General features: G+C 70.1%; 50 protein-coding genes and 1 pseudogene (2 of these 51 cut by a window edge). 22 read left to right on the forward strand and 29 right to left on the reverse strand.

The features are described from left to right. From ACTWNK_RS26035 to ACTWNK_RS26045, 3 genes are all read right to left on the reverse strand, one after another. A protein-coding gene (locus ACTWNK_RS26035; RefSeq protein ID WP_474307158.1) for a carboxymuconolactone decarboxylase family protein crosses the window boundary here: on the reverse strand, window positions 1-323 show its 5' portion. 151 nt of this gene lie to the left of the window's left edge; the window shows 323 of its 474 coding nt (coding positions 1-323); it begins with the start codon at window positions 321-323; its stop codon lies off the left edge, out of view. Between the two features lie 124 nt (window positions 324-447). Further along, on the reverse strand, window positions 448-1788 hold the full coding sequence (locus tag ACTWNK_RS26040; RefSeq protein ID WP_474307159.1) for a cytochrome P450: 1341 nt from the start codon (window positions 1786-1788) through the stop codon (window positions 448-450). 12 nt (window positions 1789-1800) lie between these two features. Continuing rightward, on the reverse strand, window positions 1801-2859 hold the full coding sequence (locus tag ACTWNK_RS26045) for a terpene synthase family protein (protein ID WP_474307160.1): 1059 nt from the start codon (window positions 2857-2859) through the stop codon (window positions 1801-1803). A 206-nt stretch (window positions 2860-3065) separates the two neighbouring features. Between ACTWNK_RS26045 and ACTWNK_RS26050 the strand changes: the two genes are divergently transcribed. Both ACTWNK_RS26050 and ACTWNK_RS26055 read left to right on the forward strand, forming a co-directional pair. Then, entirely contained in the window at window positions 3066-3956 is an 891-nt protein-coding gene (locus tag ACTWNK_RS26050) for an SAM-dependent methyltransferase (protein ID WP_474307161.1), read from the forward strand. A gap of 54 nt (window positions 3957-4010) precedes the next feature. Then, complete coding sequence (locus ACTWNK_RS26055; RefSeq protein ID WP_474307162.1) at window positions 4011-4610, forward strand: class I SAM-dependent methyltransferase; 600 nt, start codon at window positions 4011-4013, stop codon at window positions 4608-4610. A gap of 14 nt (window positions 4611-4624) precedes the next feature. On the opposite strand, the gene ACTWNK_RS26060 is transcribed toward ACTWNK_RS26055, so the two are convergent. The 9 genes from ACTWNK_RS26060 to ACTWNK_RS26100 all read right to left on the reverse strand — a co-directional run bounded on the left by ACTWNK_RS26060 (window position 4625) and on the right by ACTWNK_RS26100 (window position 11966). After that, window positions 4625-6208 (reverse strand): penicillin-binding transpeptidase domain-containing protein, encoded by a 1584-nt coding sequence (locus ACTWNK_RS26060; RefSeq protein ID WP_474307163.1) that lies wholly within the window; start codon window positions 6206-6208, stop codon window positions 4625-4627. A gap of 237 nt (window positions 6209-6445) precedes the next feature. Next, on the reverse strand, window positions 6446-7102 hold the full coding sequence (locus ACTWNK_RS26065; protein ID WP_474307164.1) for a lysophospholipid acyltransferase family protein: 657 nt from the start codon (window positions 7100-7102) through the stop codon (window positions 6446-6448). A gap of 220 nt (window positions 7103-7322) precedes the next feature. Continuing rightward, entirely contained in the window at window positions 7323-8573 is a 1251-nt protein-coding gene (locus ACTWNK_RS26070; RefSeq protein ID WP_474307165.1) for an RNA polymerase sigma factor, read from the reverse strand. Continuing rightward, window positions 8570-8866, reverse strand: a complete 297-nt coding sequence (locus tag ACTWNK_RS26075) for a YciI family protein (RefSeq protein ID WP_474307166.1) — start codon at window positions 8864-8866, stop codon at window positions 8570-8572. Before ACTWNK_RS26075 ends, ACTWNK_RS26070 begins: the two co-directional genes overlap by 4 nt. Then, window positions 8863-9201, reverse strand: coding sequence for a YciI family protein (locus tag ACTWNK_RS26080; RefSeq protein ID WP_474307167.1), 339 nt, complete (start codon window positions 9199-9201; stop codon window positions 8863-8865). The genes ACTWNK_RS26075 and ACTWNK_RS26080 overlap by 4 nt, the downstream gene beginning before the upstream one ends. Then, window positions 9198-10061 (reverse strand): hypothetical protein, encoded by an 864-nt coding sequence (locus ACTWNK_RS26085; RefSeq protein WP_474307168.1) that lies wholly within the window; start codon window positions 10059-10061, stop codon window positions 9198-9200. The genes ACTWNK_RS26080 and ACTWNK_RS26085 overlap by 4 nt, the downstream gene beginning before the upstream one ends. A 73-nt stretch (window positions 10062-10134) precedes the next feature. Further along, window positions 10135-10908, reverse strand: a complete 774-nt coding sequence (locus ACTWNK_RS26090; RefSeq protein ID WP_474307169.1) for a MerR family transcriptional regulator — start codon at window positions 10906-10908, stop codon at window positions 10135-10137. A 52-nt stretch (window positions 10909-10960) separates the two neighbouring features. Then, entirely contained in the window at window positions 10961-11182 is a 222-nt protein-coding gene (locus ACTWNK_RS26095) for a helix-hairpin-helix domain-containing protein (protein WP_474307170.1), read from the reverse strand. A 130-nt stretch (window positions 11183-11312) separates the two neighbouring features. Then, window positions 11313-11966, reverse strand: coding sequence for a dihydrofolate reductase family protein (locus ACTWNK_RS26100; RefSeq protein WP_474307171.1), 654 nt, complete (start codon window positions 11964-11966; stop codon window positions 11313-11315). Between the two features lie 336 nt (window positions 11967-12302). Between ACTWNK_RS26100 and ACTWNK_RS26105 the strand changes: the two genes are divergently transcribed. Continuing rightward, on the forward strand, window positions 12303-14588 hold the full coding sequence (locus ACTWNK_RS26105; RefSeq protein WP_474307172.1) for a M4 family metallopeptidase: 2286 nt from the start codon (window positions 12303-12305) through the stop codon (window positions 14586-14588). 122 nt (window positions 14589-14710) lie between these two features. Beyond that, entirely contained in the window at window positions 14711-15226 is a 516-nt protein-coding gene (locus tag ACTWNK_RS26110; protein ID WP_474307173.1) for a hypothetical protein, read from the forward strand. 560 nt (window positions 15227-15786) lie between these two features. Here ACTWNK_RS26110 and ACTWNK_RS26115 read toward each other — a convergent pair. Beyond that, window positions 15787-16377, reverse strand: coding sequence for a TetR/AcrR family transcriptional regulator (locus ACTWNK_RS26115; protein WP_474307174.1), 591 nt, complete (start codon window positions 16375-16377; stop codon window positions 15787-15789). A 912-nt stretch (window positions 16378-17289) separates the two neighbouring features. Further along, a complete protein-coding gene (locus tag ACTWNK_RS26120) occupies window positions 17290-17934 on the reverse strand; it encodes a TetR/AcrR family transcriptional regulator (RefSeq protein ID WP_474307175.1) in 645 nt (214 codons plus the stop codon). Window positions 17935-18526: 592 nt separating this feature from the next. On the opposite strand from ACTWNK_RS26120, the gene ACTWNK_RS26125 reads away from it, so the two are divergent. Continuing rightward, complete coding sequence (locus ACTWNK_RS26125; RefSeq protein WP_474307176.1) at window positions 18527-19963, forward strand: carboxylesterase/lipase family protein; 1437 nt, start codon at window positions 18527-18529, stop codon at window positions 19961-19963. Window positions 19964-19993: 30 nt separating this feature from the next. Here the strand turns inward: ACTWNK_RS26125 and ACTWNK_RS26130 are convergent, their stop codons facing one another. Further along, window positions 19994-20635 carry a TetR family transcriptional regulator gene (locus ACTWNK_RS26130; protein WP_474307177.1) on the reverse strand — a complete coding sequence of 214 codons (642 nt, stop codon included), beginning with the start codon at window positions 20633-20635 and terminating at the stop codon, window positions 19994-19996. Window positions 20636-20718: 83 nt separating this feature from the next. Between ACTWNK_RS26130 and ACTWNK_RS26135 the strand changes: the two genes are divergently transcribed. Next, window positions 20719-22848 carry a HelD family protein gene (locus ACTWNK_RS26135; RefSeq protein WP_474307178.1) on the forward strand — a complete coding sequence of 710 codons (2130 nt, stop codon included), beginning with the start codon at window positions 20719-20721 and terminating at the stop codon, window positions 22846-22848. Between the two features lie 229 nt (window positions 22849-23077). Here the strand turns inward: ACTWNK_RS26135 and ACTWNK_RS26140 are convergent, their stop codons facing one another. Continuing rightward, window positions 23078-24028, reverse strand: a complete 951-nt coding sequence (locus ACTWNK_RS26140; RefSeq protein ID WP_474307179.1) for an alpha/beta hydrolase family protein — start codon at window positions 24026-24028, stop codon at window positions 23078-23080. A 794-nt stretch (window positions 24029-24822) separates the two neighbouring features. Between ACTWNK_RS26140 and ACTWNK_RS26145 the strand changes: the two genes are divergently transcribed. After that, complete coding sequence (locus ACTWNK_RS26145) at window positions 24823-26196, forward strand: sensor histidine kinase (protein ID WP_474307180.1); 1374 nt, start codon at window positions 24823-24825, stop codon at window positions 26194-26196. Beyond that, a complete protein-coding gene (locus tag ACTWNK_RS26150; protein ID WP_474307181.1) occupies window positions 26193-26870 on the forward strand; it encodes a response regulator transcription factor in 678 nt (225 codons plus the stop codon). The genes ACTWNK_RS26145 and ACTWNK_RS26150 overlap by 4 nt, the downstream gene beginning before the upstream one ends. Window positions 26871-27480: 610 nt before the next feature. On the opposite strand, the gene ACTWNK_RS26155 is transcribed toward ACTWNK_RS26150, so the two are convergent. After that, window positions 27481-27774 carry a DUF3040 domain-containing protein gene (locus ACTWNK_RS26155; protein WP_474307182.1) on the reverse strand — a complete coding sequence of 98 codons (294 nt, stop codon included), beginning with the start codon at window positions 27772-27774 and terminating at the stop codon, window positions 27481-27483. A 121-nt stretch (window positions 27775-27895) separates the two neighbouring features. Here ACTWNK_RS26155 and ACTWNK_RS26160 point away from each other — a divergent pair. From ACTWNK_RS26160 to ACTWNK_RS26185, 6 genes and pseudogenes are all read left to right on the forward strand, one after another. Continuing rightward, window positions 27896-29545, forward strand: a pseudogene (locus ACTWNK_RS26160) (Rv2578c family radical SAM protein); the annotation flags it as partial. 1102 nt (window positions 29546-30647) lie between these two features. Beyond that, complete coding sequence (locus ACTWNK_RS26165; protein ID WP_474307183.1) at window positions 30648-30770, forward strand: hypothetical protein; 123 nt, start codon at window positions 30648-30650, stop codon at window positions 30768-30770. Between the two features lie 508 nt (window positions 30771-31278). Next, window positions 31279-34389 (forward strand): S41 family peptidase, encoded by a 3111-nt coding sequence (locus tag ACTWNK_RS26170; RefSeq protein ID WP_474307184.1) that lies wholly within the window; start codon window positions 31279-31281, stop codon window positions 34387-34389. Window positions 34390-34551: 162 nt separating this feature from the next. Further along, a complete protein-coding gene (locus tag ACTWNK_RS26175; RefSeq protein WP_474307185.1) occupies window positions 34552-35823 on the forward strand; it encodes a glycosyltransferase family 4 protein in 1272 nt (423 codons plus the stop codon). Window positions 35824-35892: 69 nt separating this feature from the next. Beyond that, a complete protein-coding gene (locus tag ACTWNK_RS26180; protein WP_474307186.1) occupies window positions 35893-36303 on the forward strand; it encodes a fluoride efflux transporter FluC in 411 nt (136 codons plus the stop codon). Then, the gene (locus ACTWNK_RS26185; protein WP_474307187.1) at window positions 36300-36668 is read left to right on the forward strand and encodes a fluoride efflux transporter FluC; all 369 of its coding nucleotides are present in this window, start codon (window positions 36300-36302) and stop codon (window positions 36666-36668) included. Before ACTWNK_RS26180 ends, ACTWNK_RS26185 begins: the two co-directional genes overlap by 4 nt. A gap of 47 nt (window positions 36669-36715) precedes the next feature. Here ACTWNK_RS26185 and ACTWNK_RS26190 read toward each other — a convergent pair whose 3' ends face one another. Then, window positions 36716-37564 carry an SGNH/GDSL hydrolase family protein gene (locus tag ACTWNK_RS26190; protein ID WP_474307188.1) on the reverse strand — a complete coding sequence of 283 codons (849 nt, stop codon included), beginning with the start codon at window positions 37562-37564 and terminating at the stop codon, window positions 36716-36718. 233 nt (window positions 37565-37797) lie between these two features. On the opposite strand from ACTWNK_RS26190, the gene ACTWNK_RS26195 reads away from it, so the two are divergent. Further along, the gene (locus ACTWNK_RS26195) at window positions 37798-39027 is read left to right on the forward strand and encodes an isochorismate synthase (RefSeq protein ID WP_474307189.1); all 1230 of its coding nucleotides are present in this window, start codon (window positions 37798-37800) and stop codon (window positions 39025-39027) included. Here the strand turns inward: ACTWNK_RS26195 and ACTWNK_RS26200 are convergent. Both ACTWNK_RS26200 and ACTWNK_RS26205 read right to left on the reverse strand, forming a co-directional pair. Further along, complete coding sequence (locus tag ACTWNK_RS26200) at window positions 39024-39668, reverse strand: DedA family protein (protein ID WP_474307190.1); 645 nt, start codon at window positions 39666-39668, stop codon at window positions 39024-39026. The genes ACTWNK_RS26195 and ACTWNK_RS26200 overlap by 4 nt on opposite strands. Before the next feature lie 60 nt (window positions 39669-39728). Next, window positions 39729-40358, reverse strand: coding sequence for an IMPACT family protein (locus tag ACTWNK_RS26205; protein WP_474307191.1), 630 nt, complete (start codon window positions 40356-40358; stop codon window positions 39729-39731). 99 nt (window positions 40359-40457) lie between these two features. Here ACTWNK_RS26205 and ACTWNK_RS26210 point away from each other — a divergent pair, with 99 nt between their 5' ends. The 5 genes from ACTWNK_RS26210 (at window position 40458) to ACTWNK_RS26230 (ending at window position 47805) form a co-directional block, all read left to right on the forward strand. Next, window positions 40458-40817, forward strand: a complete 360-nt coding sequence (locus ACTWNK_RS26210) for a hypothetical protein (RefSeq protein ID WP_474307192.1) — start codon at window positions 40458-40460, stop codon at window positions 40815-40817. Between the two features lie 34 nt (window positions 40818-40851). Beyond that, on the forward strand, window positions 40852-42852 hold the full coding sequence (locus tag ACTWNK_RS26215; RefSeq protein ID WP_474307193.1) for a tetratricopeptide repeat protein: 2001 nt from the start codon (window positions 40852-40854) through the stop codon (window positions 42850-42852). A gap of 86 nt (window positions 42853-42938) precedes the next feature. Continuing rightward, window positions 42939-44048: an epoxide hydrolase family protein gene (locus tag ACTWNK_RS26220; RefSeq protein WP_474307194.1), complete on the forward strand. Its 1110-nt coding sequence runs from the start codon at window positions 42939-42941 to the stop codon at window positions 44046-44048. Window positions 44049-44149: 101 nt separating this feature from the next. Beyond that, window positions 44150-46180, forward strand: coding sequence for a hydantoinase/oxoprolinase family protein (locus ACTWNK_RS26225; protein ID WP_474307195.1), 2031 nt, complete (start codon window positions 44150-44152; stop codon window positions 46178-46180). Further along, window positions 46177-47805: a hydantoinase B/oxoprolinase family protein gene (locus ACTWNK_RS26230; RefSeq protein ID WP_474307196.1), complete on the forward strand. Its 1629-nt coding sequence runs from the start codon at window positions 46177-46179 to the stop codon at window positions 47803-47805. Before ACTWNK_RS26225 ends, ACTWNK_RS26230 begins: the two co-directional genes overlap by 4 nt. 24 nt (window positions 47806-47829) lie before the next feature. On the opposite strand, the gene ACTWNK_RS26235 is transcribed toward ACTWNK_RS26230, so the two are convergent. The 5 genes from ACTWNK_RS26235 to ACTWNK_RS26255 all read right to left on the reverse strand — a co-directional run bounded on the left by ACTWNK_RS26235 (window position 47830) and on the right by ACTWNK_RS26255 (window position 53045). Next, complete coding sequence (locus ACTWNK_RS26235; protein ID WP_474307197.1) at window positions 47830-49275, reverse strand: PucR family transcriptional regulator; 1446 nt, start codon at window positions 49273-49275, stop codon at window positions 47830-47832. Further along, window positions 49272-50306 carry a DUF917 domain-containing protein gene (locus ACTWNK_RS26240; RefSeq protein ID WP_474307198.1) on the reverse strand — a complete coding sequence of 345 codons (1035 nt, stop codon included), beginning with the start codon at window positions 50304-50306 and terminating at the stop codon, window positions 49272-49274. The genes ACTWNK_RS26235 and ACTWNK_RS26240 overlap by 4 nt, the downstream gene beginning before the upstream one ends. Beyond that, complete coding sequence (locus tag ACTWNK_RS26245; RefSeq protein ID WP_474307199.1) at window positions 50303-51190, reverse strand: hypothetical protein; 888 nt, start codon at window positions 51188-51190, stop codon at window positions 50303-50305. Before ACTWNK_RS26245 ends, ACTWNK_RS26240 begins: the two co-directional genes overlap by 4 nt. 44 nt (window positions 51191-51234) lie before the next feature. Continuing rightward, window positions 51235-52542 carry an MFS transporter gene (locus tag ACTWNK_RS26250; RefSeq protein WP_474307200.1) on the reverse strand — a complete coding sequence of 436 codons (1308 nt, stop codon included), beginning with the start codon at window positions 52540-52542 and terminating at the stop codon, window positions 51235-51237. 134 nt (window positions 52543-52676) lie between these two features. Continuing rightward, complete coding sequence (locus ACTWNK_RS26255; RefSeq protein WP_474307201.1) at window positions 52677-53045, reverse strand: nuclear transport factor 2 family protein; 369 nt, start codon at window positions 53043-53045, stop codon at window positions 52677-52679. Between the two features lie 93 nt (window positions 53046-53138). Between ACTWNK_RS26255 and ACTWNK_RS26260 the strand changes: the two genes are divergently transcribed. Beyond that, window positions 53139-53978 carry a PhzF family phenazine biosynthesis protein gene (locus ACTWNK_RS26260; RefSeq protein WP_474307202.1) on the forward strand — a complete coding sequence of 280 codons (840 nt, stop codon included), beginning with the start codon at window positions 53139-53141 and terminating at the stop codon, window positions 53976-53978. A gap of 10 nt (window positions 53979-53988) precedes the next feature. Here the strand turns inward: ACTWNK_RS26260 and ACTWNK_RS26265 are convergent, their stop codons facing one another. Together ACTWNK_RS26265 and ACTWNK_RS26270 are read right to left on the reverse strand one after the other, a co-directional pair. Further along, window positions 53989-55524, reverse strand: coding sequence for an ABC transporter permease (locus ACTWNK_RS26265; protein WP_474307203.1), 1536 nt, complete (start codon window positions 55522-55524; stop codon window positions 53989-53991). Beyond that, entirely contained in the window at window positions 55521-56411 is an 891-nt protein-coding gene (locus tag ACTWNK_RS26270; RefSeq protein WP_474307204.1) for an ABC transporter ATP-binding protein, read from the reverse strand. Before ACTWNK_RS26270 ends, ACTWNK_RS26265 begins: the two co-directional genes overlap by 4 nt. Before the next feature lie 85 nt (window positions 56412-56496). Between ACTWNK_RS26270 and ACTWNK_RS26275 the strand changes: the two genes are divergently transcribed. Then, window positions 56497-56970, forward strand: coding sequence for a GbsR/MarR family transcriptional regulator (locus ACTWNK_RS26275; protein ID WP_474307205.1), 474 nt, complete (start codon window positions 56497-56499; stop codon window positions 56968-56970). On the opposite strand, the gene ACTWNK_RS26280 is transcribed toward ACTWNK_RS26275, so the two are convergent. After that, window positions 56971-57186, reverse strand: a complete 216-nt coding sequence (locus tag ACTWNK_RS26280; RefSeq protein WP_474307206.1) for a hypothetical protein — start codon at window positions 57184-57186, stop codon at window positions 56971-56973. Between the two features lie 14 nt (window positions 57187-57200). Next, window positions 57201-57671 carry the end of a helix-turn-helix transcriptional regulator gene (locus tag ACTWNK_RS26285; protein ID WP_474307207.1) on the reverse strand. Its footprint extends 507 nt past the window's final position, so the window shows 471 of its 978 coding nt (coding positions 508-978); its start codon lies beyond the right edge, outside the window — the gene reads right to left on this strand; the stop codon is at window positions 57201-57203.

The following is a 57671-nucleotide window of genomic DNA, read 5'->3' on the forward strand; positions in this document are numbered from 1 at the left end:
GTGACGCCGCCCGCCGCGTCGGCGATGCGGGTGCCCTGCTCGGTCAGCTCCAGCGCGGCGCGTTCGGCGTCGGTGAACACCTTCGCCTCACGCCAGGCCGCGATCAGATGCAGGCGTTGCGCGCTCTCCCCCGCGTGCGCCGCGTCCTTGGTGTGCATGTCGGTGCAGAAGCCGCAGCCGTTGATCTGGCTGGCGCGGATCTTCACCAGCTCCTGCGTCGCGTGCGGCAGCGTCGTGCCCTCGATCACCTTGCCCGCCGCGATGATGTGCTTGAGGAACTTGGCGGTGACGGGGTTGCCGAGCATGTTCAGCCGAGCATCCACGATGCCCTCCTTGGTGGTCGCTGTCGGTGCGTTCACCACAAGGACGACATGGCCCGGCGAGATGTGACATCGCCGGATGTGACATACGCCACCGTGTCAGAGCAGCCGTCTCAGAGCAGCCGTCTCAGAGGCGGTGCAGCCGCGTCGGCGTCGGGCCCGCCCGCAGCACCTGACCGGCGAGCTTGTCCGCCTCCCCCCGGTACAACGGCTCCAGCCGCCAGCGCCGGAGGATGGTGGCCAGGATCGCCGGCATCTCCAGCATGGCCATGTCGTCACCCGGGCAGCGCCTGGCCCCCAGGCCGAACGGGATGTAGGAGAACCTCGTGTCCGGCCCGCCGCGACCCGGCAGCCAGCGGTCCGGGTCGAACATCTCGGGCGCGGCGAACAGCGCCGGGTTGTGATGCTGGGCGTAGGGGCTGACGACCACGGTGGTCCAGGCCGGGATCGGGTGCCCGCCCAGGCTGGTGTCGGTGTTCGACTTGCGCATGAGCACCCAGCCGCCCGGATAGAGCCGCAGCACCTCCATGCAGAAGCGCCTGGTGTAGTCGAGGCGTTCGAGATCGGCCTTGGTCACCGGCCGGTCGGCGAGCACCGCCTCGACCTCGTGCCGCATCCGGTCGTAGGCGCTCGGGTACTCGCCGAGCAGGTGCAGGGCGAACGACAGCGCCCCTCCCACGGTGTGCGAGGAGCCGATGAGCAAGGCCATGCAGTCGTCGACGCACTCCTCGTGCGTGAGCCGGTCGCCGTCGCCGCCCTCCCGTGCGGCCAGCAGCATCGACAGCGCGTCGCCGTGGTCGACCCCGGCCGCCCGGTAGTCCTCGATCACCTGCCCGACCAGCTCGCGCATCCGGCGGGTGGCCCGGTCGAACCGCCGGTTGGCCGGGGTGGGCAGCCGCTCGGTGACGAAGGCGAACGGCGAGACCGTGCGGCGTACGACGGTGTCGAGCACGAAGTCGAGCGAACGATGGATCTCCCGTACCAGCTCGGCGCCGAGCTCGGTGGCGAACATCGTCCGGCCGGCCACCTCGACGGCCAGCACCGTGATCTCGTGGGTCAGGTCCACCTCGTCCTGGTCCCGCCAGAGGCCGACGGCGTTCTCGGTGACCGTACGGATGATCTCCACATAGCCCGGCATCCGCGAGGAGTGGAAGGCGGGCTGCATGAGCCGCCGATGCCGCCGGTGTTCGACGACGTCGGACAGCATCACACCGTGGCCGAGTATCGGCACCAGCTTCTCGAAGTGGGACCCCCGGTCGAACTCGCGGATCTGGTCGACGAGCACGCGGCGGGTCAGCTCCGGATGGTTGACCATGTAGGCGAGGCTGCTGCCGAGCCTGATCTCCACCAGATCACCGTAGGCGTTCTGCCGTTCGAACAGCTCGAACGGCCGCCTGAGGAACTCCAGCCCATGGCCGACCAGCGGCTTGCCGCCCGGCAACCGGCCCAGCGTGAAGGTCTGATCCACATCGTGCTCCGCTCAGCCGCCTGGCTCGATCAGGGAGGTGAACACGGCCGCGTCCACGCGCGGGCGCGGTTCGGCGTCGTGCGAGGCGGCGGCGTGGTAGCGCCGGGCCAGCACGTGGAAGTCAGCGTTGCCGCGCACCAGCGCCCGGCACGCCCGCAGGCACCGCTCCACCTCGGCACCCGCCACCCCCTGCGCGCTCGCCGCGGCCCGTACGGCCTCCTCGGCGGCCAGCACGTCGCGGACGTAGGCGCGGGCCATGTCGAGGGCGCGCCCGAGTGCCTCGGCGGCGCCGCAACGGTGGTGCGAGCGGATCACCGTCACCATGTTGTGGCCGTAGCCGGCCTCGCGCTCCTTCTCGGCGGAGAATATGTCGTTGCATATTCCAACGTGATCGGCCGCCGCCGCCCGTAATGCCGACCACTGCGGCAGCGCTCTCGCGGCCGGGGGCAGGTCGACGCCGATCATCGCCTCCATCAGGTCCAAATACAGCGGAGTGCCCACGGCATTACGGCGGTGAATGCGATATTCGGCGATGCCGGGTAATCGGCCGTGCCGCCTGTCCACGGCCTCGGTGTGATAAGTCAGCAGCCAGGCCCTGATATTCGCCGCGGTCGAATTCACCCATCCGGCCGACCGTTCCGCGACGATCTCGGCCCACAGTCCGGCCATCGCCAGGGGAATCGGCGCACGGGCCACGGGCCTGCCGTCGAGCACGTCGATCAGCACCGAGAGCGCCGCGTGGCAGCGGGCGGGATCGCGGCCGAGCGGACCGTCGTCGAACTCGTCGTCGGTAAGGAATCCGAACGCCGTCCAGCGGGCCAGCCAGGTCAGACGCGTCGCGTCGCAGGACGGGCTGACCAGGGCCGCCATCAGGTCGGGTTGCGCCCTGCGCAGCAGTTCACGCCGTGCGGCGTCGGCGACCAGCCCCTGGCGCGTCGCCCACTCCCACATCCCGGCGCTCGCGGCGGGCAGGGCGGGATTCACCCCGCACGAGGGAATGGGCATGAACAACTCGGGCCTGGCGCCGCGTTCGTCGTGTGCACCGGAGAAAAGCGGAAGCACGTCGTTCATCGGCGTCTCCTCGCCCGGAAAAAGCTGCGGGGTGTCCCGTTCAAATCCGGTGTGCTGTAATCATCAGTGAAGCACCCGGCCGATCCCTCATCAATGGCCTCCGCCCCACATCTTTTGCGCATCACCAATCGTGTCAGAAGCAGATAGTGAATGTGTCAGCACGCACGGCGGCGACGCCGGCCCCGTTTCAGGAAAACGCGGTTCCCATGACCATGCTGTCCTCCACTCCCTCCCATGCCGACGCCGTCCGCTCCTACTACGAGGGCAAGACGGCGGCGCTGCTGCGCAAGTACGGTCCAGGGCCGGTCGTGCACTATCACATCGGCCTGTTCGACGACGGCGGCGAGCCGACCAGCACAGCCGACGAGCCCACCCTGCGCGCCCGGATCGCCGGGGCGCAGCAGGCCCTGGTCGAGCGGGCCGCCGCCGAATGGGACGCGCCCGCGACGCTCGGCGGCGAGATCGCCGACATCGGGTGCGGGCTGGGCGGCGGTTCGATCCACTGGGCCAGGCGCTGTGGCGCGCGGGTCACGGCCGTGACGGTGGCGGGCGAGCACGCGCCGCTGATCCGCGCCTTCGCCGCGCAGTGCGGCGTCGGCGACCGGGTCACGCCACTGGTGGCCGACGCGGCGCATCTGCCCGCACGGCTGTCGTTCGACGCGGCCGTCGCGATGGAGAGCATGTGCTACATGCGGCGCGACCTGGTCTTCGCCGAGCTCGGCCGGACCGTCAGGCCGGGCGGCTGGCTGTGTGTGCAGGACGTCTTCCTGGCCGATCCGGCGCTGCGGGCCGACTTCGACGGCTACTGGAAGACCAGGATCGGCGATGTGGCGGAGTACCTCTCCCATGCCGAGCGGGCGGGCTTCACGCTGGACCGCGATCGCGACGTCACTCCCGCCACCACCGCGTTCTGGGTGCACAGCATGGCGTGGAACGAGGCCAGGCTCCGCCAGGTCGAGCGCACCGACCCCGCCGAGTGCGCCAGGCTGACCACCTCCATCCGCTGGCAGGCCTTCTTCCTGCGGGCCTGGCTCGACGGCGGCATCTCGGTGCGCCTGCTGCGCTTCCGCAGGCGCGGGCGGGGCTCGTCGGCGTAGACCGTCCTGGTGCTCTTCCGGGGCATGAGGCGCTTTCGTCGGTATCGTTCGCAGATGCCTGACTCCTACTGGAATCACAATGTGCACTACCATCCGCTGATCCTGGCGGCGGTGCCCGATGGATGCGAGCACGCGCTGGACGTCGGGTGCGGCGATGGCCTGCTGGCCCGCAAACTGGCCGCCAAGGCGGCGAAGGTGACGGGCATCGACAAGTCGGCCGAGATGATCCGCAGGGCCAGACAGCACAGCGCCCACCTGGGCAACACCGTGTTCGAGCAGGCCGACCTGCTGCGTGCCGACCTGCCCGACGGCGGGTTCGGCTTCGTCAGCGCGGTGGCCGTGCTGCACCACCTCGACTTCGCCCAGGCCGCCGAGGCCGTCGAACGCCTGCTCGCACCGGGAGGCCGGCTGGTCGCCGTGGGCCTGGCCAGGAACGCCGGGCTTGGCGACCTGCTCCTGAGCGCGCCCGGTCTGCCCGTCTCGCTGACCCTGGCCAGGTTGAGGGGCGGCAAGGGCGTACCCGACGGCATGCCGATGACCGACCCTGACCTGAGCTGGGCCCAGACCCGCGAGGCCGCGGCCAAGGCCTTCCCCGGCAGTGTGTTCCGCCGCCACCTGCTGTGGCGCTACTCCCTGGTGTGGGACAAACCCTGACACCCGGCCGAGGCTCAGCCGTTGCTCAGGCCGCGCAGGAACGTGGCCGCGACCGGCGCCGCGACCTTGCCGCCTCCCGATCCGCCTTCCACGATGACCGCGAAGGCCAGGTCGTCGCGGTAGCCGATGAACCAGGCGTGGGTGGACAGGTCGTCGCCCGCGCCGAACTCGGCCGTACCCGTCTTGCCCTTGGTCCCGGCCGGAAGGCCCGCCGCCTTGGCCGTGCCCCTGGTGACGACGGCCGCCATCAGCCGGTCCATGTCCTGTTTGACGCCGTCGGGCAGCGCCCGTTCCTCGGCCTTCTGCTTCAGGCCTGGCACCAGGGTCGGCGGGCGCCAGGTGCCGTCGGCCACGGCGGCGGCGACGGTCGCCATGACCAGTGGGCTGGCGGTGATACGCGCCTGGCCGAACGACTCGGCGGCGAGTTCGGCGTCGGAGGTGGCCATGGGCATGCTCGCCTTGGCCGCGGGCACGCCGATCGCCAGCGGCTGGTTGAAGCCGACGCCTTCGGCCGCCTCCTTCAGCTTTTCGGCGCTCAGGCGCTCCTTGGTCATCGGGGCGATGGTGGTGTTGCACGAGTAGGCGAAGGAGTCGGTGAACGACAGCGAGCCGTACTCCGCGTGCTCGGAGTTGCGGATCTTCAGCCCGCCCACCGTCACGTACTTGGGGCAGGTCACCCTGTCCTGCACGCCGACGCCCTCGGCGAGCAGGCCGATGGCGGTGACGGCCTTGAACGTCGAGCCGGGCGGGTAGGCGCCGTCGATGGCCCGGTTGAAGCCGCCCCTGTTGTTGACCACCGCGAGGATCTCGCCCGTCGACGGCCGGACCGCGACCAGTGAGGCCGGTTTGTCCAGCTCGCGTACGGCTCCGACGGCCGCGTCCTGGATCCGGCCGTCCAGGCTGGTCTGCAGGGACTTGCCGTCCTTGCCGTCGATCGTGCCCAGCGTCTTGCCGTCGAGCCTGATCTCGGTGGCGGGCGTTCCAGCCAGGCGCTGCTGGAAGGTCTCCTGCAGGCCGCCCCTGCCGACCGCGTCGCCCACCTTGAACGAGGTGCCGAGCTTGGCGACGTCCTTCTTGGTGGCCTTGTCCAGGAAGCCGACCAGTTGCTGGATCGAGCCGCCGACACTGCCGTCGTCGATCCGCCTGCCGTCGGCGTCGGTGATCTTCGCACGCTGCGGCCATCGGGTCTTCAGGGCGAACGCGGCGCCCGGCTTGAGGTCCGGGTGCAGGGCGGCGGGCGTCCAGTCGACCTTCCAGTGCCGATCGGCGATCTTCAGCGCCAGTTTGCCGCTGTAGCTCCACTCGCCGACGCCCTTGAGCGTGAGGGCGGCCGTGTAGTCCATCGTGGCCGTGCCGTCGCCCGTGGCGACCGCCTTGCCCGGCGTGACGACCTTGACCGCCTCCACGGCCAGCCCCTTGCGCTGCTGGTCGTATGCGGCCAGGTCGGCGGGCGCGGCCAGCTCGGCCGTCATGGCCCCGGCGTCGGCGCGCTCCCACGCGGCGAGGAAGCGCCCCGCGCTCTCCTCGGGCGTGCCGCGCGTGTGCAGCACGTAGTAGGCGCCCCCGCCCGCGAGCACACTGGCCACCGAAATGATCACGACTGTACGGCCTCGCGGCACGGCACATCCCCCTGTGGTCGATTGACCCAGGCAGCCTAGCGTGGACAAATAGTGACATAGTGCCGTTTGGGGGGCCGCCCAGTGTCATATAGGGGGTGCCCTGTGGTCAGCCTTTGACGCCTTTCACGAGCTCCGGCGCGTTCCGGAGCCGAGGCCGGTTCACACGCCTCTCAGGGCCGGGGCAGGCTCATGCGCCCCCTCCGCGCCGAGGCCGGTTCACGCCCCGGCGGCCGCCTTGACGCTGGCGGCGTACTGGGCGACGTACTCCTGGCCGGACAGCTCCTGGATGGCCGCCATCACCTCGTCGGTGACCCGGCGCCGGTCGCGGGCGCTCCTGTGGTCGCCGTCGAAGACCAGCGGCTTGCCGATCGTGATGCCCACCTTTGCGATGCGCGGCACCGTGGCGCCGACCGGCAGCACCTTCTCGGTGCCCGACAGCGCCACCGGCAGCACCGGAGCGCCCGTCTTCAACGCCAGCCACGCCACGCCGATCTTGCCCCGGTAGAGCCGCCCGTCGGGCGAACGCGTGCCCTCGGGATGAATACCGAACAGCTCCCCGCGCTCCAGCAGGTCGGCGGCGCCGTCGAGCAGCTTCTGCGCCGCGCCCGCCGAGTCCCTGTCGGTCGGCAGGCTGCCGCCGAGACGCATGAAGGCGGCCGAGACCGGATTGCCGTTGAAGTATTCGGACTTGGCGGCGAACGTCACATGCCTGGGCAGCAGCGCGGGCAGCAGGAAGGAGTCGATCACCGACAGATGGTTGGCGGCCAGGATCGCGGGCCCCTTCACCGGCACATGGGCGGCCCCCGAGATGTGCGGGCGCAGCAGCGCGTGCGCGGCAGTGGAGGAGACGATCTTCACGACCTGATAAAGCAACGGGCTCTCCTGGATCGACGGGCGCACCCAACCATAAAGCAGGCGCCCCGCTCGTGAGAGCGGGGCGCCTGGTGGAGCCTAAGGCCGATGTGGCGGTCGCCTCCTCGGCGAGGTGCACAACACGGCTCCAGCCGAACGGTATTCCGTGAAGGCGGTAATTTGCGGCCCGGGGGACACAGACCACATCGGCCTCTCGACTCTAACGGACATCCGGGGGTCGCTATTCCATCAGGGCCAAAGATTGCGCCCCGAGTCTCGACAAAGTTGCGCGAAGCCGCGCCGTGAGGAAGGCGCGCTCGGCCTCCGTGCCCACCAGTTCCAGCGCCCTGCCGTACTGCACGGCCGCCTCCTCGTGCAGCTCACAGGCGGCCGCGTCGTCAGGTTCGAGTGCCGCGGCCCTGGTCAGGAGCTCGGCGCGGACCGAAGGCAGCAGATGGTGGCGCGGCAGCCGCTCCTCCAGACCGGCCAGCAGGGCCAGGCCCGCCTGCGGCCCGCGCGACTCGGCCACGGCGACGGCCCTGTTCAGCCTGACCACGGCCGATCCGCTCATGTCCTCCAGCACGCCGTACAGCGCCGCGATCTCCGCCCAGTCGGTGTCGGCCGCCGTCGCCGCCCTCGCGTGCTCGGCCGCGATGGCCGCCTGCAGCAGGTACGGCCTGGGCGGCCCCGGGGTGAGCAGGGCCAGGGCGGCGTCGATCTCGTCGCGGTGCCAGCGCGTGCGATCCTGGCGTGCCAGCGTGACCAGGACGCCGTCGGCGTCGAGCCGGGCGTCCCTGCGGGCGTGCTGCAGCATCGCCAATGCCAGCAGTGAGCGCACCTCGTCCGCTTCGGGCAGCAGGTCGGCCAGCATCCGGGCCAGGGCGATCGCCTCCTCGGCGAGTTCGGCGCGCACCAGCCCGCCCTCGGTCCCCGCGTACCCCTCGGTGAAGATCAGGTAGATCACCGCGAGCACACCGTCGAGCCTGGCGGCCAGATCGGGGCCCTCGGGCACCCGGTACGGGATGGCGGCCTGGCGGATCTTCTTCTTGGCCCTGGTCAGCCTGGCCGCCATCGTCGCCTCGCCGACCAGGAACAGCCTGGCGATCTGGCGGGTGCTCAGCCCCGCCACGCAGCGCAGCGTCAGTGCGACCCTGGCCTCGGGTGCGAGCGCGGGGTGACAGCAGGTGAAGACGAGACGCAGCCTGTCGTCGCGCAGCACGTGCGGGTCCTTGGGCTCGGGCACCACCAGCAGCGGCGCCCGGCGTGCCGCGTACGCGCCGCGCCGCGCGCGGTCGGCGGCGCGCCGCCTGGCCACGGTCAGCAGCCAGGCGGGCGGATTGTCCGGCTCGGGCGGCCAGGCGCTCACCGCGGCCGTGTACGCCTCCTGCAGCGCCTCCTCGGCCAGGTCCAGATCACGCAGTTCGGCGGTGAGCATGGCCAGCAGCCGCGCCCAATGACCGCGGTAGGCCCGCTCGACCGCCTCGTCACTCACTCCTGGTACTCCACCACCGGGCGGATCTCCACGATCGGCGCAGGGCAGTGCCCGGCCAGCTCGATGGCCTCGTCCAGGTCGGAGGCGAGGACGGAGTAGTACGCGCTGAGCCGTTCGGGCGTCGGGGCGAACGACTCCCGCGCCGCCGTCTCGCCCCGCAGCGTCATGGCCTCCCCCGCGGGCGCGAGCAGCCCGGCGTGCTGCAGGCGCTCGCCGAGCAGCCCGGTGAACTCCTTGTGCGCGGCCTCGTCGTGCCCGGCCCCCGCGGTGTAGGTCAGCAGCAGGTACCTCATGCGATCACCTGCCTGATCTCGACGCCGGCCGAAGGCAGCGCCGCCGCGAGCTCCAGCGCCCGCGCCATGTCGGCCGCCTCGACCACGACATAGCCGCCGATCTGCTCGACGCCCTCGGCGTAGGGGCCGTCGGTGACCAGGAAGGAGCCGTCGGCGTTCTTCCTGACGGTGGTGGCGTTGGCCGAGTCGGCCAGCTCGTCGCCGCCCAGGCCGCAGCCGTGCTCGGTCAGCAGGGCGTCGAAGCGGCCCCACTCGGCGAAGACGCGCTCGCGCTCCTGCGGGCTCGCCTCCGCCCACTCCCTCTCGTCGCCCACGGCCAGCAGTACGTATCTCATCGGTGTCCCTCCTGTGGTTCGGGTTCGCCCTCATGTCGCGCGGCGGCCCTGCGGATCGACAGCTCTTCGATGATTTTTCCCGGCTCGTCGGCATGGAAGCGCAGCAGGCGGGCCTGACCGCTTCGGCCGAGCGGCCTGGTGACGGTGATCGGCTCGCTCAGTTCGACGGTGACCGTGCTCTGCGCCGACACGACGAGGTCCAGCCTGCCGTCGGCCAGCTCGATCAGGCCGCCCGAGTGGTAGCGCCGCTCGGCCCGAACGGCGGTGACGAGCCGCAGCGGCACCCGCAGGTCGAACGCGGCGCCGTACCTGAGGCGCAGTTCCTCGTCGTCCACGACGTGCGGCCTGGTGACGGCGGAGGCGTAGAGGGCGGCGAAGAACACGATGGAGTACACGTGCAGGATCGCCATCACGGTCCGCACGAGGGGCCACGGCAGGATGGAGCCGACGACCACCCCCTCGACCACCATGGCCGCCATCAGCCCGAACACCATCGCCCGCGCGTCCCTGACGTACCCGAATCCCGCGCTTCCCGCCCCCACCCCGTGCCTGCGCCGTGCGGCCAGCAGCCACAGACTCCCCAGCAGCCGCACCTCGTGCCGCAGCACGCGCCGCAGCGGCTCGGGCACCGCATGCCGTACGGCATGCCCGAACGCCGCGCGCCGCGACAGGCCCTCACGCCTGGCCAGGCGGGTGTGGTGCGCCAGCACACCCGCCTCGGCGACCAGCAGCAGCCCGATCGCGCACTCGGCCGCGACGATCACCCCGGTGGGCACGTCGACCCCGGCCAGCAGGCAGACCAGCAGGACGATCTCACCCGGCAGCAGAAGGTAGGCGGCCGTCCGCACAAGGCGTGTCATCGGCCCGCACCTCGGCCCGGCAGCAGGAGGCGTCTCATCGGTCCACCCCTTCGCCCGGTAGCAGGAGGGCGGCTCATCGCCCCGGCCCTTCGACGATCATGGTCATCGCCAGGCGGAGGACCTCGGCCTGCGCGGGCGCCAGGTCGGCGTACAGCGCGTCGGTGAAGGCCGAGTCGTCGAGCACGGCCCCCGCTTCCACGCCGAGCTCGCTCATCAGCTCGACCGGCACCACGGCGGCCAGCCGCACCGCCAGCTCACGCACCCGGGGGTCTCCGGCGTCGGCGTCCGCGATCTCGTCCATGGCACGGTAGAGCTCGGCGACCCTGCCCACGTGCTCGGCGTCGGCGGCCAGCGGGGCCAGCAGCCGCGTCACCCGCTCCCTGTCGGCGGGCGCGGCGGCGGTGTCGAACAGCGCCAGCCACTCCCGCTCGCGCCGCAGCATCCCCGCCACACCGCCCTGCCCGCCCTCCAGCGCGCCGAACAACGCCGCCATCTCCGGCGAGACCGGGTCGTCGGGATGCAGGCTCTCGCGTTCCAGGAGTACGGCCAGCCTGGCCCTGCGCTCGCCGAGCTCCGCCTGCTGCCTGGCCAGGTCGGCGTCCAGGCCCTGCAGGACCTCGCGCAACTCCTTGTCGCCGTCGCCCGCCAGGACGTCTGCGACCTCGTCGAGCGACAGGCCCAGCTCGCACAGCCGCCTGATCCTGGCCAGCACGACGGCGTCGCGCAGACCGTACACCCGGTAGCCGTTGGCCAGCCGCCGGGGTTCGGGCAGCAGGCCGAGATGATGGTAGTGACGCACGGTCCTGGTCGAGACCCCCGCCAGGTCGGCAAGCTCTCCGATCCTCATGCGGCCATTACAGACGTTGACGTTACGTCAATGTCAACGCCGGACCCGACGGCTACTCGCCCGCGAAGGCCAGTCCTCGCGCCGCGAGCTCCTCCCTGAGAATGGCGATGCCCTTCTTGCCGATGCCGTGCAACTCGAGCAGCTCGGCGGCCGAGACGCTCGTCAGGTCGGCGAACGTGGTGTAGCCGTGCAGTGCGAGCACCCGTTGCACGGTCTTGCCCGTACGCCGGGGAAACTCGGTCACCGGCAGCGCGTCCTCCTGCGATGCGGGCATACCGTCCTCCTCTGCTCGTACGCGTCTCCACCAACCTATCGCGCGACGGGTTCGGCAGGACGAGGCGACGGTCAAGGCCGAACTCCACACGGCTTGTAGCGCAGCGCGGGCATCCCCGCTCCTTCGCCCGTCAGGCGATGGACTCGTTGCCGCCGTCGACCGTGAAGGCGGCCGTGGTGTTGGTGTCCGTGGCGGTCTTGCGCAGGGTGAGGCTGATCGCGCCCGAGCCGCCGGGCAGGATGGCCGACTCCGTGACGCGGAAGCTGGTGGGCAGGGCGCCCTCGGCGAACAGGCGCTTGCCCTGGCCCACGACGACCGGGAACTGCAGCAGGCGATAGGTGTCGACCAGTCCGGCGTCGTGCAGGGTGCGCGCCAGGCGCCAGCTGCCGTGGACCTGGAGTTCGCCGCCGGGCAGCGCCTTGAGCTCGCGGATTCGCTCGACGACGTCGCCGCGGATCACACTCGTGTCGCCCCAGGCGGCGTCGGCGTCGCTGAGGGTGTCGCTGACGACGTACTTGCGCCAGGTGTTGAGCGCCGTGGCCACCAGGTTGTCCGGCTCGGTCACCTGCGACCAGTAGCCGCGCATCATCTCGAACGTCGTACGCCCCAGCAGGAAGGCGTCGGCCTTGCGGAACCAGCCGTCGACCGGGTCGAGCTGGCCTTCGGTGCTGTGCGGCACCAGCCAGCCGCCGCGCTCGAAGCCGCCGCTGCGGTCCTCCTCGAAGCCGCCGGGGCCCTGCATGACGCCGTCGAGGGTGACGAAGGTGTTGACGCTGATCTCCATGATGTTCTCCCTTGCTGCGGTCCGGCTTGTGAAGACGACAATGCCGGGCCGTTCTTACGGTCCGCTTCAGGCCCTCTTACGATCGGCCGGTCGCACCTGTTCGGTCATGGGGGCGCAAACCACGCAACCGCAGGTCGGCTGGGTCCAAACAGGCCGGCCACCCCCAACGGCTCTGACCGGCCGCACGGCCCATCGTGCCTGGTAGAAGCACTACGAAGCGCCATATCCCGGCGATATGACAAAGTGTTGGGTTACCTGTTGATGAGGGGACAGTGTCCACTGGTAGAACCCCGGACGCCGGGGCTCCCGCTGTTCACCCCCCACAAGGAGCCACGAGTGAACCCCAAGATCAAATTGGGGGCTGCCGCCGTGCTCGCGTTAGCCCTCACCCACACGGGCTTGGCGAGTGCGCAGGCCCAATCAGAACCACCAGCACAGCCTCGTCAGCTGGCGATCTCCACCGGCGAAGGCGCGTTGCTCACCAACGCGAGCGCCCTGCACGCCACCGCCAGCGAGGACTTCCAGCTTGCCAGCGCCGTACAGGGCGTCAAGGGATTGCAGTTCCTCACCTACAACCGCACCTACAAGGGCCTGCCCGTCACCGGCGGCGAGGTCGTCGTCGGCACGGACGCCAGCGGTTCGGTGATCAACTCCGTCGTCACCGGCCAGCGTAGCGAGATCAACGTCTCGACCAAGCCGGCCGTCAACGCCGCCACCGCGGCCGTGACCGCTCGTGGCACCGCCACCCGGGTGACCGGTGTGAGCACACCGAAGCTCACCGTGCACGTCAGCACCGGCAAGGCGCTGCTGGCCTGGGAGACCGTGGTCACCACCACCAACCCCAACGTCCTGCACGTGTACGTCGACGCCAACACCGGCAAGGTCATCGAGAGCATCGACCTGGTGCGCGACACGACCGGCAACGGCCACCACAACGGCACCGTCACGATCGACACCTCGGCCACCTCCGCGGTCGACTCCACCCGTCCGGGCCTGCAGTGTGGCGCCCAGGGCGGCTCTGCCTACCCGGTCTCCGGTGGCGCGCTGGGCAACGGCGGCGCCGCCGACCTGCCGACCGCCTGCGCCGACGCGCTGTACGCCGCGCAGAAGGAATGGGACATGCTCCGCGCATGGCTCAACCGCAACGGCGTCGACGGCAACGGCCGCACCTTCCCGGCTCGGGTCGGTCTCGCCGAGGCCAACGCCTACTGGAACGGCAGCTACACCAACTACGGCCACAACGGCAAGTCCGGTACGGCCCGCAAGAACCTCACCCCGATGGACGTCGTCGGCCACGAGTACGGCCACGCGATCTTCCAGACGACCCCCGGCGGTGCCGGCAGCGGCAACGAGTCCGGCGGCCTGAACGAGTCCACGGGCGACATCTTCGGCGCCCTGACCGAGAACTACGCCAACAACCCCAACGACCCGCCGGACTGGCTGGTCGGTGAGGAGACCGGCCTGGGCAGCGGCACCGGTGGCGCCATCCGCAACATGGCCAACCCCTCGCAGCTGAGCCACCCCAACTGCTACACCGGCTCCTTCCCCGAGGTCCACGCGGGCGCGGGTCCGCAGAACCACTGGTTCGTGCTGACCGCGGCCGGTACGAGCGCCAGCACCCGCTGCGACAACGGCCCCTCGATCACCGGTATCGGCGTGCAGAAGGCCGGCCAGGTCTTCATGACCGCGCTGAACAACAAGACCTCGCCCTGGACGCACCTGAAGGTCAGGGTGGCCACGCTCAACGCCGCCAAGACCCTCTTCGCGCCGAGCTGCACCGAGTTCAACGTGGTGCTCGAGGCCTGGAAGGGCATCAACCTCGCCCCGCGCGCCGGTGACCCGACCTGCACCACGCAGAGCAACGACTACACCGTCACGCTCGACCCCGCCTCCGGCTCCGTCGACCCGGGCCAGAGTGCGACCACCACGGTCAGGACCACGACGACCAGCGGATCGGCTCAGCAGATCACGCTGTCGACCGGCCCCCTGCCCGCCGGTGTCACCGCGTCGTTCAGCCCGGCCACCATCTCCTCCGGCCAGACCTCGACGCTGACCCTGAACACCTCGGCCTCCAGCCCGCAGGGCAACCACCCCGTGACCGTGCTCGCCGACGGCGCCTCGGTCGACCGCCAGGTCGGCTACACGCTGCGGATCGGTGAGGTCCAGGGCCAGGACGACTACTCGCTCGGCCTCAGCCCCACCTCGGCCTCCGTGGCCGCGGGCGGGCAGACCAGCACGGTCGTCCAGACCCAGGTGACCTCCGGCAACGCCCAGGCCGTCGCGCTCACCGCCACCGGCGCCCCCGCCGGTGTGAGCGTCTCCTTCAGCCCCGCCAACATCCAGTCGGGCCAGACCTCCACGGTGAACATCTCCGTGGGCGCCTCCGTCGCCCCGAACACCTACTCGATCACCATCAACGGTGACGGCGCCAGCGTGGACCGCTCGGCCACGTTCAGCCTCACCGTGACCGGCGGCCAGGGCACCACCTGGCAGACGTGGACCGCCTACGCGACCGGCGCGCAGGTGACCTACAACGGGGTCAACTACCGATGCCTGCAGGGCCACACCTCCCTGCCCGGCTGGGAGCCCCCGAACGTCCCCGCCCTGTGGCAGCGCCTCTAGGCGAACCGCCACGTAGCACCTAGCACCTAGACAGTGACCTGGGCTCGATCTCCTTCGGGAGGTCGAGCCCTCGTCGTTCCGCCCCTCTTCCGAGTGAGGGCTCCAGGCCGCATGATGGCGGCATGGAAGATCACAACACCGCGTACGCCGTCGACGCCGAGTCCCTGCTCGCCCTGGCCGACGGGCACCACGCCAGGACCTCGCGCTCCCTCGGGGTACACACGGTCGCCGGGCACCTGGTCAAGGTGTACGCCCTGGAGGCGCCCGGCAGGTCGGTGACCGAGGGCGACCGCAAGACGATGCTCGACCTGGCCGCCTCCTCCCTCGCACTCGGCCGCACCCGAGGCACCCTCGGCCTGGCCGTACTCATCGTGCACGCCGGCGGCGACGGCGACTACGTCCTGATCCACTCCTGGATCGAGGGCCACATGTCGGACCTGGCGGTCTTCGTAGGCCAGGCCGGGCTTCCCGAGACACTGCGACCCGGGCGGGTGGGGTTGGCACCATGCGTGTGGGAGGCGGCACTGTTGGCGCACGAGAGGGAGGCGTTCGTGCGTCATGTGCTTGACGGGAGTGAGGGGTTGGAGGAGCGGTTGGAGGCTTGGGGGGGTGACGTGCTGGAGGGGTCGGTGCGGTGAGCACTTCGTTCGCGGGCTGTTGCTTCTCTTCGCGGTGGTACGTCGGTACGGGCAGGGGGTCGCGCGCGTGTTGCACGTCGTCATCACGACGACGCGTCGACGGAGGCCGGGGCGTCGACGGAAGCCGGGGACGACGGCCGCGCTTGGAGAACTACGCCACCACGACGCCGCTCGAAACGGCGACCGTGCCTGGAGATGACGCCGACGCGACGAAATCCCGACGGAGGCCGGCGCACACGGGACGACAGCCACACCTGGAATACACCGCCACCGCGACGACACCCAGACGAGGGCGGGGGCGTAAGGGGCGACAACTCCGCCTGGGGGAACGAAACCAACATCCCGCCGCCCAGACGACGAAGACCAGGGCACGAGAGGCGACAACCGCACGGCATACGCCCCGCCCTGATATCGAGGGGCGCCGCGATGGAGTCCAACCGGAGGCCCGGACGCGAATGCCGACAGCCGCGCGGCATCTGCCCGGACGTCAGACAGCAAGACCACCACTGTGACGATGTTCGGCAGACAGCGTTCAGGCGGAGAGGTCTGGCAGACAGCGTTCAGGCGGGGGCCAGGGCACGTAGGACCAGACGGAGAAGTTCGTCGGCGAAGGCATCGGTGAGCGGCCCGGTACGCAAAAGCCACCGATAGTGAAAAGGCCCATAAATCAGCTCGACGGCCAGATCGAGATCGGCGTCCGGATCGACCTGCCCCGCCTCCTGAGCCGTACGCAACCGCGCCTTGACCGCGGCCAACGTGGGATACAGGACACGACGCAGCCAGTCGTCGGCCACCAGTGGATCGGACTGCACCTCGGTATTGAGCGCCCGCCACGTACTCTCGAACCGAGGATCATTGAACTCCGCGACGGTCGCCCGCAACACCGCCCCCATATCGGCGGCGAAATCCCCGGTGTCAGGCAACACGACCTCACCCGGCTGCGTGGCCAGAAACGCATCCAACACCACGGCCGCCTTGGAAGGCCACCACCGATAGATGGTCTGCTTCCCCACTCCCGCCCTGCCCGCAATCGCCTCAACACTGACCTTCGCGTACCCCACCTCAGCCACCAACTCATGAGCCGCCACAAGAATCGCCTGCCGCGAACGCTCACTACGCCGTTTAGGATCGGGCCCCTTGTCACTGCTCATATTGCGCAACCTACCGTCACCAGGCTCGCCCCAAGGCGCAGCACACGGCTACGGGCTGGAGACGCGCCCGCACTGGACCCCAGACGGGCTGAAACAAGCAACCGCCTAAGAGACGCGACCGGGTTGGCACAGGCGGCAGACGGACAGACGGGCTGGCGGCTGGCGGCTGGCGGCTGGCGGCTGGCGGCTGGCGGGCAACCTTGACGGGATGCAGCGCTAGCGGCAAGCGGACGCTCTGAAGATCACCCATCCCCCAGCCCAGCGCATACTTCCTGACTCAACTGAACCAAGTCTCGGTTCCCCTCTCCACCCTCCACCCTCCACCCTCTGCCTTCGCCCCTTCGCCCCTTCGCCCCTTCGCCCCTTCGCCCCTTCGCCCCTTCGCCCACGATGATGCCAACCGTGCAGCCGTCGGCCACGCCAGCAACGAAACCCGCCGCCCCAGCCGGATCCCCACACATTGCCCTTGAATCGCCGAAACCTGCTTCGGCCCCAAACCGCTACGGAATGAGCTGCGACAGCACGGGCCCACCGACCGACTCTTTCCCCCACAAAGCCTCAACAGATTGAGCCACCCCATCACCCGCACCCGCAGCCCCGAGCGTTGAACCCCGCACTCACACCCCGCGCCCACCCCGCACTTTGAGCGCCGTACCTTCCCCGCACCTTCACCCGCGCCGCGCCCTGCCTCGAACCCCCGCCTTGCGCCCGGCCCCCACGCCCGCGCCTTAACTCAACCTCTCACGCCCACGCCCGCACTCCACGCTTTTGAACCCGCACCTCCCGCCCACGCCCGCACCTCGCGCCTTGAGTCCCGCGTCTCGCGCCCTGCGCCCCACAACCTGCGACCACTCGCCACCACCATCCCCAACAGCCCAACCAATCGACCAAACGAGAACCCAAGGAACGAACCTACGACCTGGCGACCCCCGCCATACGCAGCGCGAACTCCGCATAAGTGTCAGCGATCCCCTCAGGCGAATACGGCAGCTCACTCCCGTACCAGTTGGCCACACGCATCCCCATACCGCTGATCGCAGTCACCGCAAGAAAGGCGTCAGGCAGGTCGAACACACCCGCCCGCCCCCCATCCTCAAGTACGTCGAGCAACATCTGCCTGCCATCAGCGCGCAGGCGCAACACCGGAGCGGCCAACTCCGGCGACAGAGCATGCAACTCATTGTTGGCCACGACCGCAAGCAACGGGTACTCCGCATGCACCAACACATGCGCCTTGACCAGCGCCCGCAGCCGCTCGACCGGATCGGCATGCGTCCCGAGCCAGGCCCGCCTGAGCCTGACATGGTGTCCCTCATGTCCAGCCCGTACCAGCTCGGCGAGCACATGCTCCTTCGAGGGAAAGTGCGCATAGAGCGTGGCCGACCGGATCTGGCACGCCTCCGCCAAATCACGGATCGACGTCCCGTGAAACCCCCACTCAGCGAACAGCCGCAACGCCTCCCCCAGAATCCGCCCCTGCGTCCCCGCCACCCGCACCCCCGGCGGCAGCCGTACCTCATGGGCAACAACACGCCGCTGGTCAGTAGAGATGCTCATACCCCTGCCGATCGATCGCTTGAACAAACCCGCAGCCCATTCTCACCCAACCGAGACCACCCCCGACCAGAGAACCCCTCCCCGCCTCCCTCCCGAACCGATTCACCGCCCCCACCAGGCGAACTCGCCAGACCCGCCAGATTGCACACTCTGCCCAACCAGGAAAGACGTTCATCACGCACATGCAGCACCACGCCCCCGACTGCGAGCAGCCCCTCGCATCAGGTGATCCACTCCTGCCGGGCAAGGCCCGCAAGGTTCACAAGGACGAACCCCCGCAAGCCGACAGCAAGCAACCCAAACAACTACAGCAGACCATCGAGTCGATCGACCGCCCCCCATAGACCACTCCGACCTGAAACGACACAGGCCCCGAACCCCAACGGACGTAGTCACCCGCACCATCCCCCAGCTCCTAGCACCAACCACAGCAATCCAGCACAACGACAAAACAGACACCCCCACCCCACCCCGCACCACCGCCCGCCAATCGCCAATCGCAGACAGTGACCACGAAATCAACCACCCACCCCAACACCAAGCCGAAACGAGCACTGGCCGCCCCAACCGATCGATCGGTAGGCTCTCATTCATGCACCCGATCGCCTCCACAGCCCAAGGCAAGGTCCGCGGCACCACGACCGACGGCATCACCTCCTTCCTTGGCCTGCCGTACGCCGCCGCCCCCTTCGGCGAGCACCGCTTCCGTGCCCCCCAACCACCCACCCCATGGGACGACACACGAGACGCCCTCACGTACGGCCCGACAGCCCCCAAACGCCCCTACCGCCCGCCACTCGACGAACTCCTCCCCGATCCGGACATCCCCGGCGACGACTGCCTGAACCTGAACATCTGGACCCCGTCCCTCACCCCCGACGCCCTACCGGTCATGGTGTGGATCCACGGCGGCTCCCTGCGCAACGGCTCCAACGCCCTCGACCTCTACGACGGAACCGCGTTCGCCCGCGACGGCGTCGTACTCGTCTCGGTGAACTACCGCCTCGGTATCGAAGGCTTCGGCGTCTTCCCCGACGCCCCGGACAACCGAGGCCTGCTCGACCTGCTCGCGGCACTGCGCTGGGTACGCGACAACATCACGGCATTCGGCGGCGACCCCGGCAACGTCACCGTGTTCGGCGAGTCGGCCGGCTCCATCGCCATCGCCGCCCTCCTGACCAGCCCGTACTCCGCCGGACTCCTGCATCGCGCCATCATGCAAAGCGGCCCGCCGGACTCGCGCCCGCGCAAGGTCGCGGCCAAGACCACCACACTGATGGCCACACATCTGAGCATTCCCGCCACCGCCGAGGCATTCGCCGCCGCCGACCGGGACAAGGTCCTCGACGCCCAGGCGGCCGTCACCGCCAAATCCAGTCCGATCGGCGGCGGCCCCGGCTTCTCGATCGTCGTCGACGGCGACGTCGTACCCGCCGACCCGCTCCAGGCCCTGCTCGCAGGCGCGGCCTCGGACGTCGACCTCCTGATGGGCGCCAATACCGAGGAGTACCGCCTGTGGTTCGTCCCCACCGGCGTAGTGGACAAGATCACGCCCCTGACCCTGCGCCTGGCTCTCCTGAAATTCGGCGTCAAATCCCGAATCGCCAAGCTGTACCGCACCAACCGCCCCACAGCCCGCCCCGGCGAACTCCTGGGCGCCCTGGCCACCGACCTTCTCCTCCGCATCCCCCTCACCCGCATAGCCGATGCCAGAATCCCCCTGAGCAACACGTACATGTATGAATTCGCCTGGAAAACCGCCGTCCAGAACCTGGGCGCCTGCCACGCCCTGGAAATCGGCTTCGTCTTCGACACCCTCCACACCTCCGCCCAAACAGCCCTGACCGGCCCTTCGGCCCCCCAACCGCTGGCCACCCAAATGCACCGAACCTGGGTCGCCTTCGCCTCTTCCGGCACCCCCGGCTGGACGCCTTGGACGCCGGAACGCCCGGTCATGGTGTTCGACTCCCCCGCCTCCGAAGTGGTCATGGGCGTCCGGGAAGACGAACGCGCCGCCTGGGGATGGTGAACCGGCAGCCACAGCCGCCCAAGGCCAAAATCACCCCATCTCACCCCGAAGAACCCCGAAGGCGTACTCGGCAGCAGCCACCGCCTCGGGGTACACCTCATCAGCCGTGAGCCCCTCCTCCAATCGCCACAGATTCCGCTCGGCCAGCACTCGCCGCACGCCCAGAATCCGCACCGCCAGCAGGTGCGCCTCCAACCCCGGCCCACCTCCCCCTCCTTCTCGCAGATCTTTGCCCCCGGCCTCATCCAGCGCCTCCGCCAGCGCCAGCTCGTCAGCCGCCATGTGCTGAAACAGCCGCGCCACCAAACTGGGCGTCGAGTACACCAATCGCAGATACGCCACCACCTCAGGCGCATCGTTGAGCCCGGTCACCGGATCACGCAGCTCCAACCCCTCCAGGAAGTGCCGTCGGATCGCCGCCAGCGCCCCTTCCCCCGCCGCCCGCTCCCGTACCACCCGGGCCGACTCCCCCCGATGATCGGCAATGCGGTGCAGTACAAGATCCTCTTTCGTCGGGAAGTACTTGAACAGCGTGGGTTTCGACACCTCCGCCGCAGCCGCCACCTCGGCCACCCCCACCTCGGCGAACCCACGCTCCATGAACAGCCTGACAGCCGCGACAGAGATCGCCTCGCGGATGCGCTGCCGCTTGAGCTCACGAAGACCAGTCATATCCTCACCCTAGCAAAGCATTAACTGAGTTAATCTCTTAACCGAGTTAACCTACGTAAGCGCTCATCGCCGGGGGAGCATCCATGATCGACGACGACCCACTCAACGAGGACCGCGCCCACCTCACCCGCAGCCACCAGGCCATACGTGCCATGCTCGAAGGCGCACGCAACAACGTCATCGTCGGCGAAAGCGTCGCAGGCGACCGCTACAGCGCCGAACGTCTCGGCCGCCACCTCAAAAGCCTCGCCGCCCAACTCGCCGACGCCCCGAAGGGACCGCCCTTCTTTGGCCGCCTGGACTTCACCCCCGCCGACTCCCCGCACTCCGACACCTCCCACGCCGGTCAGCGCTACTACATCGGCCGCCGCCACCTCACCATGGCCGCAGGCAGTCAGCCCGTGGTCATCGACTGGCGCGCCCCGGTCTCCCGCGCCTTCTACCGAGCCAGCACCCACACCCCGCAAGGCGTGTCCGTACGGCGACGCTTCGGCTGGGACGACCTCACCCTGACCGGCTACGAGGACGAACACCTCACGACTCCCGAAACCCGCAACTCCCTCACCAGCCATCTCGTGACGACCGAAATCGAACGCCCCCGGGTCGGCCCCATGCGCGACATCGTCGCCACGATCCAGCCCGAACAGGACGACCTGGTACGAGCCCCACTGGAGCACTCCATCTGCGTCCAAGGAGCACCGGGCACCGGCAAAACCGCCGTAGGCCTGCACAGAGCCGCTTACCTGCTCTACACCCACCGGCAACGCCTCCGAGCGGGTGGCGTCCTGGTCATCGGCCCGAACCGCGCCTTCCTCGGCTACATCTCGGCCGTCCTGCCCACCCTCGGCGAGGTGGACGTCGAACAGACGACCGTCGAGGCCCTCGTCCACCCCGGCGACCCCGTAGGCGTCGACACCCCCGCAGCGGCCCTGGTCAAACACGACGCCCGCATGGCCGATGTCCTGCGCCGAGCCCTCTGGAACCGCGTGACGACCAACTCCGCCGAGACGATCACAGCCAACGACGGCCCCTTCCACTGGCGCGTGGAGGCCGACGCCGTACGCCGCATCATCGACGAGGCTCGCCTCAAAGGCAGCGCGCTCCGCCGAGAACCGCACGTCCACAAAGGCACGACCACCCCGTACACCGTCGCCCGGGAACGAGCAGTGGCCAGAATCGTGGACCACATGCGCCGCCAGGCCGAAACCCGAGGCCTGGCACCCGACGGCATCTGGACCCGACGCATGACCAAAGTGGTCACCCAGGCCATCAACCCCACCTGGCCAGCCGTACGAGCCGAAGAAATCGTCACAGACCTGCTGAGCGACCCGCACACCTTGGCCCAAGCGTCCGAAGACCTCCTCACCCCCGAGGAGCAACAGGCGATCCTCTGGCCCCGGCCACCTCGAACGTACCGAAGCGCGAAATGGTCCCCGGCCGACGTCGTCCTGCTCGACGAAGCCGCCTGGATGCTGCGCCGAGGTCAGAGCCACGGCCACGTGATCGTCGACGAGGCCCAGGACCTGTCGCCCATGCAGTGCCGGGCCGTGGCCAGGCGAAGCGAACACGGCTCGCTCACCGTGCTCGGCGACCTCGCCCAGGCCACGACCCCCTGGGGAGCCCAATCCTGGACCACCCACCTGACTCACCTGGGCAAGCCCGACGCCCAGATCATCACATTGACCACGGGCTACCGCGTACCCGGCGTGGTGGCCGCCCTGGCCAACGCCCTGCTGACCACGCTCGACGTCGACATACCACCAACCCATTCCTTCCGCCAGGACGGGACCCTGCGCTACCTCCCAACCCCATCTGTACGGGAAACCGTCGTCGAAGCGGTACGAGAAGCGCTGACGCTCGACGGCTCGGTCGCGGTCATCTCGGCCGACAACGCGACCGAAGCCCTGGCCGTGGCCCTCTGGGACGCCGGCCTGAACATCGGCCAGCCCGGCGACAACAGCCGTCTCCACGTCATCCCGTCCTCCTCCGCCAAAGGCCTCGAATACGACCACGTCGTGGTAGCCGAACCCGCCGAAATCGCCAACGCCCAACAGCGAGGCCCCAACCAGCTCTACGTAGCCATAACCCGAGCCGTCTCGCGCCTGGACATCGTCCACAGCACACCTCTCCCCCACGCTTTCCTCACCTCCCTCGCACAAGGCACCACGCTCCTACCAAGCCCACGAGGCGCTGCGCCTCAAACCTCCACATGAACTCCCGCACGCAGTCCACACCTTCGCTTTCGCGCACTGCCTGCGGCCGGAGGCACCCGGATGTCACGTGCCGCGCGAACCAAGCGCAGAAATCACCTGCCAGGCAGCCAGAGCCGTGTCCTAAGCGATTCGCCGAGTTGCCCACGAGCGGCACCAGCGAGGTCGACGGTCGGTCACGGCACTGGGTAGCCCAGCAGTCAGGAGCGGCAAGCAGAAGCCGGAAGGACTGTCATCGTCGGGCGATGGTCACCTCCGGATACCGCCGATCCGCCCTCACAAAGAGCTCGCTGGGCCGAGCGGCAAGGTGCTGACCGAAGAAGGCGGCGATGTAGGCCCTCTGCGCAGCAGTCGAGCGAACGGGGTCAATAGTTCCGATGAGTTCAGCAGCCGGAACGCCCTTCAGCTTGCCTACGACCTGAGGCAGAAGCGCCTGGAGATCGGTGAAGGAGCCGTGCTGGGCTTTGGCCAGATGAAGCTCACGCTTCCAGCCTGTCGAGGCCGCCCAGAACGGGTCCCAGGTAGGACGGGTACTTTCGACCGACCCAGCAGCCGCAATCTGCAGAACCGGACGGAATGTACCGGTCTTGACGACCGACCCCACGTAGCCGCCGTCCAGGTTGACCGCCGCGTCGACACGACGATCGTCCTGTGACAGCTGCGCGGCCAGAGAGCCTCCCAGGGACTGCCCAAGCAGCCCGATCCTGGTCAAGTCGGGCGCCCCGAGCAGACCGGCGGGCAGCTTGCTGCGATCGGCATCGGGATTTCGCCCCTTGCGCAGCACCGTGAGCTGATCGAGTACGAACGTCAGATCACCCTTCCGTGCTCGGGCATGCTTGGCGATTAGACGGTCGATGACGGGTTTGGTCAACTTCTTGGGCAGTGGAACAGCACGCGCGAGCCTGCCTCCCGGGAACTCGACCTGGTCGGCTTCATAGGTATGGTCGACCGCCACGACAAGGTAGCCATGGCTGGCCAACTCCTCCACCAGCGTCGTACCGAGCGTGCGAGGACCTCCATCCCCCGAGGAGAACACCACTACCGGAAGCACCCCCGCCCGACGATCCACCGGCGCCCCCACCCTGGCATGCGTCTTCGTCGCGGCCCAGTCGACCGAACCCGGCGCAATGCCCAGCCCAGGGGCCGAATGCCGATCCCAGTCGGCGGCGGCCAGCTTCGACATGTGGGGAGCCAAGGGGAGGTCGCCGCTCACGGTCAAGGCCGGGTACCAGACGCTCACCATGAGCTCACGAGGAGGCACCGGACGCCCTTTCCCACGATTGGGCAGCAACGGATCACGACGTGACCGATCCACCAGATGCATGGCAACCGTGCCAATAGGCCGGCTCCCAGTCGGCGGCGGCAACCGCAGGGCGATCGGCCCTGCCTCGTCTGCTCCGATCCCCTTCCCAACCGCCCCCTGCCGGGCGACAGCTCTCTCTTCTCCTGCAGCGGCGGACGCCGTCGCTCCCGCAGGCCCGCCTCCGGCCAACACCCCCACAAGCAGCGTCACCACACCGAAGATCGCGACCGCCCCGACACCCCTTCGTCTCGCACGGCCGACAGAGCCGACCACCTCACCCTCGTGCCGCACATCCGCGCTGCGCTGCCACTCCTGCTTCGCCGATCCCGCCATGCGACTCCTCCTTGCGGCTGGCTGACCTGTGCCTTCAGGAGATTGCCATTCGAGCGGGCGATCGCGCGTCAGACCTGGGGCTGGTCTCTGCGTCGGACGCAGGTCTGATCGGAGCGGCGATTCATACCCTGGTCTGACGCGCGCCTCCTCTCCAAGTCGCGATGATTTCGCTGCGGCCGACGAGGCGACGTCGAAGCCGCAGCACGAAGCATCGAGACGAATAGGGTGACGCCGTGAGCCGAGTTCAGGCGGTGACGAGCCGCGCACTGTCCCTTGTGAGTTGTGTCCAGCGTGCGCGGCACGCCGGAATCCCGAAGCGGTTGGCCGGCAGGACGGGCGCCATGGTGGTGGGGGACGCACTTCTGGCAACGATGATCTTCGTGGTTACGGTCGGGAGCGTTCCCGCGGGTACAACGCCTATGGCGTTGCAGGTGGCCTTGGTCGCACCGCTGGCCTGGCGCAGGCGGGCGCCGTTGACGGTGTTCGGCGTCGTCGCCACGGTCGCGTTCGTGCAGTGGCTACTGGGCGTGCAGTTACCGGCGGACGTGGCCTTGCTGGTCGCCGTCTACACGGTGGCGGCCTGGTCAGGCTGGGCGCGTACGGCGACGGCGGGAGCCGTACTGGCCGTCGGGGTTGTACTCGCCTCGCTGCGCTGGGCGCCGGATGGCGGGTTCGCGGGTTCGGTCGTCACGATGGCGGCCATGGCGACCGCCGCCATGGTGCTCGGCCTGAACATGCGTACCCGGCGGGCCTACCTGGTCTCCCTGCAGGAGCACGCCACTCGCCTTGAGCACGAGCGCGACCAGCAGGCCAGGCTCGCCGTCGCCGAAGAACGCACACGGATCGCCCGAGAGGTGCATGACATCGTCACGCACAACCTGTCGGTCATGGTCGCCTTGGCCGACGCCGCCGGATATGCCCAGCAGCACGCCCCCGAGAAGGCAAACGCCGCCACAACACAAATCGCAACCACAGGACGCCAAGCCCTGACCGACATGCGACGTTCGCTGGGCCTGCTACGCGCCGAAGATCCGGAGGCCGAACGACATCCCGTGCCGGACGTTGCTCAACTCGCCAACCTCGCCGAACAGATGCGCAAGGCCGGGCTTCCCACCCATCTCGACCTTGAAGGAGATCCGTCCTGTGTCCCGGCTGCCGCTCAGCTGACCGCGTACCGACTGGTCCAGGAGGCTCTCACGAACACCCTCAAACACACACCGCCTGGAACTCAGGCCAGCGTGCGGGTAAGGCTCGACATCGATGGGGTCGACGTCGAGGTCACCGACAACGGATCGACGCCCGCAAATCACCATGCATCCACTGCTGGGAGAGCGATCGGGCACGGGCTTGCCGGAATGCGCGAACGCACGGCCGTCTATGGTGCTTCGCTGGAAGCGGGCCCGCTCCCCGGCGGCGGCTGGCGGGTCGCTACCCGCCTTGACCTGCGCCCAAGCCCAGCCTTGCTTGAACCCGATACGCCGCTTGAGCCCGATAGGCCATCCGCAAGCCGCCCCGCGGAGCCTGGCGAGCCGCCGCACAGCACCGCCCTGCAAGCGGCCCTTTCGCCCAGATCCGCTCGCACCTCCTCTGCGCCCATGCCGGGCCAGGCCGTGACGATCCTGCCTTCTCCAGCAAACGCACCGGCGGCGATGCCTCGCCGCATGAGCGGGGCGCTCTCAATGCAGCCTCCTACGAAGCCGGAAGCAAGCACATGACGCCCGATCCTTCAGCGATCACCGTCCTCTTGGCCGATGATGAAGCGCTGCTGCGCATGGCCTTCACCATGGTGCTGGACGCGCAATCGGACATGCGTGTGGTCGGCGAGGCAGCTGACGGCGCCGAGGCCGTACGGCAAGCGAGGGCTTTGCGGCCTGATGTCGTGCTGATGGATGTTCGCATGCCGGGCGTCGATGGGATTGCGGCCACTCGTCAGATCGTGAGCGAGTGTCCGGGTACGCGGGTGCTGATTCTGACGACGTTCGATCTGGATGAGCATGCATTCGCCGGGCTCAGGGCGGGTGCTTCTGGGTTCCTGCTCAAGAATGCGCTTCCTGAGGAGTTGCTTGCAGCTGTTCGACATGTGGCGGCAGGGGAGGCTGCGCTCTCGCCACGAATCAGTCGGCGGTTGCTGGAGACCGTCGCCCATCATCTTCCCGTCCTCGGGGCACAGGCTGCGGGCGAGCGGCTTGAGGAACTGACCGAGCGCGAGCGGGAGGTGCTGGTCCGGGTGGCACGTGGTCAGACCAATACCGAGATCGCCACCGCGCTGCACCTGGCTGAGGCCACGGTGAAAACACATCTGGGCCGGGTGTTGTTCAAGCTGGAATTACGCGATCGGGTACAGCTGGTGATCTTCGCATATGAGACTGGGCTCGTGTTGCCTGGCTGAGCCTTCTCGGCTTGGGTCTGCCCTCGCTGAGACGTCGCTTCTGCGGGAGTTGGCAGGCATTGGGGTTTGGGGTTTCGGGGTCGGGCTTCTGCGCCGCCACGGGTACCGTCAGCCTCCAGCCCTTCGATGCCTTCGATGCCTTCGATGCCTTCGATGCCTTCGATGCGAAGATTCCCCGTCAAAGCACTACGACGTGTCAAGACTGGGGTGGCAGAGTTCGGCGCCCTGCCTCCAAAAGGGCTTACGAGCACCTGTTTGGCTTTCAAGGCAGACTGACGATGGGAAAAAGCTCGTTGACTGGGTGGCGCGAGCCTTCATGGGCCGTCCCTTGCATGACAGTGGCGGGGCTCGCCGACGGGGGACGGCATCGGACAGCATCGCTTGTTCAGACTGGCGTTGACAGCCTTGTGCGGGAGATGGGCTTCGAGCCATCTACCGACTGGTGCTTGCGTAGGGAGACTGGCCCTTGCGTAGGGGATCTGCCGATGTGGTGTGTGCAAGCAACGCTGCTCGCGCGTAGGCGGCGCTTGTGTGCGGCGGCCGATGGATTGGTGAGGGAGCGATCATCAGCACAACGGCCGACCGCAATGATCGGCGCGAGTGAAGTGCGTTAGAAGACCATGGCTACGGAGGCGGCTTCGTGGCGTAGGACCAGGACCAGGAGGGTGGCCACCAGGGTTGCGATCAGTAGCCAGCTGACCAAGATGATGATCGTGGAGCGGCGTGGGCGGCGTCGGGGGGTGGTTTCGCCGCGGGCCCTGGCCTCTCGGCGGCGCAAGGAGTCCTCGCTGCGCCGTACCCGCTCGTTGAACGACTCCAAACGGGCAACGAGCCGTGGGTCCTCATCGACGAGGTGATGCTCGATCTGGGCCAGCATCCGTTCCTCGTCCTGCGACCAGGCCATGGCGCACCTCCGCAACACAAGCTATGTGCCGACTTTCTGCCCAGAGCCGAAGATCATTAGCCATACCATCGCACACGTTTTCAGGTTGCGATCTAGATCGAACCTTTGTTCTAATCATGAGATGCGCTGGGACAACCTGCGTCTGACCGACGATGGTCAGACCGATCCTGCCGCGCCGCTGTTCGCTCGCGGCGCGGTCACTCGGACGTTCGACACGCCGGAGTTCAAGGGGATGACGTTCTACGAGATCCAGGCGAAATCCATCATCAACCGGGTGCCGGGCGCCAGCAGGGTGCCGTTCTCGCACACGATCAATCCCTATCGCGGCTGCAGTCATGCGTGTTCGTACTGTCTGGGCGGCGACACGCCGATTCTGATGGCCGACGGCCGTACGAAAGCGTTGGCCGATCTACGGCCTGGCGACCGGGTGTACGGGACGCGGGATGGGGCTGGAGGGCGTCGACTGGTGGTCACCGAGGTGTTGGCGCATTGGTCGAGCGTCAAGCCTGCTTACCTGCTCACGTTGGCCGATGGCACGCGGATAGTTGCCAGTGCGGAGCATCGGTTTCTCAGTGCGGAGGGGTGGAAGCACTTGACCGCTCATCCGAGTCAGGCTCGTGTTGGGCATCCTCATCTCGGGCCGGACGATCGTTTGGTCGGTCTGCCGGAGCAGCTTCTGCGGTCAGGAGAGGCGGCACTGGGGCGGGAAAGTCGGCCGGTGGGGCAGCCTTACCCGGTTCCGACTCCGACTCCGACTTCGGCTCCTGGGACGCGGCAGGCGGAAAGGGAGCCGCTCGTCTCGCGGGGGGTGTTGTCGTTCGGGGTGGAGGCGGATTCCGGGCGGCGCAGCGTGGGAGGTGCGTGGAGTGGGGCGAGCGCCTTGTCGCACGGAGGGCTTGATGGGGTTCTTGTGGAGGCGCGTTCTGGGCTTCGGGTGGTGGGAGTGGAGGCGTTGGGGGGTGAGATGACGCTGTACGACATCACCACGGGGACGGGGGATTTTATTGCGGACGGGGTTGTTTCGCACAACTGTTTTGCTCGTAAGACACACGAATATCTTGATCTGGATGCTGGACTTGATTTCGACTCCAAGATTATCGTCAAGGTCAACGCGGCCGAGCTGGCAAGGAAAGAGCTTGCGTCGGCTCGTTGGGGTGGCCATGCCGTTGCCATGGGGACGAATGTCGACTGTTATCAGCGGGCCGAAGGGCGCTATCAGCTTATGCGCGGGATTTTGCGGGCGCTGATTGACGCGGAGAATCCGTTTTCCATTTTGACCAAGGGTACGCTTATTCTGCGGGACCTTGATCTGCTGACCGAGGCGGCCGAGGTCACTGATGCCAGTGCTGCCGTGTCGGTTGGGTTCGTCGATGCGGATCTTTGGCGGGCGGTCGAGCCTGGTACGCCCAATCCGATGCGGCGGTTGGAGGTGTGCGCCACGCTCAATGAGAACGGCGTGGGGTGTGGGGTGCTGATGGCACCGATTCTGCCGTACCTGGGGGATTCTGCTGAGCAGTTGGAGCGGACGGTTGCTCTTATTGCCGAGAGTGGGGCCACGAGCGTTACGCCGATCGTCTTGCATTTGCGGCCTGGAGCCAGGGAGTGGTTTCTCGGGTGGTTGTCTCGGGAGCATCCTCGGCTGGTGCCTCGGTATTTGGAGCTGTACGGGCGGGGGGCCTACGCGCCTAAGGGGTATCAGGAGCGGGTGGCTGGTCGAGTTCGGGAGCTTGCTTGGCGGTATGGGATTGGGCGAGAAGCGTCGGGGCGGGGTGGGCGGATGGGGATGGGGATGGGAGCGGGGCAGTCGCGCGGGGAGGGGCAGTCGGGTGGAGTGGGGCGGGCGGATGGGGAGGGTCAGGGGCGTGACGGGAAGGAAGCATGTGATGGGAAGGACGTATGTGACGGGAGGGAAGCAGGTGATGGACTGGAGGTAGGTGATGGGCGGGAAGCCCGTGGTGTGGAGCGGGCTGGTGATGTGAGGTGGGCTGGTGGAGGTGTGCGGGCTGAGGCTTTGACGCGCTCTGGCGCTTCGGAACTTGTCGGCTCGTCGACGTTCTCTGGTGGGCCAGGGGCTCGTGATGCGGTAGGTGCGTTGGGAATGTCGGGAGACTCAGCTGGTTCGGTGCGGTCGGGGGTGTCTCGTGGGGTGTCCGGCGTGGATCGCTCGGGTCGGGCTTCTCGGTCGCTTCGTCCAGGTGATGAAGAAGGGGAGCAGCTCACTCTGCTTTGAGGGACTACAGCGGGTGCGTGGAGTCTCGGGGGTACTGCACGTCGCTGCGTGGTGGTCCAGTCGTCTGTGGCTTGGGGCGGTGGTGTGGGCCGTTGGTGTGGGCCGTTGGTGTGGGGCGGTGGTGTTGGGTCCTTGTCCGTGGTGGATGCTGCGGGTGGCTGGGCGGATGTGCAGGTGGTTGTGCCGTTGCTGCTCCAGTACCAGCGGTGATGACGCTATCCGGGGCGCATGCGGCTTGACGGCCAGGAGGCCTTGGAGGGCATCTTGTTCGAGCTGGGCGCCGGGATCGCCAGGGAACGCCGCTACGGCTCGGCTGTGGCTTCGGGATGATGGCGGTGCCTGGTCGAGTGGGCGGAGCTGACTTCTTGCTGTTGGCAGCTCTCATGCACACCCCAAGAGCGCCTGGCACCCGCAACGCCTGGCACCCGCAACAGCCCGCGCGCGAAGTGTCGTACGCGCGCGCAGTGTCGTAATGGAGGGCGGCTCGTCATTTCGTTGAAGCTCCAACACAACCGTCCGACAACACCGCCCCCATCCACCCAAACCAGACAAAATGTCGACTTCCATCACACCATGGGTATAAACCCCACCGATGTCCACTCAACACACCAACCGGACATCACACAAACAGGGGGACAACCAAATGGCAGACGCGAAGAAGAAACCAGGGGCCAAGTCCGGCAAGGCCAAGAAGGCGGCGATCAAGAGTACGCGGGCCAGCAAGGCTGCCAAGAAGCAGGCGCAGCGCCCCGAGCCGACCGAGTAGCCACTCGACCGAGTACCCAGCCGACCGGATAGCCAGTCGGCCAGGTAACCGGCCGACCAGGTCACCAACTGGACGGCACTCCAAGCGACACCACGATGACGACACGCAAGGGACCGGTTCCCGGCGTGGTCGGAGTGGGATCATGATCAGGCAGTCGGCCTCCCGGGTCGACTGCCTGATCGTCCCTCCCGGACGACTGTCTGACCATCTTGTCCGTGTCGATTGCCTGACCGCCCTCCCAGGGCAACCACCTGACCACCCTGTCCGCGTCGACCGCCTGACCGCCCCTCCCAGGGCGACCACCTGACCACCCTGTCCATGTCGACCGCCTAACCGCCCTCCCAGGGCAACCACCTGACCATCCAGTCCATATCGACCACCCGACCGCCCCTTCCAGGAGATCCGTCAGTACATCCATCCCGGTGCGCCGACCTGACCGCCCCTCCCAGAAAAACCCACCAGAACACCCATCCCAAGTCGCCTGCCTGATCTTCGGAGTGTGTGCGTCATGCCCGCGTATGTGCGATACCCGACGATCTTCGGGGATGTGGTGGTCTTCGCTGCTGAGGACGATCTCTGGATGGTGCCTGCGAACGGCGGTCGGGCCTTCCGGCTGACCGCGGGGGTCGCGGAGGCGACGTATCCGCGGTTCTCGCCGCGTGGGGACCAGCTGGCCTTCGCGGGGCGGGAGGAAGGGCCGGAAGAGGTGTACGTGATGCCGGCCGACGGTGGATCGGCCAGGCGGATCACCTACCACGGCACGCGGTCGACGGTTGTCGGATGGCATCCGGACGGGCATGTCGTCTATGCCAGCGATCAGGGGCAGCCCTTCCCTGGGTATCGGTGGCTGCATCGGGTGCTGCCGCATGCGGCCATCCCGGAGCGCCTGCCGTACGGGCCGGCGAACTCCGTCGCCTACGGGCAGGGGGCGCATGCGATCGTGATCGGGCGTAACACGGGGGAACCGGCGCGGTGGAAGCGGTATCGAGGGGGCACGGCGGGTGATCTGTGGATCGGGGACGGGCGGGACTTCAGGCGGCTGATCACGCTGGCGGGGAATCTGGCGGCGCCGTGCTGGGCGGGCGGGCGGCTGTACTTCATCTCCGACCACGAAGGGGTCGGCAACGTCTACTCCTGTACGGCCGATGGCCTGGACCTGACCCGGCACACCCACCACCACGACTACTACGCGCGCAACCTGTCGGGCGACGGCCGCAGGCTGGTCTACCACGCGGGCGGCGACCTGCATCTCATCGAGGACGGCCACAGCAGGCACGTGCCGATCGAGCTGCCCAGCTCGCGTACCCAGCGCAACCGGCGTTTCGCCGACGCCGAGGACTTCCTCGACAGCGCCGCGCTGAACCCGGACGGATCAGGCCTGGCCCTCACCACCAGGGGCAAAGCCTTCACCCTGGCCTGCTGGGAAGGCGCCGTCAGCCAGCTCGGCACCCCGTACGGCGTGCGGTACCGGCTGCTGACCTGGCTCAACGACGGGCACCGGCTGGTCGCGGCGGCCAGCGACGACACCCACGACGAGACGCTGGTCCTGCTGGACGAGGGCGAGACGCGCCTGGCCCACCTCGACACGGGACGCGTGCTCGAACTCGAGGTCTCCCCGGTCGACAACAAGATCGCCCTGACCAATCACCGCAACGAGCTCCTGCTCGTGCACGACGGCACGCTCACGGTCGTCGACTCCAGCCCGTACGGCGCCGTCGAGGACCCGGCCTGGTCCCCAGACGGCCGCTGGCTGGCCTACACCCGCCCGGACACCGAGCACAGCAGCGCCATCATGCTCTACGACACGCGTACGGCGAGCACGCACGCGGCGACCAGGCCGATCCTGCGTGACAGGCGACCGGCCTTCGACCCGAGGGGCGACTACCTGTACTTCCTCGGCCAGCGCGTGTTCAACCCGGTCTACGACGAGCTGCAGTTCGACCTGGGCTTCCCGCTCGGCACCCGCCCGTACGCCATCGCGTTGCGCAAGGATCTCGGCTCGCCGTTCGTGCCGCGCCCGCGCCCGCTGAAGGAGGAGGACGAGGACGAGACGGCCGAGGTGAGCGTGGAGATCGACACCGAGGGGCTGGCCGACCGGGTGGTGGTGATGCCGGTGCCCGAAGGCCGCTACGACCGCGTGGCGGTGCTCAGGCAGAAGGTGCTGCTGTCGACGTTCCCGGTGGAGGGCAGCAGGGGTGACGACTATGCCGAGGCCGCCGACGGCACCCTGCACGCCTACGACCTGTCCAAGCAGAAGCTGGAGACGCTGACCGGCGACCTGTCTGACTTCTGGCTCAGCCGCGACCGCTCCACCCTGCTGTACCGCAGCGACGACCGGCTACGCGTGATCAAGGCGGGCGAGGAGCCGCCCGACGATGAGAGCAGCACGCGTCAGGGCGGCTGGATCGACCTGGGCCGGGTGAAGGTGTCGGTCAGGCCGGAGGCGGAGTGGCGTCAGATGTTCAGGGAGGCCTGGCGGCTGCAGCGCGAGAACTTCTGGAGCGCCGACATGTCCGGCATCGACTGGGAGGGCGTCTACCACCGCTACCTGCCGCTCGTCGACCGCGTCACCACCAGGGGCGAGTTCTCCGACCTGCTGTGGGAACTGCTGGGCGAGCTCGGCACCAGCCACGCCTACGAGAGCGGGGGCGCCTACCGCAACCGCCCGCACTACACCCAGGGCAAGCTGGGCGTCGACTGGAGGTTCGAGGACGGCCACTGGATCATCGGGCGCATCGTGCAGGGCGACCGCTGGGACCCCGACACCACCTCCCCGCTGAACCGGCCGGGCGTCGAGGCCCACCCGGGCGACGCGGTGTTCACGGTCAACGGCCAGCCGACCGGCCTCGCGGTCAGCCCGGACGAACTCCTGGTCAACCAGGCGGGCCAGGAGATCAGGCTCACGATCGCCGACCGGGCCGCGGTCGTCGTGCGGGCGCTGGCAGACGAGCAGCCCGCCCGCTACCGCGACTGGGTCGAGGCCAACCGCGCCCTCACCCACGAACGCAGCCAGGGCCGCGTCGGCTATCTGCACGTGCCCGACATGGGGCCCGACGGCTACGCCGAGTTCCACCGTGGCTTCCTGACCGAGTACGACCGGCACGCGCTGGTCGTGGACGTACGGTTCAACGGCGGCGGGCACGTCTCCGGGCTGCTGCTGCAGAAGCTGGCCAGGCGCAGGCTCGGCTACGACTACCCGCGCTGGGGGCGGCCGACGCCCTACCCGGCCGAGTCGCCGCGCGGGCCGCTGGTCGCGCTCACCAACGAGTGGGCGGGCTCCGACGGCGACATCTTCAGCCACACCTTCAAGCTGCTCGGTCTGGGCCCGCTCGTCGGCAGGCGCACATGGGGAGGCGTCATCGGGATCTCGCCGCGGCACCATCTGGCCGACGGGACGATCACCACCCAGCCGGAGTTCTCCTTCGCCTTCGACGACGTCGGCTGGCAGATCGAGAACCACGGCACCGAGCCCGATATCGAGGTGGACATCACTCCCGCCGATCACGCCACAAACCATGACACGCAGCTCGAAACCGCTGTCGACACCGCCCTCGACCTGTTGAAAAACCACCCGCCACACACCCCGCAACGCCCAAAATCACAGCGGGATGCAACGTAAGCCCCGTAACCGACGTCTAACAGGGTGTCGGGTCACGGGGAAACGACCCGGCGGACGAGCACGCCCGCGGGCGGTGAGCATCATCTCACCGCCCGCCACGCGTGTTCCGGCAAAGGCCGGTCAGTAGTACGGCCACCACCTGGACGAAGGGGGCTCCTTCCAGTGCGCGTCATCCTGCGCAAGGGCAAATCGGCGATCTACCGCGCCTACCAGGCGGCCAACCGCCGCAAGGCCCGCAAGGCGCCGCCGCCCTCCACGCACAAGGTCCGCATCCTGCTGCTGCACGCGCACGGCATGGGAGGCACGATCCGCACGGTGTTCAACCTCGCCGACTATCTCGTCGAGGAGCACGACGTCGAGATCGTCAGCGTGCTGAAGGAGGCCGAGCAGCCCTTCTTCCCGATCGATCCTCGGGTGCGCTTCACCTTTCTCGACGACCGGCTCACCCCGCACCACGGCGTCAACGCCTGGCTGTCGGGCAGGCCGAGCAAGCTCATTCCCGAGCAGGAGTCGGCCTACCACCGCTTCAACCTCTACACCGACCTCAAGCTCTCCAGGTTCCTGCGCACGCTCGACACCGGTGTGCTCATCACCACCAGGCCCGGCCTGAACCTGGCCACCGCCCAGCTCGCGCCGCCGCACATCATCACGATCGGCCAGGAGCACGTCGCCCTGCAGACCCAGCCCGAGGCCCAGCAGGCGCTGATCAAGCGCCGCTACCGCAACCTCGACGCGCTGGTCACCCTCACCAAGGCCGACCTGCGCGACTACCGCGCCACCCTGACCAGGAAGCCGCGCAAGCTCACCCGCATCCCCAACGCCGTGCCCGACATGAACGGCTCACGCGCCGACCTCGACGCCAAGGTCGTCGTCGCCGTGGGCCGGATGACCAAGCTCAAGGGCTTCCACCGACTCATCGAGGCCTGGGAGCAGGTGGCCGCCGCCCATCCCGACTGGACGCTGCGCATCTTCGGCGCGGGCCCGCAGGAGGAGAACCTGCACAAGGAGGTCCACGACCGCGGCCTGCTCGGCAAGGTCGAACTGCCGGGCCCGACCACCGACGTCGGCGCCGAACTGGCCCGCGCCTCCGTCTTCGTGTGCAGCTCACGCCACGAGGGCTTCCCCATGACGATCCTGGAGGCGATGGCGACGGGCCTGGCCATCGTGAGCTTCAACAGCCCGCACGGCCCCAAGGAGATGCTCACCGACGAGGTCGACGGCCTGCTGGTCAAGCCGCGTACGGTCGACAACCTCGCCGCCGCGATCAACCGCGTCATCGAGGACCGCGACCTGCGCCGCGATCTGGCCGCGGGGGCCAGGGTGACGGCCAGGACCTACAACCCGCAGGCGGTCGGCGCGCAGTGGGACGCGCTGTTCACCGAGCTCCTGGCCCGGCGCCAGGGCACCTACGTGCGTCCGCCACGCCCGCTCTGACCTGGCTCGACGCCTGCCGCCCGGCGCTGCCTATACTCAAGATCCCGTTCGCCTGATCTCGGAGGGGTCGTGCCGCCACGCATCCTGACCGTCCTCGCGGCGATCTCCGCGGGTGGCGTCGTGGGGGCGCTGACCAGGTACGGGCTGGTCGTCGCCGTTCCGTGGGCGCCGGGTGGCTTTCCCTGGCCGACGTTCGCGGTCAACGTCTCCGGGTGCCTGCTCATCGGTGTGCTGTATACGGTGCTGGCCGCGACGCCGTCCGCCTCGCCGCTGTGGCGGCCCTTCCTCGGGACGGGGGTGCTCGGCGGGTACACGACCTTCTCCGGGTACGCCGTCGACGCGCACGAGGCCATGAAGGCGGGCTCGCCGCGCACGGCGCTGGTCTACCTGGCGGTGACGCTGGTGTGTGCGATCGGCGCGACGCAGGCCGGGGTCGTGGTCGGGCGTGGGGTGGCCGGGCTGCTGAGGGCCGGGTCGTGAGCGCTGCCGTGCTGCTGGTCGCGGCGGGGGCCGCCGTGGGAGCGCCGATGCGCTATCTGGCCGACCGGGCGGTCCAGGCCTGGCACGGGGGGCGTTTTCCGTTCGGGACGCTGAGTGTGAATGTGGCGGGGTCGGCGCTGCTGGGGTTCGTGGTGGGGCTGCCCGCCTCGCCCGGGTGGGCCGCCTTCCTCGGTCCCGGGCTCTGCGGGGCGCTGACGACGTACTCGACGTTCGGCTACGAGACGGTGGCGCTGCTCGGTGGCGGGGCGCGGACGCTGGGCGTGCTCAACGCGCTGGTGAGCGTCGCCGCGGGGCTCGGCGCCGCGGTGTGCGGTGTGACGCTGGCCGAGGCGCTCGCCGGTTGAAGCCGCTCGAAGCCGGTTGAAGCTGGTTGAAGCTGGTCGAACCGGCCCTATCGGGGGTCCTGCCAGGGGAAGCCCGCCGGGAAGGTCTCGGCCGCCAGACGGCGCTGGCCCTCGGCGTTGGGGTGGAAGTAGTCCCACTTGCTGATCTGCCCCAGCGTGAAGGGATAGGCGAAGACCGCTCCCCCGTCGAAGCGGCAGGCCGGGCCGTAGATCGAGCACTGCTCGGCCAGGACCTCGTTGTAGGCGATGATGCGCGCCCTGACCCTGGCCCTGCGGTCGTTGTCCTTGGCCGCCTTGGAGGTGGGGTTGACCAGCATCGCCGGGCAGATGCGGCCCAGCGCCCAGAACGTGCGGGCCACGACATTGTTCCTGCCGACCTGCCACAGCCTGCGCAGGTCGGGGATGCTCGCCACGAACACCCGGGCGCCGGGCAGCCCGGCCCCGAGTTCGCCGAAGGCCGCCGCCACCCGCTTGCGGTAGGTGGCCACCGGTGTCATCGCCTTCTCCGTGCTCACACACGCGTCCTGGGCGCCGATGAGCACGGTGACGTATCCGGCCTTGGCGTCGACCGCCTGGCGGACCTGGCCCATGAGGTCGGCGCTGGTGGAGCCGGGCACGGCGAAGTTGCGGTTGCCGCCCTTGATCGCCGGGCCGAGTTCGAGCAGCCGCGTGTAGTGGCTGCGCACATCGGCGTGGTCGCCCGCCGACCAGGAGCGCGAGGTGCACGAGACGTACCAGCCGCAGGCGTTGAACCCCGCGCTGATGGAGTCGCCGAGCGCCGCCATCACGGTCGGCAGCGGCTCGCGCGCGCCCGACGCGGACGCGGGAGCGGGCATGAGCGCCTGCGGCAGCAGCGCGGCGACGAGCACGAGTACGGACACCAGCGGACGGGTCACGGTCACCTCCAGGGGCATCCCAAGCTAGAGATCACCAGGCCACGGCCACCATGACCGGACGGCAAGCTATGCCTACCCCCAACCCACTTCCTATCGCCGCTTGACAGCACGACGGATATCGGGATGCCCTCAATACCGGGCGATGTCGGAGTTTTGTACTTTGCCGGTGTTGTAACCGACATCTCACATTCGCTTGAGTCGAACGCGTTCAGTTCCGGCATAGAGTGGCTGGCGTGAGTGTCGCGCTCGGAATCACCCGCCCACTGACGGTTCGCACCAGCCCCGTCGGCGACCCAGGCGACCTGCTCGCACGCCTTCCGCAGACCGCGCCCTATGCCTGGATCAGGCACGGCGAAGGCCTGGTCGGATGGGGCGAGGCCGCACGCGTCGCGGTGCCGCCCGGTCCCGGCCGCTTCGCCTGGGCCCGTCGCTGGCTGGCCGCCACGCTCGGCGAGGCGCACGTGTCATCGGGCGTCGAGGCGCCCGGGGCCGGGCCGGTGGCGTTCGGCAGCTTCACCTTCGACGAACGCGTCGCCGGATCCGTCCTCGTCGTGCCGCGTGCCGTGCTCGCCAGGCGTGGCGGGCGGGCCTGGCTGACCACCGTGGGGCCGGTCAGGCTCGACGACATCACGCCGGTGAGGTCGCCGGGGCGCATCAGCTACGGCGACGGCAGCCTCACCGCGCCCGGGTGGGAGGCCGTCGTGGCGCGTGCCGCCCGGCGCATCCGCGACGGCGAGCTGGAGAAGGTCGTGCTGGCCCGCGACCTGACCGCCACCGCCGAGCACCCCATCGACGTGCGACTGCTGCTGGCCAGGCTCGCCAGGCGCTATCCTGAGTGCTACACCTTCTCCGTCGCCGGGCTGGTCGGCGCGACGCCCGAGCTGCTCATCCGGCGCACCGGCCAGCAGATCGAGTCGCTGGTGCTGGCCGGCACGACCGCGCGTGGCGGCGACGAGGCCGACGACCTGGCCAGGGGCAGGGCGCTGTTCGCCTCGGCCAAGGACCGCAACGAGCACTCCTGCGCCATCGCGTCCGTGCGCGAGACGCTCGCACCGCTGTGCGCCGAGCTCGCCGTACCCGAAGAGCCCGAGCTGCTCGTGCTGCCCAACGTGCAGCATCTGGCCAGCCCGGTCAGCGGGCGGCTGGCCGACGGCGCCTCCGTGCTCGACGTCGTCGAGGCCATGCATCCCACGGCGGCCGTCGGCGGCACCCCCACACCCAAGGCGATCGAGGTCATCCGCGAGGTCGAAGGCATGGACCGGGCCGGTTACGCCGGGCCGGTCGGCTGGATCGACGCCAAGGGCGACGGCGAGTGGGGCATCGCCCTGCGTTCCGGACTGGTGTCGGGCAGGCGGGCCAGGCTGTTCGCCGGGTGCGGCATCATGGGCGATTCCGACCCGGCCGCCGAACTCGCCGAGGCGCAGGCCAAGTTCCGCGTCATGCAGTACGCCCTGGAGGGCTAGGAGGCCTCGTCGGAGCCGGAGGCGGCGCGGCTCTCACGGACCCGCCGCACGATCCACCACAGTACGGCCAGGGCCGCCACGCCGAGCACGACCTTCGAGACGATGCCCATGTACTGCTCGACCAGGTGCCAGTTCTCCCCCAGCAGGTATCCGGCCAGCACGAACACGGTGTTCCACAGCCCACTGCCCGCCAGCGTCAGCAGGGTGAACGTGCCCAGCGGCATACGCTCGACGCCCGCCGGGATGGAGATCAGGCTGCGGAAGACCGGGATCATCCGCCCGAAGAAGACCGTGCTGCGGCCGTGCCTGTTGAACCAGTCCTCGCTCTTCTCGATGTCGGAGACCTTGATCAACGGCAGCTTCGACGCGATGGCCACCACCCGCTCACGCCCGAGCAGCGCGCCCAGCGCGTAGAGCATCAGCGCCCCCACGACCGATCCGGCGGTCGTCCAGAGGATGGCCGCGAGCAGGCTCATGTGCCCCTGGCTCGCGGTGAACCCGGCCAGCGGCAGGATGACCTCGCTCGGCAGCGGGGGGAAGAGGTTCTCCAGCATGATCGCCAAACCGGCCCCCGGGGCGCCGAGCGCCTCCATGAGGCCGACGGCCCAGTCGGCGATCTTGTCGAGAAACAGTGATGGCATGGGAATGAGGCTATGAACTGCCCGGTTGTGGTGCGTCGAACCCTCGGTGTGACCTACGCCTCATTCCCGATCAAGGGGGACATGGATCTCCTCCCCTATGTCGACTTTTGCCCTGCCTGCCGTCAGCGTGGCCACCCAGTCGGCGAACGCCGTCTCGCGCTCCTGCGCCACCGCGACCGTGAACACCACCTCGGCGCCGTAGCCCACCTCGCGCACGGCGTAGGAGGAGGCGCGCAGATCGCTCTCCAGGCGTCCGGCCAGCGCGTGGTCGGCCGATACGCGCATCAGCCTGGCCGGGATCATCCGCACCGGGCGCACCCGGTCGAGGGTCTCGGTCACGGCCGAGCCGTAGGCGCGCACCAGGCCGCCCGCGCCGAGCAGGACGCCGCCGAAGTACCTCGTCACGACCGCGACGACGTCGCTGAAGCCCCTGCCGACCAGCGCCTGCACCATGGGCGTGCCCGCTGTGCCGCCAGGCTCCCCGTCGTCGTCGCCCTTGCGGATGCTCGCACCGATGACGTAGGCGGTGCAGTGGTGGGTCGCCGACGGATGCAGCCTGCGCCGTTCGGCGATGAAGGCCGCCGCCTGCCCGACCGTCGCGGCCGGAGCCAGCGCGCACAGGAAGCGCGAGCGCCTGGCCTCCGTCTCGTGCTCGGCGACATCGGTCAAGGTCAGGTACGGCGCGGCCATCCGACCAGCATAGAGGTGCCTGTGCCTTTACAATGTAGATCATAAATTGGGCCCGGAAAGTCGCCCTCCCACCGGTGAACACGCGACTACGCTCGCAGGGTGACGGATATCAAGAACCTCGCGCGCCGAGCCATGCCCGTCGTCCTGGCCGAGATCGGCGAACACCGCGAGAGCGCTCCCCCCACGAGCCTGATGAGCCTGCTGTTCCCCTCCCCCGACCCGGCGCTGCGCTCGGCGGTCGCCGAGATCGCGGCCGACCCCGATGACGCTCCCCCGCGAGGCGTGCTGGAGAGCGCGGTGCGCTCGGCGCTGGCCGACGACGCCCTGCGCCGCGAGGTCGAGGCCAGGCTGGGCGCCCACGCCCCCTCCCCCTCGGTGCACGCCAGTGGCACGCGCTCGGTGGCCATCGGCGGCGACAGCACCGGGATCATCATTACCGGCGACGGCTACCAGCGCTGAACCCCGCATCCGGACCGGCTGGAGAGCGCCCCTCATGAGCACACCCTTCCCGCCGCCCGGCGAGCGCGGCACGGCCGTCGGCAGGGACAACACCGGACTCATCATCACCGGCAACGGCGCCAGGATCGGCGAGAGCGCCGTGCAGCTGCCGCCGGTCGGCGAGGTGCCCGCGCCGTCGTGGCTGTCCAACCTGCCGCGCCATCCCGCGCTCGACTTCGTCGGCAGGGCCGAGGCCAGCCGGGCGCTGACGGCGTCGGGCACCACGCACGTGCTGCACGGCCGGGGCGGCATCGGCAAGTCGGAGCTGGCCATCCAGCACGCCGAGACGCATCGCGCACGCTACGGGCTCGTGTGGTGGATCGTCGCCGACAGCGCGGCGGGCGTGGACCGCGGGCTGGCCGAGCTGACCAGGGAGTTGCTGCCCGAGCACCCCGGCGTGCCGCAGGCCCAGGCCGTCGTCTGGGCCAGGGCCTGGCTGCGGGCCCACCCGGGCTGGCTGATCGTCTTGGACAACGTGGAGGACCCGGCCGACGTCTCGGGCCTGACCGTGCAGCTCAAGCAGAGCGGGCACTTCATCATCACCACCAGGCTGGAGCGGCCAGCCAGGGCCTGGGGCACACGCAGCCTGCTCGCCCTCGACGTGCTCGACCCCGGCTCGGCCGTCGAGCTGCTGCTGGCCTGCGCGGGGCGGCACGTCGAGGCCGGGGTGGCGATGGAGGTGGCCAGGGCGCTGGAGTACCTTCCGCTGTCGGTCGAGCAGGCCGGGGCGCATCTGGGCGCCAGCGCCACCGACCCCGGCGCCTACCTGCGCCAGCTGCGCGAGGACGCCGAACGCGAGGCGGGCACGGCCGGGCACGCGGTCGGCAGGGCGCTGTCGATCAGCTTCGGCGCGCTGCCCGGCCCGGCGCTCGGCCTGCTGCGGATGCTCGCGTGCCTGACGCCGGGCGAGGTGCCGAGGATGTTCCTGCCGCCCGAGCGTGCGGGCGAGCTCGCGCTGCTGGAGAAGGAGGGGCTGGTCAAGACCACCGGCACCGCCATCGCCCTGCACCGGCTCGCCCAGGACTCGGTGCTGGCGGACGCGCGGAGCTCGGGCGCTCTTGAGCAGGCACGCGCGCAGGCGCTGTCCGCGCTCGCCGCCCATCTGCCCGGCTCGCACGACTTCGCCGCCGTCGACTGGCCCGAGGGCGCGGCCGTCGTCGCCCAGCTGGAACACCTGCTCCCGGACGCCCCGGCCACCGACGACCTGCGCAGACTGCTGCTCGACGCCTCCCGCGCGCTGCGGCTGACCAACCGCCTCGACCAGGCCGCCGACTGGGCCGAACGCGCCCTGGCCCTGTCGCGGCCCGGCACCGCCGACCATCCGTGGCACCTGGCCAATCTGGCCTCGCCGCTCGGCGAGACGATGGTGCAGGGTCGTGCGATGGAGCTGCAGCGCCAGGCCGTGGCCGCGGCGGAGCGGACGTTGCCGCCCGGGCATCCCGATCTGGCCTGGCATCTCAGCAATCTGTCCATCTACCTGGTCAACCAGGGCGAAGGGCAGCAGGCGCTGGCCTCGGCCGAACGCGCCGTGCGGATCGCCGAGTCCGCACTGCCTGCCCCGCATCCGCATCACGCGTTGTACCTGAGCGACCTGGCCCACGCCATGACCTCGGTCGGCAGGCTGGAGGAGGCGCTGGCCCTGCAGGAGCAGGCGCTCGGCATCGCGCGTGCCTGCCTGCCCGACGGCCATCCCTCGCTCGCGGCCAGCCTCTACTCCCTCGGTGTGGCCTTCATCGACCTGCAGAGGCCGGACTCGGCGCTGCCGTACCTGCGGGAGGCGGTGGAGATCACCACGCGGGCACCCGTGGCCAGGCCGCACGATCTGGTGGCGCGGGTCGGGCTGGTCGCGGTGTGTCTGGGCATGCTCGGCCGGGGCGAGGAGGCGGTCGAGGCGGCCGATCGCACGCAGGCGCTGGCCCGGGGGCTGCTACGGCCGGACGAGCGGCTGAACGAGTGGGTCAGGGAGATCGTCGCCTACAGCCGCAGCACGGCCTGACATTTCCGGAAATTTGCCGACGCCTCCGCTTGCATGCCCGACTCCGTACGATGTACGGTACGGCGTACGGCAATCAAGGAGACTCTGTGACCATCACCCCGTTCCGGCTCGACGTCCCCCAGCACGACCTCGACGACCTGCGTGAGCGGCTCGACCGGGTGCGCTGGCCCAGCGAGGTGCCGGGGCACGGCTGGACGTACGGCGTGCCGCTCGACCACCTCAAGGAGCTCGTCGGGCACTGGCGCGACGGCTACGACTGGCGGGCCGCCGAGGCCGAGCTGAACGCGTGGCCGCAGTTCACCACCGAGATCGACGGGCAGCGCGTGCACTTCCTGCACGTGCGCTCGGCCGCGGAGCACGCCCTGCCGCTGCTCATCACGCACGGCTGGCCGAGCTCGCCGATCGAGTACCTCGATGTGATCGACGCGTTGTCGGCCGACTTCCACCTGGTCATCCCCTCCCTGCCCGGCTACGGCCTGTCGGGTCCGACCACGGAGTTCGGCTGGGGCTCCACGCGCATCGCCAAGGCGTGGCTGGAGCTGATGGACAGGCTCGGCTACGCCAGGTTCGGCGTGCAGGGCGGCGACTGGGGGTCGTGGATCTCCCGCGAGGTCGGCGTGCTCGCGCCCGAACGCGTCGTCGGCGTGCACGGCAACGGCCTCATCTGCTTCCCGATCGGCGCACCCGGCGAGCTCGACGGCCTGAGCGAGATCGAGCAGGAGCGCATGGCCTTCCGCCAGAGCTACATGAGCGAGCAGTACGGCTACAAGCTCATCCAGTCGGCCAGGCCGCAGACGTTCGCCGCCGTGGTGTCGGAGCCGCTCGGGCTGCTGGCCTGGCTGACCGGCGTCTTCCACGAGTGGAGCGACGTCAAGGGCGTCCCACGCGAGCGCCTGCTGACCACCGTCATGCTCTACTGGCTGACCAACACCGCGGGCTCGGCCGCGCGCTCGTTCGTGGAGACGCCCGACACCTCCGAGGACACCGGTGTGGAGTGGGAGCTCACCACCGCCACCGTGCCCACCGGCGTCGCGGTCTTCCCCAAGGACATCCTGCGCCCGATCCGGCGTTTCGCCGAGCGCGACAACGCCATCGTGCACTGGAAGGAGTACGAGCGCGGCGGCACGTTCGCCGCGCTGGAGGAGCCCGAGTCCTATGTCGCCGACGTCCGGGCCTTCTTCGCCGCGCTGGGCTGAGCCGCGTTGAGCTGAGTGGCAGTGCGCGCCGCCCAGCGCGCGGGGCGTCCGTGTGCGTCGCGCACACCCGGCGGGCGGCAGGCACGACATACGGTCGCCCCATGAGCTACCGAGTCGCCATGGACATCGGCGGTACCTTCACCGACGTCGTCAGCTACGACGAGCGCACGGGCGCCGTCACCGCGTCGAAGGCGCCGACCACACCCGGAGACCTCGCCGAAGGCGTGTTCGCCGCGCTCGGCCGGGTGGTCGACGACCCGGCGGGCATCTCCTTCTTCGTGCACGGCACCACCCAGGGCCTCAACGCGCTGCTTGAGCGCAAGGGCGCCCGCGTGCTGCTGCTGGCCAGTGCGGGCGCGGGCGACGTCTACCAGATCGCCAGAGGCAACCGTGAGCGCATGTTCGACCTGCGCTACCGCAAGCCCGAACCGCTGCTGCCCCGCCGCGACGTGGCCGAGGCGGCGGGCCGGCTCGACTGGCGTGGACACGAGCTCACCCCTCTGGACGAGCACGCCGTACGGCAGGCTGCGGCCAGGGCGCGTGAGGAGGGCTTCGACGCCGTCGCCGTGTGCCTGCTGTTCGCCTACGCCAACCCGGCGCACGAGATCCGCGCCGGGCAGATCCTGGCCGAGGAGCTCGGCGACGACGTGCTCGTCGTGCTCTCGCACGAGGTGGCCCGCGAATGGCGCGAGTACGAACGCACCTCGAGCGCCGTGCTGGAGGCCTACACCGGTCCCGTCGTACGCCGCTACCTGGCCAGGATCGAGGAGCGGTTCGCCGAGCGCGGCCTGGGCGTGCCCGTCCACGTCATGCAGTCGTCGGGCGGGCTGGTCAACGCCTCCTACGCGATGCGCCGCCCGTTGCAGACGCTGCTGTCGGGCCCGGTCGGCGGCACGATGGGCGGCGTCGCCGCGGCCAGGCTGCTGGGCAGGGACAATGCCATCTGCGTGGACATGGGCGGCACGTCGTTCGACGTCTCGCTGGTCGTCGACGGCCGTCCCGACATCAGCTCCGAGGCGCGTATCGAGGGCTTCCCCGTGCTGATGCCGATCGTCAACCTGCACACGATCGGCGCGGGCGGCGGCTCGATCGCCTACGCCGAGGCGGGCGCGCTGCGCGTCGGGCCGGAGTCGGCGGGCGCCGATCCCGGTCCGGCCTGCTACGGCAGGGGCGGCACGAGGGCGACCGTCACCGACGCCAACGTGGTGCTCGGCAGGGTCGACCCGGCGTGGTTCGCCGGAGGGCTGATGACGCTGGACGTCGAGGCCGCCGGGACCGCGATCGCCGCCCTGGCCGAGGAGCTCGACCTCGACCCGCTGCGGCTGGCCGAAGGCGTGTGCGACGTCGCCAACGCCAAGATGGCCCAGGCCATCCGTACCCTCACCGTCGAGCACGGCGTCGAGCCGGGACGGTTCGCCCTCGTGGCCTTCGGCGGCGCCGGCGCGATGCACGCGGTGTTCATCGCACGTGAGCTCGGCATCGGCGAGGTCGTCGTGCCGCGCTTCCCCGGCGCCTTCTCGGCGTGGGGCATGCTGGAGGCCGAGGTCAGGCGTGACCTGACCCATCCGTACTTCCGCGCACAGGACGACCTCGACGGCGCCGACCTGGCCGCCCAGCTCTTCACCCTGGAGCTGCAGGCGCTGGACGCCCTGACCGCGCAGGGCGTCCCGGCCGATCGGCGCCGGGTCGAGCACGCGGTCGACATGCGTTACGAAGGCCAGGACTACACGCTCACCATCGCCCTGACCGGCGCGGCCGAGCCCGGCGAGCCCGGCTTCCTGGCCACCCTGGCCGCTCGCTACGCCGAGGCGCACACCGCCAGGTACGGCCATGCCACGCCGGAGGCGCCGGTCGAGCTGGTCATGGTCCGCAGCACCGGCTTCGGCTCCTTCCCCCGCTCGCCGGGCGCGTTCGAGTCGCCGGGCGCGCACGCGGAGCCTGCCGTACGGGATGTGATCTTCGACGGGGAGGTGCACCGGACGCCGGTGCTGCGGCGCGACGGGCTGAGCGGGGAGCTCGCGGGCCCGGCCATCGTGGTCGAGGAGACCGCGACCACCGTCATCCCGCCCGGCTGCCTGGCCACGGTCGACGGCAACGGATTCCTGATCATCAAGGTTGGAGGCGTCCAGTGATCGACCCGGTGACCACGGAGATCATCCGCTGTGCTCTGCTGCAGGCGGCCGAGGACATGAACACCACGCTCATCCGCTCCTCCTACACGCCCGTGATCTACGAGGCGAAGGACTGCGCGGTGGCGCTGCTCGACCGTGAGCACAACGTGCTCGGCCAGTCGTCCGGGCTGCCGATCTTCCTGGGCAACCTGGAGGTGTGCACGCGCGAGACCGAGCGGCTGTACGGGCGTGAGGTCTGGCGTGAGGGCGACGTCTGGGTGCTGAACGACTCCTACATCGGCGGCACGCATCTCAACGACGTCACCGTGTACGGGCCGATCTTCGCCGATGGCGAGCTGGCCGGGTTCGCCGCCTCGCGTGCGCACTGGCTGGACGTCGGGTCCAAGGATCCCGGCGGTTCGATGGACTCCACCTCGATCTTCCAGGAGGGGCTGCGGCTGGGCCCGGTCAAGGTCTACGCGGGCGGGGAGCCGTGCGCCGACCTGCACGAGGTCATCGCGCGCAACGTGCGCTTCCCGCATGCCACGCTCGGGGACATGCGGGCGCAGGTGGCGTGTGCGATGACCGGGCAGCGGCGCCTGGCCGAGATCGTCTCGCGCTGGGGCCTGCCCACCGTGATGGCGGCGCGCGAGCAGATCTTCGCCCAGACCGAGCGCATGGAGCGTGCCGCGATCGGCGCGATCCCCGACGGCGTCTACACCGCGGGCGGGTTCCTCGACAACGACGGCATCGACCTGGCCACTCCCCTGCCGGTCAACGTCACCGTGACGGTGTCGGGCGAGTCGATCGCGGTCGACCTCACCGACTGCGCCGACCAGGCGACCGGTCCGGTCAACTGCGGCGCGGCCCAGGCCGTGGCGGCCGTGCGGGTGGCCTACAAGCTGCTGGTCAGCGGGGACGTGCCGCTCAACGGGGGCTCCTTCGCACCGCTCTCGGTGCTCACGCGGCCCGGCTCCATGCTGGCCGCCACCTCGCCCGCCGCCTGTCAGTACTACTACTCGCATCTCGGGCTGCTCATCGACCTGGTGGTCAAGGCGCTCGCGCCGGTCATGCCGGACAAGGCCGCCGCCGCCAGCTACGGCGACTCCCTCATCGTGCAGTTCACCGGCACCGATCCGCGCACCGGCAAGCTCTACGTCTCGCAGGAGGCCACCGTGGGCGGCTGGGGCGCGTGGGAGGGCGGCGACGGTGAGACCTGCCTGATCAACAGTGTCAACGGCTCCCTGCGCGACATGCCGATCGAGGTGCTGGAGACGCTCTTCCCCGTGCGCGTCACCCGCTACCAGGTCAGGCCGGACACCGGCGGCGCCGGGCGCTGGCGCGGCGGCAACGGCGTCGTGCGCGAGTACGAGTTCAGCGGCGACACCTCGCTCTCGTTGTGGTTCGAGCGCTCGGTCACCCCCGCGTGGGGCCTGTCCGGAGGCGGCGACGGCGCCCCGCCGCGCGTCGTGCTCAACCCCGGCACACCCGCCGAACGCGAGATGCTCAAGGTCAACGCCCTACCGGTACGGCGGGGCGACGTGCTGCGCTGTGAGTCCGGAGGCGGAGGCGGCTACGGCTCCCCCGCCCTGCGCGACCCCGCCGCCTCGGCCCGCGACCTGGCCGAAGGCATGACGAGCGCCTGACGCCCACGGGCGCCGCGCGGGCGGTCAGCCGTCGCGGCCGATGAGCACGTGGCAGGCCAGATGCAGGGCCAGGCGGGTGGCCGGGTCGTCCAGGTCGAACCCGGCCGCCCTGACGCGCTCCAGCCTGGCCGTGACCGTGTTGCGGTGCACGCCGAGCCGCTCGGCCGCCCGTTGCGCGCCTCCCTCGTCGAGCACGGCGGCCAGGGTTCGCACCAGCGTGCCGTCCTTGTCCATGGCGGTGAGCGGCCCGAGCACGACGTGGGCGGGTCCGGCGAGCACGGTGGCCGGGAGGGCGGCCAGCAGTTCGCCTGGTCCCATGCGATCGGCCCTGGTCACGGCGCCGCGCCCGGCGACGAACGCCGCCGCCTCGGCGCCCGGCAGCGACCCGCGCACGCCCGCCAGCCCTTCGGCCGTGACGCCGATGCCCGCCGAGCAGGGGAAGGGCAGGACGGCCATGGTCTCGCTCAGGCGCTCGCACAGCACGTCGGGCGGCGCCGCCGACCAGCCCGCCCAGCCGTCGCCGCGGCGGGTGAGGGGGCCAGGGGGCAGGAGCGCGGCGACGGCGGCGGCGTCGTCACGGTGGCCTTCACCGGTCGGCAGGAGCACGAACGCGGTCAGCGTGCCGGTGGTCGGCCAGCCGAGCGCCACGGCCTTGAGGTGGGAGTCGCTGTCGGACAGGTCGGAGATGTCGACAGCGTCATCGGCGTCGGCGTCGTCGAGCAGGCGCGAAGCCAGCGCGGACCGGGCGTCGAAGTCGCGGGAGGCGGCCAGGCGTTCGGTGGCGGCCCAGGCCGTCAGGGGGGCCACCGCCAGGGTCAGCACCGCCCGCAGCACCGAAGGCCACCCGGGCGAGCGCGAAGGCCCTCGGGCCACCAGCACGCCGAGCCCGCCCACCTCCACCTCGACCAACGCCTGCGCCCCGTCCCGGCGTCCGGCCACGTGCGCCCCTCGCTCGTCGAGGAACGCGACAGCCGTACCCGGTAGTTCGGCGTTGAGGACGCCCAGGACGCGTCTGGCCGAGGCGCCCGCCTCCGCCAGCCGGGTGGCGCAGCGGGCCACGAGCTGGGTACGGGCGGCCTCGGGCCTGGCTGCGGCCGAGGCGACGCGTACGGCGGTGACGAGGGGATCGGCGTCCACGAAGATCAGCGTCACGCCCAGCCGTTCGGCCAGGACGCCGCCCGAACCGGCGCTCACCCCGCCGGAAGGCGCGATCACACAGGCCGCCGCCTGCTCCCACGCCCGGCGCATCGCCATCTCGACCGCCCACCCGCCGCTGGCAGCCGCGCCGATCAGCACGACGGCCGTGTGCGGCGCCACCGAGGCGAACACCGCCAGGTCGTCCACGATGCGTACCTCGTGCACGGGATTGGCGCCCGTGCCGTACATCCTGGCCCCGGCCAGCGGGCCGCCGTTGACGAGCTCGGCCACGGTGACCGGCGCCTCCCACCCGGCTCCCCGCGCGACGCTCACAGCGCCACCCCGAACGCGCCGAGCCCGCCGAGCGCCCTGCCCGCCTCCGTGTGCCACACCGGCGCCGCCGTGACCACCATGACCTCCACCCGCATGCCCGGCTCCGCCTTGTCCACATCGACGACCACGCCGTCGGCCGTCGAGATCATGCAGATCTGGTCGGGCGCGGAGGCGAGCGCGGCCCCGTCGGCCAGGGCCAGCACGATCTCGTTGTGCGCCTCCAGCCTGACCAGCCTGCCCAGGCCCTCGCTCTCCTCGATCACGATGCTGGAGGGCAGCGAGGGCAGCGTCAGATCGGCGCCGTGCCCGGTGCTGCCCTCCACCCTGAGCACCTCCCCCACGCACAACGTCCGCACGCCGTACGGCGCGGCGAGCGAGCGGGGAGCGCCCGGTGTGCCCGCCTCCAGCAGGCGGCTGACCGTGCCGGGCACCACGACGCCGCACAGGTCGGCCGCACGCGCCGGGTAACACGCGGCCACCCCCCAGCCGCCGAGCGAGAGCACGACGGGACGCAGCAGCTCCTCCACCCGGTCGGGCGCGGTCTCCAGCATCACCAGCTCACCACTGGGCCCGGCGACGGCCAGCGGCGTCGAGCCGATGCCGCCCAGGGTGAGCGTGGTCTGCTCGACCAGCGGGAAGACCCGTCCGGCGGCGTCGCCGTCGATGAGCGGCACGCCGAGGCGCGCGGCGGCGATGAGCGGGATGAGGGCGTTCTCCGCCGCCAGGTTGAGCGCCAGGACGGCGCCGATCTGCCCGCCGATCCTGCGTTCGAGCGCCCTGACCGCGCGTTCGGGCTCGTCGCCGGAGGGCAGTTGCTCGCCGAGCGCGGTCGTGGAGCCGACGAGTGTCACGGCGGCGCAGCGCACGGCAGGGGCGAGCTCCCGCGTGGTGACCAGCTCGACGCCCGCGCCGAGCACGGCCGAGGCCCAGTCCCTGGCCAGCAGGAACGACGACTCGGCGGCTCCGGTGGCCAGCAGCCGCGACCCGGCCGCATAGGTCGCGAGCTGCCCGGCGTCGAGCAGGCGGCTCACGGCGTCGCCCCTTCGGCCACCATGCGAACCCGGAACAGGCCGTCGGGCAGGTAGGACAGCGGGTTGACCGTGGTGGAGGCGATGCGCGAGGAGCCGGGAGCCGCTCCCGCGCTGACCACACGGGTCAGCACCTCGTCGGCCGCGTCGGCCAGGGCCCGGTCGAGCTCGGCCCTGCCCCTGGCCTGGACGATGCGTTCGACCTCGGCCATCGGCCTGGCGAGTGCCGCCCCGAACGCCGCCGCGGCCTCCGGACCGGCCGTCGCGCCCGCCGCCCTGCTCGCCCGGGCTCCCCGGTAGCCGATGCGCGGGTAGCGGCGGAAGTAGTGGGCCGAGACGAGCCCGGCGTCGCTCCTGGCGAAGTACACCGGCAGGCCGGGGAAGGCGGCGGCCACCTCGTCGGCGAGTTCGCCCGCGCCGGGCCCGAGCGCGGCGTTGAGCACGGCGGCGTCCTCGCGCTCGCGCAGCCCGGCACGGCCGATCTCGTAGGACAGCGTGATGCGCGCACCCGGCACCTCGGCGGCGACGGCCTCGGCGATGGCCAGTTCGTGGTCGGCGAGCACCGGCGAACCGGCGGCGGTGACGGCGAAGTCGCGCAGGCCGCACCGCGCGGCGAACCTCCTGACCGCATCGGTGTCCAGCGGCCCGAGCGGGCGGCCGGTGAGGCTGTGGCCGCCGCGCACGATCGTGGCCACCCCCGAGCCGGGCGGCAGCCGTACCAGGGGGCCGAGCGCGTCCGGGCAGGGGCCGGCCGCGCGGATCACCGCGACCGGCGCCCGTCGCGTGTCGTCGAGGTCGGCCGCCACGCACACCGCCCTGGCCGGGCCCGCCTCGGGCACGACGCCGGACGGTGCGTGCCACCAGCGCAGCAGGACGCCGTCGAGCACGGCCGCGAGGACACTTCCCCGCGGTCCGGGCTCGGCGCCGATGATCATTCCAGCCCGCGGCCTTCGGTCTCGGGCAGCGGGATCGCCAGCAGCGCCGTGACCACCATGAACGCATTGATGACCATCATCGTCGCGGTGAAGCCGGTCGCGTGCGCCAGCAGCACGCCGACGGCCGAGGGCGCGACGGTGGTGGCGACGAGTTGGGAGGCGGTGGCCCAGGAGTAGCCGGTGCCGCGCAGCGCGGTGGGGTAGAACTCGCCGTTCCAGGTGTTCCACACGCCCCAGGCGCCCAGGCCGAAGAACGACAGGACGAAGTTGCCGAGGTAGAGCCCGGTCATGGTGGAGGCGGTGGCGAACCACAGCCCGCCGAGCGCGGCGGCCACCACGTAGGACAGGAACACCTTCTTACGCCCGAACCTGCCGGTCAGGAACGAGGCGCTGACATAGCCGGGGATCATCATGAGCGCGCTCAGCGCGGCGAAGCCGAGCGAGGCGTCCATGCTGAGGCCCTTCTCCTGCAGCAGCGTCGGCAGCCAGGTCTGCAGGCCCCAGTAGCCCCAGTTGAAGGCGAAGTTCAGCAGCAACATCACCACAGTGATCTTGCGCAGCCTGCCGCGCAGCAGATCGAGCGGGTTGCCCGCCGGGCGCGCCTCGGCGACGAAGGTGGCGTCGGCGTCCGGGCTGCCCAGCTCGCGCAGCACCGCCCGCGCCTCCTCCTGCCGCCCGCGCGCCGCCAGCCAGTACGGCGACTCGGGCACCCAGGCCCTGATCGCGAAGGCCCACAGCCCGGCGGCGGCGCTGGCGATGACGACGACGTGCCAGCCGAGGTCGCCGAGCCACACCGACGCGCCGATGGCGGCGAGCATGCCGATGGGCCAGCCGATCGACAGGTACACCGCGGCCCGGCCCCTGCTCCTGGTGGGCAGCAGTTCGAGGAAGTACGGGAAGGTGATGGTGTAGACGCCCGCCAGGGCCAGGCCAGAGGCGACCCTGAGGGCGATGAGCACGCCGACGTTCGGTGCGAAGGCCGAGGCCAGCGCGATCACCCCGTAGGCGATGAGCGACCAGAAGCTGGCGGGCTTGCGGCCGATGCGGTCGGCGACCGGCCCCCAGACGAGCGCGCCCGGGATCATGCCGAGCGCCACGGCCGACAGCACCAGCCCGATGCCGCCCTCGTCGAGCCCGAAGGCGGTGCCGAGGTCGCCCGAGACGTAGACGAGCGCGAGTTGCTCCCACGACTCGATGACGAAGGCGATGAACAGGGCGAGTGCGATGAGGACGTGCCTTCGGGTGAACGGCATCCTGTCGAACGCCGCCCCGATGGGCAGCGCCGGTGTGTCGACGGCGGTCATGAGTGCTCCTCGGAGGGGGGCGCGAAGTCTTGCCAGACCATAGGTCCGCCCCCTTTCCGGTCGGCTGTGCACACCGCACGCCCGCCGGGGATCCGGCTGTGCGAACGGCCCTGTCGTTTCAGGATAGCCGCAGGTCAGAGCGTGTTCTCGTGGACGTGCACGATACGCCAGCCGTCGTCGGTGAGCCGGAGCACGGTGGTGGTGCGCACGATCTCGGGCTCGCCGTCCGCGAGGTCGACGCGCAGCAGGTAGCGGGCCAGCGCGGTCTCGCCCCACACGTCGACGACCTCGTCGTAGGCGCGCACACCGGTCTCGGCGGGGCCGTCCGACGGTCTGCGGTTCCTGAGGAGCTCCAGTTCGGCCAGGCCGGTGACCATGCCGGGTTCGGCGGAGTCGAAGATGGTGACGTCCGGGTGCAGCAGGGCGTCGATCCCGGCTCGGTCGCCTCGGGCATAGGCGTCGTACATACCGGTGACGACCGCCCAGGCCTGTTTTTTCGTCATTTATGGTCCTTTCTGGCTGCATGTTCGTCGTTCAGGGTAGGCGGGGCCGGGCTCCAGGGGATGACGCGGGAGCCGTACGGCGTTGGCGATGACATGACCGATGTGCTGCGTTACACCGCGTTCAGCGCCGATCCGGCGGGTGGCAATCCCGCCGGAGTCGTGCTCGACGCCTCCGGGCTCGACGACGCGGCGATGGCGGACATCGCCGCCCGTGTCGGCTATTCGGAGACCGCGTTCCTGACGGCCGAGGGCGAGCGCGACTACGCGGTGCGTTACTTCAGTCCGAGGACCGAGGTGCCGTTCTGCGGGCACGCCACGGTGGCGAGCGCGGTGGCGCTGGCCGAGCGGATCGGCCCGGGGGCCGTCACCTTCCGCACGCGGGCCGGCACCGTGCCCGTCGAGGTCGGCACCGGCGCGGACGGGCGTCCCGAGGCCACGCTGACCAGCGTCGAGCCCCATGTGGAGGCCGTCGGCGACGACGAGGTCAGCCAGGCGCTCGGCGCGCTCGGCTGGGAGTGGAGCGACCTGGACGTCTCGCTGCCGCCGCGCATCGCCTACGCCGGGGCCAGGCATCTCGTCCTGGCGTCGGCCACCCGGGGGCGGCTGGCCGATCTCGCCTACGACTTCGATCGGCTGGCCGCCTTCATGGCCGGGCTCGAGCTGACCACGGTGCAGCTGGTGTGGCGCGAGTCGGAGCTGGTGTTCCATGCGCGTAACCCGTTTCCCGTCGGCGGGGTCGTCGAGGATCCCGCCACCGGGGCCGCCGCCGCGGCGTTCGGGGCCTACCTGCGTGCGCTCGGCCTGGTGGCCGTGCCCGCCGTGCTGACCGTGCTGCAGGGCGCCGACATGGGACGGCCGGGCGTGCTGCGGGTGGAGCTGCGGGCCGGTGACAGCAGGGTCAGGGTGTCGGGCACAGCGGCGCCGATCGGCTGAACGCCCTTCCTCAGGAGGCGACGTCGCGCCGGCGCCAGCCGTACATGCCGAGGGCGACCAGCGCGGCGGCCACGGCCAGCAGCCAGGCCACGGGCGCCGGGGTGAACTCGCCGCCGGGCAGGTGCGGCACGTGTGTGAAGGGCGACAGGTCGAGCACCCGCTCGCTCAGCCGCAGCACCGCGCCGATCTGCCCCAGCAGCAGGCAGAGCCCGAGCACGCCCCAGGCCGCGCCCGACGCCCGGGGCGCCAGCCCGAACAGGGCCACGGCCACACCCGCGATCACCCACACCGCGGGCAGCTGCACCAGCACGGCGCCCAGGACCGGCGCGACGTGCCCGCCGACGTCGGAGACGCTCGCGCCGTAGGTGAGCCCGGTGGCCAGGCCTCCGGCCACGAGCGCGAGCGCCGGGCCGAGCAGGGCGAACACCAGATGCCCCGCCGCCCACGACAGCCGTCCCGTCCTGGTGGCCAGCAGTGGCTCCACCCGCCCCGCACTCTCCTCCGCACGCATCCTGAGCGCGGCCTGTACGGCATAGGCGGCCGAGATGATGCCGAACAGCCCGGCGACCACCCCCATGAAGGCGTCGACGATCCCGTGCGCCCCGCCGAGCCTGACGAGGTAGTCCAGCAGTTCGGGGCTGTCGGCCATGGCGTCGGCCGCCGACTTGGCCGCGCCGCCCATCACCATGCCGATCGCCGCGAACCCGGCCGTCCAGCCCAGCAGCAGCCCCCGGTGCAACCGCCAGGCCAGCGCGTACGTCGTCCGCAGGCCGGGCGCGGCTCCGGCGGGCCCGAGCCTGGCGGCGAACACACCCGCGCCGACGTCGCGCCCGGCCGCGAGCGCGAAGGCGGCCCATGACACGAGCGCGGCGAAGGCCAGGCACAAGGCCAGGGGCAGCCAGTCGTCGCCCGCGAACGGCCGGGTCTGCTGGGCCCAGCCGATCGGCGTGAGCCACGGCAGATCGGCCATCCGCAGCAGGTAGGCGACGCCCAGCGCGGTGACGCCGATCGCCCTGGCCGCCGACGCGCTCTCGGTCAGCTGGGCGACGAGCGCGCCGACCGCGGCGAACGCGATGCCCGCCGCGCTGAACGACAGCCCGGCCGGCAGCGCGCTCGCGCCGCCGTACGGGGCGAGGCCCGCGGCGATCAGCAGGCCGAGCAGGAGGTCGGCGCCGATCACCACGACGAGGGCCGCGCGCAGCGGCGCACGCCGGGACACGGCGGTGGAGCCGACCAGCTCGCGCCTGCCGCTCTCCTCCTCGACCCTGGTGTGCCTGATGACGACGAGCATGCTGATCAGTGCGACGACGACGTAGAGGAATCCGGCCCGCCACACGGCCAGCGCGCCGACGTCGCCGCCGTGCAGCGGGCCGTACAGGGCGATGAGGGCGGGGTTGCCCGCCATGGCGTCGGCGTACTGCCGCAGCTGGGCGGCCGTCGGGTAGAGCCCGGCGGTGCCCGAGGCGTACCCGGCGGGCAGGGCGCCGAGGATGAGCACCCACAGCGGCAGCAGCAGCCGGTCGCGGCGCAGTGCCAGGCGGATCATCGCGCGGACACCTTCTCCTGCTGGTAGTGGCGCAGGAACAGCGCCTCAAGGGTGGGCGGATGGCTGGTCAGCGAGCGCACGCCGTGTGCGGTGAGCGCGCGCAGGGCGGCGTCGAGGTGCTCGGCGTCGACCTCGAAGGTGACCTTGGCGCCTTCGGCCTTGAGGTCGTGCACGTCGGGCAACGGGCCAGGCGCGGTCGCGAGTTCGGCGGTGATGGTGGTGCGCGTCAGGTGGCGCAGCTCCTCCAGGGTGCCGCTCTCGACGGTACGGCCGTCGCGGATGATGCTCACCCGGTCGCACAGCGCCTCGACCTCGGCCAGGATGTGGCTGGACAGCAGGACCGTGCGCCCGCGCGCCTTCTCCTCCAGGACCGCCTGCTGGAAGACCGCCTCCATGAGCGGGTCGAGGCCCGATGTGGGTTCGTCGAGCAGCAGCAGTTCGACGTCGGAGGCGAGCGCGGCCACCAGGGCGACCTTCTGCCTGTTGCCCTTGGAGTAGGCGCGGCCCTTCTTGCGCGGGTCGAGCTCGAACCTTTCGATCAGCTCGGCCCTGCGCCCGGCGTCCAGCCCGCCGCGCAGCCTGCCGAGCAGGTCGATCACCTCTCCGCCCGACAGGCTCGGCCAGAGGGTGACGTCGCCGGGCACGTAGGCCAGGCGCCGGTGCAGCTCGGTGGCGTCCTGCCACGGGTCGCCGCCGAGCAGTCCGACGGTGCCGGCGTCGGCCTTGAGCAGGCCGAGCAGGACGCGGATCGTGGTGGATTTGCCCGACCCGTTGGGGCCGAGGAAGCCGTGCACCTCGCCAGGGGCCACCTGGAGGTCGAGGCCGTCGAGAGCATGGGTCCTGCCGAAGCTCTTGTGCAGGCCGGACACCGCAATGGTGTTTTCCATGCGCCACAGCGTACAGATGTTTCACAAGCTTGTGAAAGCTGTGTAGCGTATGAATCGCGTAGTGTTTGGGGCGATGGAGACACCGATGAGCCGTGACGAGGAAGCCGTACGCCAGTCAGTCGAGCGGATGGCCCGGGTGTTCAGCGACTGGGGGTTCCCGCCGATGGCGGCCCGGGTGCTGTTCACGATGATGACCGCCGAGGAGAAGGCGCTGACGGCCGTCGAGCTCGGCGAACGGCTGGAGGTGAGCCCCGCCGCCATCTCCGGCGCGGTCAGATCGCTCATGCACATGAACCTCATCGTGCGCGAACCCGTGCCCGGCTCGCGGCGCGACATCTACCACCTGCCCGACGAGGCGTGGTACGAGGTCACGCTGACCAAGATGACGGTCTACAACCAGATCAGGGAGGCGGCGGGCGACGCGGTCACGGCCGTCGGCGGCACCGGCACGAGCGCGGGCGCGAGCATCCGGCGCATGGAGGACTATTTCTCCTTCATCCAGGAGCAGGTGCCCAAGATCCTCGACCGATGGCGTGAAAGCCAGACCGGCGAGCAGTGATCAGGCCTTACGCCCGTATTTCTTGTGCACGGCCTGCTTGCTGACACCCAGCGCGTGCGCGATGATCGCCCACGGCATGCCCGCGACCCTGGCCCTGCGCACCTGGACGGCCTCCATGCGCTCGACCTCCCGGCGCAGCGCGGTCGTCGCCTCAAGGGCGCGCAGCGGGTCGTCGTCCTGCGCCTGCTGCATGAGGGTGGGCAGGTCGTTCGTCATGTTCCGAGGGTAACTCAGGCCGTGCCGTACATCCTGCTCAGCGCGGCGACCGCCTCCACCATCGCGGCGCGCAGCCGCGGCGGGCCCACCACCTCCACGGCCGTGCCCAGTCTGAGCAGCAGCGAAGGCGTGCGGTCGAGCGACTCCACCTGGAGCCTGACCGTGCGCCAGCCTTCGGCGTCCGGCTCGCCCGCCGCCGCCAGCGCCGCGTCGCCCACGTCGGCGCCCACCACGAAGGTGAAGAAGCCCTCCACACCCGGCGCGAGCCGCAACACCGCCTCGTCGGCGAACATCCGCTTCTTGAAGTCCTTGGAGTAGACCTCCCAGTACGGCGCGAGCTCGAAGCCCACGGGCCGTTCGAACCCGTCGGCCTGCGCCTCGGCCTCGATGATGCGCGCCACCCGGTAGGTGCGCGGCGTGCCGCCCTTCGGCGCGGCCACCATGTACCAGGAGCCGCCCTTGAGCACCAGGCCGTACGGCTCGAC

This window comes from Nonomuraea sp. IBHARD001 (assembly GCF_056106265.1).

Coding starts and splice junctions, on each gene's coding strand:
- ACTWNK_RS26045 (WP_474307160.1), bottom strand. CDS start 2,859: ATGAACGACGTGCTTCCGCTTTTCTCCGGTGCACACGACGAACGCGGC.
- ACTWNK_RS26050 (WP_474307161.1), top strand. CDS start 3,066: ATGACCATGCTGTCCTCCACTCCCTCCCATGCCGACGCCGTCCGCTCC.
- ACTWNK_RS26055 (WP_474307162.1), top strand. CDS start 4,011: ATGCCTGACTCCTACTGGAATCACAATGTGCACTACCATCCGCTGATC.
- ACTWNK_RS26075 (WP_474307166.1), bottom strand. CDS start 8,866: ATGAGGTACCTGCTGCTGACCTACACCGCGGGGGCCGGGCACGACGAG.
- ACTWNK_RS26080 (WP_474307167.1), bottom strand. CDS start 9,201: ATGAGATACGTACTGCTGGCCGTGGGCGACGAGAGGGAGTGGGCGGAG.
- ACTWNK_RS26085 (WP_474307168.1), bottom strand. CDS start 10,061: ATGACACGCCTTGTGCGGACGGCCGCCTACCTTCTGCTGCCGGGTGAG.
- ACTWNK_RS26090 (WP_474307169.1), bottom strand. CDS start 10,908: ATGAGGATCGGAGAGCTTGCCGACCTGGCGGGGGTCTCGACCAGGACC.
- ACTWNK_RS26095 (WP_474307170.1), bottom strand. CDS start 11,182: ATGCCCGCATCGCAGGAGGACGCGCTGCCGGTGACCGAGTTTCCCCGG.
- ACTWNK_RS26100 (WP_474307171.1), bottom strand. CDS start 11,966: ATGGAGATCAGCGTCAACACCTTCGTCACCCTCGACGGCGTCATGCAG.
- ACTWNK_RS26110 (WP_474307173.1), top strand. CDS start 14,711: ATGGAAGATCACAACACCGCGTACGCCGTCGACGCCGAGTCCCTGCTC.
- ACTWNK_RS26115 (WP_474307174.1), bottom strand. CDS start 16,377: ATGAGCAGTGACAAGGGGCCCGATCCTAAACGGCGTAGTGAGCGTTCG.
- ACTWNK_RS26120 (WP_474307175.1), bottom strand. CDS start 17,934: ATGAGCATCTCTACTGACCAGCGGCGTGTTGTTGCCCATGAGGTACGG.
- ACTWNK_RS26125 (WP_474307176.1), top strand. CDS start 18,527: ATGCACCCGATCGCCTCCACAGCCCAAGGCAAGGTCCGCGGCACCACG.
- ACTWNK_RS26130 (WP_474307177.1), bottom strand. CDS start 20,635: ATGACTGGTCTTCGTGAGCTCAAGCGGCAGCGCATCCGCGAGGCGATC.
- ACTWNK_RS26135 (WP_474307178.1), top strand. CDS start 20,719: ATGATCGACGACGACCCACTCAACGAGGACCGCGCCCACCTCACCCGC.
- ACTWNK_RS26140 (WP_474307179.1), bottom strand. CDS start 24,028: ATGTCGAAGCTGGCCGCCGCCGACTGGGATCGGCATTCGGCCCCTGGG.
- ACTWNK_RS26145 (WP_474307180.1), top strand. CDS start 24,823: ATGGTGGTGGGGGACGCACTTCTGGCAACGATGATCTTCGTGGTTACG.
- ACTWNK_RS26150 (WP_474307181.1), top strand. CDS start 26,193: ATGACGCCCGATCCTTCAGCGATCACCGTCCTCTTGGCCGATGATGAA.
- ACTWNK_RS26155 (WP_474307182.1), bottom strand. CDS start 27,774: ATGGCCTGGTCGCAGGACGAGGAACGGATGCTGGCCCAGATCGAGCAT.
- ACTWNK_RS26165 (WP_474307183.1), top strand. CDS start 30,648: ATGGCAGACGCGAAGAAGAAACCAGGGGCCAAGTCCGGCAAGGCCAAG.
- ACTWNK_RS26170 (WP_474307184.1), top strand. CDS start 31,279: ATGCCCGCGTATGTGCGATACCCGACGATCTTCGGGGATGTGGTGGTC.
- ACTWNK_RS26200 (WP_474307190.1), bottom strand. CDS start 39,668: ATGCCATCACTGTTTCTCGACAAGATCGCCGACTGGGCCGTCGGCCTC.
- ACTWNK_RS26205 (WP_474307191.1), bottom strand. CDS start 40,358: ATGGCCGCGCCGTACCTGACCTTGACCGATGTCGCCGAGCACGAGACG.
- ACTWNK_RS26215 (WP_474307193.1), top strand. CDS start 40,852: ATGAGCACACCCTTCCCGCCGCCCGGCGAGCGCGGCACGGCCGTCGGC.
- ACTWNK_RS26225 (WP_474307195.1), top strand. CDS start 44,150: ATGAGCTACCGAGTCGCCATGGACATCGGCGGTACCTTCACCGACGTC.
- ACTWNK_RS26250 (WP_474307200.1), bottom strand. CDS start 52,542: ATGACCGCCGTCGACACACCGGCGCTGCCCATCGGGGCGGCGTTCGAC.
- ACTWNK_RS26255 (WP_474307201.1), bottom strand. CDS start 53,045: ATGACGAAAAAACAGGCCTGGGCGGTCGTCACCGGTATGTACGACGCC.
- ACTWNK_RS26260 (WP_474307202.1), top strand. CDS start 53,139: ATGACCGATGTGCTGCGTTACACCGCGTTCAGCGCCGATCCGGCGGGT.
- ACTWNK_RS26265 (WP_474307203.1), bottom strand. CDS start 55,524: ATGATCCGCCTGGCACTGCGCCGCGACCGGCTGCTGCTGCCGCTGTGG.
- ACTWNK_RS26270 (WP_474307204.1), bottom strand. CDS start 56,411: ATGGAAAACACCATTGCGGTGTCCGGCCTGCACAAGAGCTTCGGCAGG.
- ACTWNK_RS26275 (WP_474307205.1), top strand. CDS start 56,497: ATGAGCCGTGACGAGGAAGCCGTACGCCAGTCAGTCGAGCGGATGGCC.
- ACTWNK_RS26280 (WP_474307206.1), bottom strand. CDS start 57,186: ATGACGAACGACCTGCCCACCCTCATGCAGCAGGCGCAGGACGACGAC.